Origin of the sequence: Sphingomonas sp. CCH10-B3 (assembly GCF_001556185.1) — a bacterium.
GTDB lineage: Bacteria > Pseudomonadota > Alphaproteobacteria > Sphingomonadales > Sphingomonadaceae > Sphingomonas > Sphingomonas aquatica.
In genome coordinates this window covers 1-53418 of sequence record NZ_LSIJ01000010.1, presented here as the reverse complement: position 1 = coordinate 53418, position 53418 = coordinate 1, and the positions used below count along the sequence as shown (strand labels likewise).

Annotated in this window: 63 protein-coding genes (1 of these 63 only partly in view); 31 read left to right on the top strand and 32 right to left on the bottom strand. The window is 65.5% G+C overall.

The window, feature by feature from the left end; genetic code table 11:
* The 3 genes from AX672_RS02975 to AX672_RS02965 form a co-directional block, all read right to left on the bottom strand.
* Positions 1-909, bottom strand: the 5' portion of a protein-coding gene (locus tag AX672_RS02975) for a DUF1570 domain-containing protein (RefSeq protein WP_066647992.1). Its footprint begins 639 nt before the window's first position; only the first 909 of its 1548 coding nucleotides appear in the window; it begins with the start codon at positions 907-909; its stop codon lies beyond the left edge, outside the window.
* A gap of 103 nt (positions 910-1012) precedes the next feature.
* Positions 1013-1492 (bottom strand): hypothetical protein, encoded by a 480-nt coding sequence (locus AX672_RS02970; RefSeq protein WP_066647989.1) that lies wholly within the window; start codon positions 1490-1492, stop codon positions 1013-1015.
* Positions 1489-2118 (bottom strand): histidine phosphatase family protein, encoded by a 630-nt coding sequence (locus AX672_RS02965; RefSeq protein WP_066647987.1) that lies wholly within the window; start codon positions 2116-2118, stop codon positions 1489-1491. The genes AX672_RS02970 and AX672_RS02965 overlap by 4 nt, the downstream gene beginning before the upstream one ends.
* A 132-nt stretch (positions 2119-2250) precedes the next feature.
* Here AX672_RS02965 and AX672_RS02960 point away from each other — a divergent pair, with 132 nt between their 5' ends.
* The gene (locus tag AX672_RS02960; protein WP_066647985.1) at positions 2251-2913 is read left to right on the top strand and encodes an outer membrane protein; all 663 of its coding nucleotides are present in this window, start codon (positions 2251-2253) and stop codon (positions 2911-2913) included.
* 144 nt (positions 2914-3057) lie between these two features.
* Positions 3058-4170, top strand: a complete 1113-nt coding sequence (gene dnaN / locus AX672_RS02955; protein WP_066647983.1) for a DNA polymerase III subunit beta — start codon at positions 3058-3060, stop codon at positions 4168-4170.
* Between the two features lie 3 nt (positions 4171-4173).
* On the opposite strand, the gene AX672_RS02950 is transcribed toward dnaN, so the two are convergent.
* Both AX672_RS02950 and AX672_RS02945 read right to left on the bottom strand, forming a co-directional pair.
* Entirely contained in the window at positions 4174-4857 is a 684-nt protein-coding gene (locus AX672_RS02950) for a hypothetical protein (protein WP_066647981.1), read from the bottom strand.
* Complete coding sequence (locus tag AX672_RS02945) at positions 4844-5071, bottom strand: helix-turn-helix transcriptional regulator (protein WP_331711162.1); 228 nt, start codon at positions 5069-5071, stop codon at positions 4844-4846. Before AX672_RS02945 ends, AX672_RS02950 begins: the two co-directional genes overlap by 14 nt.
* A 192-nt stretch (positions 5072-5263) precedes the next feature.
* On the opposite strand from AX672_RS02945, the gene AX672_RS02940 reads away from it, so the two are divergent.
* Complete coding sequence (locus AX672_RS02940; RefSeq protein ID WP_066647978.1) at positions 5264-6016, top strand: Coq4 family protein; 753 nt, start codon at positions 5264-5266, stop codon at positions 6014-6016.
* A 40-nt stretch (positions 6017-6056) separates the two neighbouring features.
* Entirely contained in the window at positions 6057-7262 is a 1206-nt protein-coding gene (gene rlmN / locus AX672_RS02935; RefSeq protein WP_066647975.1) for a 23S rRNA (adenine(2503)-C(2))-methyltransferase RlmN, read from the top strand.
* Between the two features lie 58 nt (positions 7263-7320).
* Here the strand turns inward: rlmN and AX672_RS02930 are convergent, their stop codons facing one another.
* The 3 genes from AX672_RS02930 to AX672_RS02920 are packed head-to-tail and all read right to left on the bottom strand — an operon-like array spanning position 7321 to position 8698.
* On the bottom strand, positions 7321-7788 hold the full coding sequence (locus tag AX672_RS02930) for a RidA family protein (protein ID WP_066647972.1): 468 nt from the start codon (positions 7786-7788) through the stop codon (positions 7321-7323).
* A complete protein-coding gene (locus AX672_RS02925) occupies positions 7785-8423 on the bottom strand; it encodes a hypothetical protein (RefSeq protein WP_066647970.1) in 639 nt (212 codons plus the stop codon). The genes AX672_RS02930 and AX672_RS02925 overlap by 4 nt, the downstream gene beginning before the upstream one ends.
* Positions 8420-8698, bottom strand: coding sequence for a DUF3572 domain-containing protein (locus AX672_RS02920; protein WP_066647968.1), 279 nt, complete (start codon positions 8696-8698; stop codon positions 8420-8422). The genes AX672_RS02925 and AX672_RS02920 overlap by 4 nt, the downstream gene beginning before the upstream one ends.
* Before the next feature lie 52 nt (positions 8699-8750).
* Between AX672_RS02920 and AX672_RS02915 the strand changes: the two genes are divergently transcribed.
* On the top strand, positions 8751-9155 hold the full coding sequence (locus tag AX672_RS02915) for a response regulator (protein ID WP_066647966.1): 405 nt from the start codon (positions 8751-8753) through the stop codon (positions 9153-9155).
* A gap of 40 nt (positions 9156-9195) precedes the next feature.
* Here the strand turns inward: AX672_RS02915 and rpmG are convergent, their stop codons facing one another.
* Positions 9196-9363, bottom strand: coding sequence for a 50S ribosomal protein L33 (rpmG, locus tag AX672_RS02910; RefSeq protein WP_066648079.1), 168 nt, complete (start codon positions 9361-9363; stop codon positions 9196-9198).
* A gap of 184 nt (positions 9364-9547) precedes the next feature.
* Here rpmG and AX672_RS02905 point away from each other — a divergent pair, with 184 nt between their 5' ends.
* Both AX672_RS02905 and AX672_RS02900 read left to right on the top strand, forming a co-directional pair.
* A complete protein-coding gene (locus tag AX672_RS02905; protein WP_066647964.1) occupies positions 9548-10111 on the top strand; it encodes a TMEM165/GDT1 family protein in 564 nt (187 codons plus the stop codon).
* Positions 10112-10210: 99 nt separating this feature from the next.
* Complete coding sequence (locus tag AX672_RS02900) at positions 10211-10705, top strand: Dps family protein (RefSeq protein WP_066647961.1); 495 nt, start codon at positions 10211-10213, stop codon at positions 10703-10705.
* Positions 10706-10750: 45 nt separating this feature from the next.
* Here AX672_RS02900 and AX672_RS02895 read toward each other — a convergent pair whose 3' ends face one another.
* The 5 genes from AX672_RS02895 to AX672_RS02880 form a co-directional block, all read right to left on the bottom strand.
* Positions 10751-11056, bottom strand: coding sequence for an alkylphosphonate utilization protein (locus AX672_RS02895; protein ID WP_066647951.1), 306 nt, complete (start codon positions 11054-11056; stop codon positions 10751-10753).
* Between the two features lie 8 nt (positions 11057-11064).
* On the bottom strand, positions 11065-11187 hold the full coding sequence (locus AX672_RS19170) for a hypothetical protein (protein WP_269454019.1): 123 nt from the start codon (positions 11185-11187) through the stop codon (positions 11065-11067).
* Between the two features lie 550 nt (positions 11188-11737).
* The gene (locus AX672_RS02890) at positions 11738-12742 is read right to left on the bottom strand and encodes a GGDEF domain-containing protein (RefSeq protein ID WP_231731132.1); all 1005 of its coding nucleotides are present in this window, start codon (positions 12740-12742) and stop codon (positions 11738-11740) included.
* 156 nt (positions 12743-12898) lie between these two features.
* The gene (locus AX672_RS02885; RefSeq protein WP_066647938.1) at positions 12899-13441 is read right to left on the bottom strand and encodes a peroxiredoxin; all 543 of its coding nucleotides are present in this window, start codon (positions 13439-13441) and stop codon (positions 12899-12901) included.
* 67 nt (positions 13442-13508) lie between these two features.
* On the bottom strand, positions 13509-14591 hold the full coding sequence (locus AX672_RS02880) for a phospholipase A (protein ID WP_066647935.1): 1083 nt from the start codon (positions 14589-14591) through the stop codon (positions 13509-13511).
* Between the two features lie 74 nt (positions 14592-14665).
* On the opposite strand from AX672_RS02880, the gene hisN reads away from it, so the two are divergent.
* The 10 genes from hisN to AX672_RS02830 all read left to right on the top strand — a co-directional run bounded on the left by hisN (position 14666) and on the right by AX672_RS02830 (position 25006).
* Complete coding sequence (hisN, locus tag AX672_RS02875; RefSeq protein ID WP_066647933.1) at positions 14666-15448, top strand: histidinol-phosphatase; 783 nt, start codon at positions 14666-14668, stop codon at positions 15446-15448.
* A gap of 5 nt (positions 15449-15453) precedes the next feature.
* On the top strand, positions 15454-16104 hold the full coding sequence (locus AX672_RS02870; protein WP_066647930.1) for an HAD family hydrolase: 651 nt from the start codon (positions 15454-15456) through the stop codon (positions 16102-16104).
* Positions 16105-16259: 155 nt separating this feature from the next.
* Complete coding sequence (rpmI, locus tag AX672_RS02865) at positions 16260-16463, top strand: 50S ribosomal protein L35 (protein ID WP_066647927.1); 204 nt, start codon at positions 16260-16262, stop codon at positions 16461-16463.
* A 14-nt stretch (positions 16464-16477) separates the two neighbouring features.
* Positions 16478-16843: a 50S ribosomal protein L20 gene (gene rplT / locus AX672_RS02860; protein WP_066647925.1), complete on the top strand. Its 366-nt coding sequence runs from the start codon at positions 16478-16480 to the stop codon at positions 16841-16843.
* 104 nt (positions 16844-16947) lie between these two features.
* A complete protein-coding gene (gene pheS, locus AX672_RS02855; RefSeq protein WP_066647922.1) occupies positions 16948-18027 on the top strand; it encodes a phenylalanine--tRNA ligase subunit alpha in 1080 nt (359 codons plus the stop codon).
* A complete protein-coding gene (pheT, locus tag AX672_RS02850) occupies positions 18024-20387 on the top strand; it encodes a phenylalanine--tRNA ligase subunit beta (RefSeq protein WP_066647916.1) in 2364 nt (787 codons plus the stop codon). Before pheS ends, pheT begins: the two co-directional genes overlap by 4 nt.
* An 18-nt stretch (positions 20388-20405) precedes the next feature.
* Positions 20406-20834, top strand: a complete 429-nt coding sequence (locus AX672_RS02845; RefSeq protein WP_202189217.1) for a DUF6855 family protein — start codon at positions 20406-20408, stop codon at positions 20832-20834.
* A gap of 21 nt (positions 20835-20855) precedes the next feature.
* On the top strand, positions 20856-21728 hold the full coding sequence (locus AX672_RS02840) for an aldose 1-epimerase family protein (RefSeq protein WP_066647913.1): 873 nt from the start codon (positions 20856-20858) through the stop codon (positions 21726-21728).
* A gap of 126 nt (positions 21729-21854) precedes the next feature.
* Positions 21855-23363 (top strand): hypothetical protein, encoded by a 1509-nt coding sequence (locus tag AX672_RS02835; RefSeq protein WP_066647910.1) that lies wholly within the window; start codon positions 21855-21857, stop codon positions 23361-23363.
* Between the two features lie 71 nt (positions 23364-23434).
* Positions 23435-25006 carry a peptide chain release factor 3 gene (locus tag AX672_RS02830; RefSeq protein ID WP_066647900.1) on the top strand — a complete coding sequence of 524 codons (1572 nt, stop codon included), beginning with the start codon at positions 23435-23437 and terminating at the stop codon, positions 25004-25006.
* Here the strand turns inward: AX672_RS02830 and cutA are convergent.
* Together cutA and AX672_RS02820 are read right to left on the bottom strand one after the other, a co-directional pair.
* A complete protein-coding gene (gene cutA, locus AX672_RS02825) occupies positions 24984-25340 on the bottom strand; it encodes a divalent-cation tolerance protein CutA (protein ID WP_231731131.1) in 357 nt (118 codons plus the stop codon). The two genes, AX672_RS02830 and cutA, sit on opposite strands and share 23 nt — an antisense overlap.
* Positions 25310-27646: a TonB-dependent receptor gene (locus AX672_RS02820; RefSeq protein WP_066647897.1), complete on the bottom strand. Its 2337-nt coding sequence runs from the start codon at positions 27644-27646 to the stop codon at positions 25310-25312. The genes cutA and AX672_RS02820 overlap by 31 nt, the downstream gene beginning before the upstream one ends.
* A 107-nt stretch (positions 27647-27753) precedes the next feature.
* Between AX672_RS02820 and AX672_RS02815 the strand changes: the two genes are divergently transcribed.
* On the top strand, positions 27754-28383 hold the full coding sequence (locus AX672_RS02815; RefSeq protein ID WP_066647895.1) for a TetR/AcrR family transcriptional regulator: 630 nt from the start codon (positions 27754-27756) through the stop codon (positions 28381-28383).
* Positions 28384-28465: 82 nt separating this feature from the next.
* Here AX672_RS02815 and AX672_RS02810 read toward each other — a convergent pair whose 3' ends face one another.
* The 5 genes from AX672_RS02810 to rpmF form a co-directional block, all read right to left on the bottom strand.
* Positions 28466-28792: a MerR family transcriptional regulator gene (locus tag AX672_RS02810; protein WP_066647893.1), complete on the bottom strand. Its 327-nt coding sequence runs from the start codon at positions 28790-28792 to the stop codon at positions 28466-28468.
* Between the two features lie 12 nt (positions 28793-28804).
* On the bottom strand, positions 28805-29104 hold the full coding sequence (locus AX672_RS02805) for an integration host factor subunit alpha (protein WP_066647890.1): 300 nt from the start codon (positions 29102-29104) through the stop codon (positions 28805-28807).
* 81 nt (positions 29105-29185) lie between these two features.
* Positions 29186-30145, bottom strand: coding sequence for a beta-ketoacyl-ACP synthase III (locus AX672_RS02800; RefSeq protein WP_066647887.1), 960 nt, complete (start codon positions 30143-30145; stop codon positions 29186-29188).
* Complete coding sequence (plsX, locus tag AX672_RS02795; protein ID WP_066647884.1) at positions 30142-31167, bottom strand: phosphate acyltransferase PlsX; 1026 nt, start codon at positions 31165-31167, stop codon at positions 30142-30144. Before plsX ends, AX672_RS02800 begins: the two co-directional genes overlap by 4 nt.
* Before the next feature lie 28 nt (positions 31168-31195).
* Entirely contained in the window at positions 31196-31375 is a 180-nt protein-coding gene (gene rpmF, locus AX672_RS02790) for a 50S ribosomal protein L32 (RefSeq protein ID WP_066647881.1), read from the bottom strand.
* Between the two features lie 200 nt (positions 31376-31575).
* On the opposite strand from rpmF, the gene AX672_RS02785 reads away from it, so the two are divergent.
* Positions 31576-32019 carry an MAPEG family protein gene (locus AX672_RS02785; RefSeq protein ID WP_066648071.1) on the top strand — a complete coding sequence of 148 codons (444 nt, stop codon included), beginning with the start codon at positions 31576-31578 and terminating at the stop codon, positions 32017-32019.
* Positions 32020-32028: 9 nt separating this feature from the next.
* Here the strand turns inward: AX672_RS02785 and AX672_RS02780 are convergent, their stop codons facing one another.
* The gene (locus AX672_RS02780; RefSeq protein ID WP_066647877.1) at positions 32029-32688 is read right to left on the bottom strand and encodes an MBL fold metallo-hydrolase; all 660 of its coding nucleotides are present in this window, start codon (positions 32686-32688) and stop codon (positions 32029-32031) included.
* 86 nt (positions 32689-32774) lie between these two features.
* Here AX672_RS02780 and pabB point away from each other — a divergent pair, with 86 nt between their 5' ends.
* From pabB to msrA, 4 genes are all read left to right on the top strand, one after another.
* Complete coding sequence (gene pabB, locus AX672_RS02775; RefSeq protein WP_066647874.1) at positions 32775-34538, top strand: aminodeoxychorismate synthase component I; 1764 nt, start codon at positions 32775-32777, stop codon at positions 34536-34538.
* A 31-nt stretch (positions 34539-34569) separates the two neighbouring features.
* A complete protein-coding gene (locus AX672_RS02770) occupies positions 34570-35769 on the top strand; it encodes a pyridoxal phosphate-dependent aminotransferase (RefSeq protein WP_066647871.1) in 1200 nt (399 codons plus the stop codon).
* A gap of 165 nt (positions 35770-35934) precedes the next feature.
* On the top strand, positions 35935-36078 hold the full coding sequence (locus AX672_RS18445) for a hypothetical protein (protein WP_168727298.1): 144 nt from the start codon (positions 35935-35937) through the stop codon (positions 36076-36078).
* A 62-nt stretch (positions 36079-36140) separates the two neighbouring features.
* Complete coding sequence (gene msrA, locus AX672_RS02765) at positions 36141-36800, top strand: peptide-methionine (S)-S-oxide reductase MsrA (RefSeq protein WP_066647869.1); 660 nt, start codon at positions 36141-36143, stop codon at positions 36798-36800.
* Between the two features lie 13 nt (positions 36801-36813).
* Here the strand turns inward: msrA and pdeM are convergent, their stop codons facing one another.
* Entirely contained in the window at positions 36814-37488 is a 675-nt protein-coding gene (gene pdeM / locus AX672_RS02760) for a ligase-associated DNA damage response endonuclease PdeM (protein ID WP_066647866.1), read from the bottom strand.
* An 88-nt stretch (positions 37489-37576) separates the two neighbouring features.
* Here pdeM and AX672_RS02755 point away from each other — a divergent pair, with 88 nt between their 5' ends.
* Both AX672_RS02755 and AX672_RS02750 read left to right on the top strand, forming a co-directional pair.
* Positions 37577-39538, top strand: a complete 1962-nt coding sequence (locus AX672_RS02755) for a potassium transporter Kup (protein ID WP_066647863.1) — start codon at positions 37577-37579, stop codon at positions 39536-39538.
* A 77-nt stretch (positions 39539-39615) separates the two neighbouring features.
* Positions 39616-39960, top strand: coding sequence for a hypothetical protein (locus tag AX672_RS02750; protein WP_066647861.1), 345 nt, complete (start codon positions 39616-39618; stop codon positions 39958-39960).
* 12 nt (positions 39961-39972) lie between these two features.
* On the opposite strand, the gene AX672_RS02745 is transcribed toward AX672_RS02750, so the two are convergent.
* From AX672_RS02745 to AX672_RS02735, 3 genes are all read right to left on the bottom strand, one after another.
* Positions 39973-41373, bottom strand: a complete 1401-nt coding sequence (locus tag AX672_RS02745) for a M20/M25/M40 family metallo-hydrolase (protein WP_443026228.1) — start codon at positions 41371-41373, stop codon at positions 39973-39975.
* Positions 41374-41501: 128 nt separating this feature from the next.
* Positions 41502-42407, bottom strand: a complete 906-nt coding sequence (locus AX672_RS02740; protein WP_082730346.1) for an aspartyl protease family protein — start codon at positions 42405-42407, stop codon at positions 41502-41504.
* Between the two features lie 39 nt (positions 42408-42446).
* Positions 42447-44858: a ligase-associated DNA damage response DEXH box helicase gene (locus AX672_RS02735; protein ID WP_082730344.1), complete on the bottom strand. Its 2412-nt coding sequence runs from the start codon at positions 44856-44858 to the stop codon at positions 42447-42449.
* 190 nt (positions 44859-45048) lie between these two features.
* On the opposite strand from AX672_RS02735, the gene AX672_RS02730 reads away from it, so the two are divergent.
* The 5 genes from AX672_RS02730 (at position 45049) to AX672_RS02710 (ending at position 48031) form a co-directional block, all read left to right on the top strand.
* A complete protein-coding gene (locus AX672_RS02730; protein ID WP_066647857.1) occupies positions 45049-45297 on the top strand; it encodes a hypothetical protein in 249 nt (82 codons plus the stop codon).
* Positions 45284-45901, top strand: coding sequence for a cytochrome b/b6 domain-containing protein (locus tag AX672_RS02725; protein WP_066647854.1), 618 nt, complete (start codon positions 45284-45286; stop codon positions 45899-45901). Before AX672_RS02730 ends, AX672_RS02725 begins: the two co-directional genes overlap by 14 nt.
* A gap of 9 nt (positions 45902-45910) precedes the next feature.
* The gene (locus AX672_RS02720; protein WP_202189216.1) at positions 45911-46417 is read left to right on the top strand and encodes a helix-turn-helix transcriptional regulator; all 507 of its coding nucleotides are present in this window, start codon (positions 45911-45913) and stop codon (positions 46415-46417) included.
* Between the two features lie 60 nt (positions 46418-46477).
* Positions 46478-47476: a ligase-associated DNA damage response exonuclease gene (locus AX672_RS02715; RefSeq protein ID WP_066647849.1), complete on the top strand. Its 999-nt coding sequence runs from the start codon at positions 46478-46480 to the stop codon at positions 47474-47476.
* Between the two features lie 81 nt (positions 47477-47557).
* Entirely contained in the window at positions 47558-48031 is a 474-nt protein-coding gene (locus tag AX672_RS02710; RefSeq protein WP_066647843.1) for a hypothetical protein, read from the top strand.
* Between the two features lie 49 nt (positions 48032-48080).
* Here AX672_RS02710 and AX672_RS02705 read toward each other — a convergent pair whose 3' ends face one another.
* From AX672_RS02705 to AX672_RS02680, 6 genes are all read right to left on the bottom strand, one after another.
* Entirely contained in the window at positions 48081-48485 is a 405-nt protein-coding gene (locus AX672_RS02705) for a hypothetical protein (RefSeq protein WP_066647836.1), read from the bottom strand.
* 76 nt (positions 48486-48561) lie between these two features.
* Positions 48562-50046 (bottom strand): RNA polymerase factor sigma-54, encoded by a 1485-nt coding sequence (rpoN, locus tag AX672_RS02700; RefSeq protein WP_066648061.1) that lies wholly within the window; start codon positions 50044-50046, stop codon positions 48562-48564.
* Between the two features lie 42 nt (positions 50047-50088).
* Entirely contained in the window at positions 50089-50859 is a 771-nt protein-coding gene (gene lptB, locus AX672_RS02695) for an LPS export ABC transporter ATP-binding protein (RefSeq protein ID WP_066647832.1), read from the bottom strand.
* A 147-nt stretch (positions 50860-51006) separates the two neighbouring features.
* The gene (locus tag AX672_RS02690) at positions 51007-51549 is read right to left on the bottom strand and encodes an LptA/OstA family protein (RefSeq protein WP_066647829.1); all 543 of its coding nucleotides are present in this window, start codon (positions 51547-51549) and stop codon (positions 51007-51009) included.
* A 5-nt stretch (positions 51550-51554) separates the two neighbouring features.
* Positions 51555-52193, bottom strand: coding sequence for an LPS export ABC transporter periplasmic protein LptC (gene lptC, locus AX672_RS02685; protein WP_066647826.1), 639 nt, complete (start codon positions 52191-52193; stop codon positions 51555-51557).
* A complete protein-coding gene (locus AX672_RS02680) occupies positions 52186-52806 on the bottom strand; it encodes a ribonuclease D (protein ID WP_066647823.1) in 621 nt (206 codons plus the stop codon). The genes lptC and AX672_RS02680 overlap by 8 nt, the downstream gene beginning before the upstream one ends.
* A gap of 249 nt (positions 52807-53055) precedes the next feature.
* Here AX672_RS02680 and AX672_RS18110 point away from each other — a divergent pair.
* On the top strand, positions 53056-53418 hold a 363-nt coding region (locus AX672_RS18110; RefSeq protein WP_202189215.1), incomplete at its 3' end, for a cold-shock protein.

Below are 53418 nucleotides of genomic sequence, written 5' to 3'. Positions count from 1 at the left end.
CGATTCAAAGCGCAGCGGCATGATCGAGGCTTCGGCCGGAGTCAGCGCGCGAACCACGACCGGATCGATCGTGACGCTGGCGGCGCGGATGACGAGCCCATTCAACCGCTGGGTGCGATAGGCGTTGATCTCGGCATTGAGCTTGCCCAGATCACCAAAGGCCTCGGTCCCCGCCGCCACGGGTGCCGTGCCCTGCGCGATCAGTTTCTGAAACTTCTCGATTTGTCCGTCGCGTTTGCGGCTGAGCAGCAGATAATGGGTCAGCAGCCAGCCCCGCGCATATTTCTGTTCGGTCGCTTCATCGTCGAGCCGGCGCGAATCCGAATCGAGCAGCGCCTTCACCGACATCAGATTATTGGCAAAGATGCTGTAGGAGCGCGCATTGTTCGCCGCGCCGAAAGTGACGGCGCCATCCTTGTCGATGGTGGCAGTGGATAGCAGCTCGGCCAGCCCCTCGCTCAACCAGCCGGGGTAAAGCGTGGTGCTGTTCCCCAGCAGCAGATGGTGCGCATATTCGTGGAACAGCACGAGATTGGCGTTGAATTCCTCGACGCCGCTGTCGACGCTGAGCGGCGTGACGATGAACGATCCTTGGACGCTGGTGCGATAGAAGCCGGCGACATTGCCCGACTTGCCACCATGGTATTTCTGGACCGCGCCGGTGCCGCGCACGACATAGATGGTGACGCGGTTGGCGGCGCCGCCGGGCGGTTCGGGCAGATTGAACAGATACCGCACCGCCGCGCCATAGCGTTCGAGCCGGTCGGTAAAGGTCGCCAGCTGGCGCCGTGAAATGTCGCCATAGACGACGAAATGCTTGTTGCTGGCCTCAAGCCACTCCGCCTGGGCAGGCGCTGCCGCCAACGCCAGCGACACTCCAACGATCAACCACCGCAGCGCCCAGCGCATCTCGCATTCCTTCCCCTGTAACATCCCGATTTTAAATTGATTAATCTGGCTTGAAAGGCTGAATCGCGCTCGCTGACCGATGTTTCGCGTGCGGCGGCGATGGTTAGCCGGGCAGGCAGCCGAGCGCCGCCGCGTCGATGGCGGTCGCCGCCCCGCGCAAGGGATAGACATCGGCAAAGGGTGCCCCGTTCCGGGCGAGCGTTTCGACGCTGAGCGACCGTCCGGCACGGATCGCCGCGATGATCGCCGCGTCGGTCCGCGTATCGGGCGCCCAGGCGTCGGCCTCGCCCGCGACGAGCTCGAACCGGCGCTCGCCGATGCTGAGCGTTACCCGCGCGCGCGGATCGCGCGGACGGCTCAGCCGGACATGGAGCTGGCCATGGGTGCCCTGCCGCGGCCAGTCGTTGATGCTGACGAAGGGGCGCCAGCCGCTCGCGCGTGCGCCACCTTCCGGGCGCGCGATCGCATAGCAATGGCGCGGCGACGGATCGCGGAACGCGCCCCAGCGGTCATAGATGCCCAACGGATCGCGCGCCGCCGCACTCCCCGCCAGCAACAACCCGCCTAGCAGCAGCCACTTCATGCCGGGGCGTGCCCGCCGCCCAGATGGATCACCGTCTCGACGCCTTGCTCGATCATCACCACCGATCCTTGCGGCAGCCCCTTGGCGGCAGGGGCGCCCAGCGACGGCCAGTCGGGCAGGCCGGTCATCACCCCGCGCAGGACGCAGCTCGACACGCCGTGCATGATCACCAGCCGGTCGCCCGGATCGCTGTCGGTCTCGGCGAGCCAGGCCGACACCCGCGCGGCGATCTGCGGATAGGTCTCGCCATCGGGGGATGGTTTTAGCAGGCCGCTCGCCGGATCGATCACCGGGCCGACCTCGGCCATGACGTCGCTGTAATAGCGCCCGCCCCAGCTGCCCATGCCGATTTCGACCAGCCGGTCGTCGGCGCGGGCGCCGTGCCAGTCGAGCCCGAGATGCTCGACGATGATCGCCAGCGTCTGGAGCGCGCGGCCAGCGCTCGACGACCAGAGCGTCAGTGCAAGTCCGTCGCCCATGAACGCTGCGAGCGCCGCCCCCATTTCGTCGGCCTGGGTAAAGCCCGCACGCGTCAGCGGCGTATGCGCGGCATCGCCCTGCAGTCGGCGGGCGGCGTTGAACACCGTCTCGCCGTGGCGCGCGATGAAATCCCTGCCCTGCCGCATGTCGCCTCCTTGGTCCCTGTGCCCCAAATGCAACGCCTGACAGCGTTTATCCAGCGTTCATGCAACCTCTGTGCGCACCGTCGATTGTCCGGTTCCGCCCAGCTTATCGGGTGTGTTTGTTGGAGTATTGTGATGCGTACCACATTTCTAGCGACCGCCGCGGCGGCCGTCGCGCTCGCTTCGCCGGCCTTTGCTCAGGACGATGCGCCCAAGGGCCCCTTCACTGGCCCGCGTGGGGGCGTCATCATCGGCTATGATGGCTTGCGCCCTGGCAGCAGCGTCGATTCGAACATTGCCGACGACGATGCCGGCGCCGACGGCCTGCTTTATGGCGGCGACATCGGTTATGACTGGCAGCACCGCAATCTGGTGATCGGCGTCGAAGGCGAGATCACCGGATCGACGGGCAGCGTCAGCAATTCGCCGCGTGATGCCGCCGCGCTCGGCTTTGGCCGAGTGAAGGCCGGGCGTGACCTCTATGCCGGTGCGCGCATCGGCACGCTGCTCAACCCGACGACGATGGTCTATGCCAAGGGCGGCTATACCAACACCCGGCTCGACCTGACCGCAAGCGACGGCACGACCGAGACCGGCACGCATTTCAACCTCGATGGCTACCGCGTTGGCGCCGGGGTGGAAAAGGCGATCGGGCCGCATACCTATGCCAAGATCGAATATCGCTATTCGAACTACGGCAAGGCGCGGCTCGAATATCCGAACGGTGCCAACACCAACAATTTCAGCATCGATACCGATCGCCATCAGGTCGCGCTGGGGGTTGGTTACCGGTTCTGAACGAACCGTTCCGTAAAGGGCCGGATGAGGAGGGCTAGGGCATTGCCCCGGCCCTTTTTATGTTTAAGGAATAGGCTTGGCGCATTGCCCGTGGCGCCGATCCGGGCAGCAAGATTTCAGGGGTGGCGGCCCCGGGGGAGCAGAATGAAGGCGACGATCGAACGCGCAACCTTGTTGAAGGGCTTGAGCCACGTCCAGTCGGTGGTCGAGCGGCGCAATACCATCCCGATCCTGTCGAACGTGCTGATCGATGCCGCTGCCGACGGCACGCTGAAGCTGATGGCGACCGATCTCGACCTGCAGATCAACGAACATGTCGCCGCCGCCGTCGATCAACCGGGCGCGATCACGGTGTCGGCGCACACGCTGTTCGACATCGTCCGCAAGCTGCCCGAGGGCAGCCAGGTTGCGCTTTCCGCTGCTGAAGGCCGGATGACGATCATGGCCGGCCGCGCCAAGTTCAGCCTCGCCACCTTGCCGCGCGACGATTTCCCGGTGATTGCCGAAGGCGACCTGCCGACCCAGTTCGAATTGCCTGCCGAAACGCTCAAGCAGATCATCGACAAGACGCGCTTTGCGATTTCGACCGAGGAAACACGCTATTATCTGAACGGCATTTTCCTGCATGTGTCGGACGATCCGGCGCCGGTGCTGAAGGCGGCCGCCACCGACGGCCACCGGCTCGCGCGCGTCACCGTCGCCCGCCCCGACGGTGCCGACGGGATGCCGAGCGTGATCGTGCCGCGCAAATGCGTTGCCGAACTGCGCAAGCTGCTCGACGAGATCGACGGGTCGGTCGGCGTGTCGCTGTCAAATACCAAGATCCGCTTCGATCTGGGCCAGGCGCTGCTGACCTCAAAGCTGATCGACGGAACCTTCCCCGATTACACGCGAGTGATTCCGACCGGCAACGACCGCATCCTGAAGATCGATCCGCGCGCGTTCCAGGAAGGCGTCGACCGCGTCTCGACGATCGCCACCGAAAAGACCCGCGCGGTCAAGATGGCGCTCGACCGCGACAAGATCACGCTGTCGGTGACGAGCCCGGAAAACGGCACCGCGTCCGAAGACGTGCTGGGCGAATATGTCGCGCAACCGTTCGAAATCGGCTTCAACAGCCGCTATCTGCTCGACATTCTTGCGCAGGTCGAAGGCGACACGGTCGAAGTCCACCTCGCCGATGCTGCCGCGCCCACGCTGATCCGCGAGAACGACAAGGCGCCTGCGCTCTATGTTATCATGCCGATGCGGGTTTAAGGCTCAGCCCGGCACCAGCCCGCGCCGTTGCGAAATCGTCATCGACACGATCAGATAGACGCCCATCAGCAGCGTGAACATCGTCCAGCTGTCGACTTCGGCGACGAGGTCGAGCCGGGCAAGTGCGGCCCAGCCGAACAGCGCCAGCTGCAGGGTCCAGAAGCACAGCGCGCCGGTCTGCGCGATCACGGCGCGCTGCAGTTCGTCGCCTTCACGCCACAGCTTCAGGTTGAGCCATGTCTGGACGGCCAGCAGCAGCGCAACCGCCGCGGCAATCGCCCCGCGGGCCGCGACACTCAGCCCCAGTTGGGCGGCGATCGGCGGCAGCATCATCATTCCCCCCGCCAGGATGCACACCAGCGACTGCCGCAGCCCCGCCGTGCGGGCAGCGGGGTCGACCGGCTCGTCGGCGGGCTGATGCTCGACGATGCTGTTCCAGCGGCGGTTGCTCGTTGCGGCAAAGGCGACCACCGCGCCGCTGACGATCAACAGTACCGCGATCAACAGGCTGAAGCCGTCCGCCAGCGTCAGGCTGGTCAGCGTCTCGCCCGGCGCGGCCTTTTTCAGTGCACGACCCAGCAGATAGCCGGTAACGGCGCCGATCGGCGCGAAGATAGCGACCGAAATCAGCAAGCGTTGCAGGTTGTTGCGGCGCGGCTGGTTCGGCGCCGGCTCAGGCTGGGTCATCGGGGATCCAATCATCGAGGAAGATGGCATCGACAGGCACTCCAAAAACCTTGGCCAGCCGCAGCGCGAGCGGCAGGCTGGGGTCATATTTATTGGTCTCGACTGCATTGATCGTCTGGCGCGACACGCCGAGCCGCTGGGCAAGCTCGCCCTGACTGATCCCGGCTTCGGCCCGCAGCACGCGCAAGCGGTTTTCCATCGTCAGCACGCCCATTGAGCGATTGCAGGAAGACAAACATTCTCGACCATATGACAAGAGCTCTTGTCATGATTCGGTGTCGATGTCAATAACTCTTGTCTTTATGTCCAGAGCTCGCGTCAGCCCCTGTCGCGCACGGCGGCTGGACACCATTGCTTAACGTCGGGCTGCGATGCTATTGACACGCCTGTCAGCAAGGGAATCGCCATGGCCGAAACGCTCATCCCCGATCGCCGCGACTGGAAGACCGCGTGGCGCGCGCTGCGCACCCTGCTCAGCAATGGCGACGACACCACGCAGGTGTTCGTCATCATGCGCGCGCTCAATGCGGGCAATGGCAAGCATAATTACGCGCGGCTGGTGCGCAGCTATGAGGGCGGCGCGCTGGCTTATGCGCAGGTCGAGCTGGCCGAAACGCTGTCCGACCCCGCCTATATCGCCGCGTTCAAGCCCGGCACGGTCGGCGCCGCTTATCGCGATTTCCTTGCCGCGACCGGCTATTCGGCTATGGGGCTCGCCGAAGTGTCGAACCTCGACAAGACCGAGATTCCGATGCGCCATCCCTATGCGTGGTTCGGCCGCCGCATCCGCGACACGCACGACATCTGGCACGTGCTGACCGGCTACAAGGCCGACGAGACGCTGGGCGAGGCCTGCCTCGTCGCGTTCAGCTATGCGCAGGTCGGCGGGCTCGGCTGGGCGTTCATTGCGGCTGGCGCGGCCGTGAAGTCGATCGTTGTCACCAAAAGCTTCGCCTTTGCCCGCGCCGTGTGGGAAGGTTATCGCAGCGGCAAGCGCACGGCATGGCTGGCGGGCGAGGATTATCCGGCGCTGCTCAACGAGCCGATCGATGCGGCCCGCGGGCGGCTCGGCATTCGCGAGCCCAAGGCCTATCGCCATGCGCAACAGGCACTCGGCGCGTTTGCCAGCTATGCGACGCCGGTGAAGGCGCCCGCCTGACGCGCTGGTAAAATCGGGCGCGCATCGCTATGTGCCCGCGATGGTCGAACCTGCAGCCCATATGCCGATCCCCGGCCATGTCGATCCCGTGGCGGTGCCGCGTGTCGCGCCGCGCCGCGACGATGGCCGCATCGACCTGATTGGCCTGTCGAAGGACGAGCTGCGGCTCGCGCTTGAAACCGCGCAGCTCGAACCCAAACAGGCCAAGCTGCGCGCCAAGCAGCTGTGGCACTGGATGTACAATCGCGGCGTCACCGAATTCGCCGCGATGACCGATATCTCGAAGACGATGCAGCCGTGGCTCGAGCAGCGCTTCGTGATCGGGCGGCCGCAAGTGATCGAGGCGCAGGTATCGACCGATGGCACCCGCAAATGGCTGCTGCGTGCGCCCGACGCGCAGGATTACGAGATGGTGTTCATCCCCGACGCCGACCGGGGAACGCTGTGCGTGTCGAGCCAGGTCGGCTGCACGCTCAATTGCCGCTTCTGCCATACCGGCACGATGCGGCTGGTGCGCAACCTGAGCGCCGGGGAAATCGTCGGCCAGGTGATGCTCGCGCGCGACGCACTCGGCGAATGGCCCAGCCAGCCCGAGGGGCGCCTGCTCACCAACATCGTGATGATGGGGATGGGCGAGCCGCTGTATAATTTCGACAATGTCCGCGATGCGCTGCGGCTGGTGATGGACGGCGATGGTCTGGCGCTGTCGAAGCGGCGGATCACGCTGTCGACGTCGGGCGTGGTGCCGATGATGGCGCGCGCGGGCGAGGAAATCGGCGTCAATCTGGCGGTGTCGCTCCACGCGGTCACCAAGGAAATCCGCGACGAGATCGTGCCGCTCAACCGCAAATACGGGATCGAGGAGCTGTTGCAGGCGTGTGCCGATTATCCCGGCGCCAACAACGCGCGGCGGATCACCTTCGAATATGTGATGCTGAAGGACAAGAACGACAGCGACGCCGATGCGCGCGAGCTCGTCCGGCTGATCCGCAAGTACAAGCTGCCGGCGAAGGTAAATTTAATCCCCTTCAATCCCTGGCCCGGCGCGCCTTACGACACCTCGCTGCCCGAGCGGATCAGGGCGTTTTCGAACATCATTTTCGAAGCGGGGATTTCGGCGCCGACCCGCACCCCGCGCGGTCGCGATATCGACGCGGCCTGCGGGCAGCTGAAGACTGCGGCCGAGAAGAAGACCCGCGCCGAACTCGACCGGCAGGCTGAGGAAAAGCTGGCAGCGCTGGGTTAGGGAAAGTTGCTAGCCCCTCCCCTTCAGGGGAGGGGTTTCGAAAATTGCACGGGCAGGCTTACCCCTGAACCTGCACAATCGCATCGACCTCGACCACCGCGCCGAGTGGCAGCACCGCGACGCCGACCGCGCTGCGGGCATGGCGGCCGGCGTCGCCGAACAGCGCGACCATCAGTTCCGACGCGCCATTGGCGACCTTCGGCTGATCGGTGAAACCCGGTGCCGAATTGACGAACACGCCCAACTTGACGATCCGTTCGACCCGATCGAGATCGCCAAGCGCCTTCTTCATCTGCGCGACCAGCATCAGCCCGCAGCGCTCAGCTGCAGCCTTGGCGTAGTCGAGATCGCGATCCTCGCCCGCACGGCCGGTCATGATTGTGCCGTCGGCGGCAAAGGAAATCTGCCCCGAAATGTGCAGCAGCCCGCCCGCTTCGACCGCAGGGACATAGGCAGCAACCGGCGCTGCCGCTTCGGGCAGCGTCAGGCCGAGTTCGGCAAGCTTGGTGGCGATGCGATCGGTCATGCGGAGGCTCCTTGGTCTGGGGCGGGGAGGTTTTGCGCGAAACGCTCGGCGATCCACGCCTGGGCTTCGTGCCAGTCGTCGATCCGCGCATGAGCAAAGGGCGCAGGCTTGATGTGCGGCGCAAGCGCAGGCTCGGACACCATGTGCAGCCGGTGGACCTGCGGCGCGTGCTTGGCGACCGATTCGTGATGCACGCCCAGATCGTCGACGAACACCGTGACCGGATTGCCATGCTCGGCGACCAGCCGCGCGACCGGATCGCCCTTGCCACCCTGATTTGTCTCGACCCGGTGCGCGATCCCGAAGGCGGCGAGCTGCGCGATCCGCGCGTCGCGGCAATGGTCACCGAGATTGGTGAGGATGACGATATCGGCGGTTTCGCTCAGCGCCGCGAGCGCCTCGCGCGCGCCGGGCACCAGCGTCTGGCGCTCCATTTCATCGGGGAAGAAGCCGTCGAGCAGTCCCCACATCTCGGTCCGCTCGACCAGTGAGCCGTCGGCGCGCTTCATGCTGTTCGCGAAATCACCGCCCTGCAGCTCGAACGCGATGTCATGCCGCTCGCGCAACCAGACACCGAAATGACGGACCATGTGCAGCAGCACTTCGTCGCAATCGCAGATCAGCAGCGGTTTCATGCGTTCTCCAACGTGGCACGGGCGCGCACCAGCGCACTCGGCGCGACACCGAGCGTTTCTGCGCATGCCACCAGATCGGGCTCATGGCTTTCGACGAAGCCGAGCACCGCCGCCAGCACCGCTGACTCGCCTGCGCGAGCGCGCAAATCATCGGGGGTTAGCCCGGTCAGCGCGAGCAGCCGTTCCGCCCGGGTCGGATCACCGAGCGCCCAGACCAGCGCGCGCAGCGCCAGCGCATCGGCTCCGGCGTCTTCAATTGTATCGCGCGCGCGCATTGCCTAATTGGCCCTGATCCGATGGGGTGGTGGCGGGAAGGACACAAGGCACGTGGCAAAAAGGGTGCTGGTTGTCGAGGACAACGAACTCAATCTCAAACTTTTCTGCGATCTGCTGCGCGCGCACGGATTCGAGACCGAAGGCGTGCGCGACGGGCGCGAAGCGGTGGCGCGCGCCCGGGCCTTTGCGCCCGACCTGCTGATCACCGACATCCAGCTGCCGCATGTCAGCGGCTATGACCTGATCGCGCAGGTGCGCGGCGACCTGACCTTGCGGACGACGCCAATTCTCGCGGTCACGGCCTATGCCAGCCGCGCCGATGAGGAGCGTATCCGCGCGGCCGGCGCCAACGCCTATGTGTCGAAGCCGATCGCGCTCGCCGCGTTCATGGCCGAAGTGAAGGCATTGCTGCCGACAAGCGAAGAGCCGCACGGCACGGGGCCGGCGGCTCTTTAATCCTGGCAATGCCGGGCAATTCGCAAAAGCGGAAAAGCCGTTACTTGATCTTGGCTTCCTTGAACTCGACATGCTTGCGCACGACCGGGTCATATTTCTTGAAGCTCAGCTTTTCGGTCTTGGTGCGCGGATTCTTCTTGGTGACATAGAAGAACCCGGTGTCGGCCGAGCTGACGAGCTTGATCTTGACGGTGGTCGGCTTTGCCATGACCCGAAATCCTGCGAAGTTGAAAAAGCAACAAGCGACGAGCAGGGGTGCCCGCCGCTTGAACAGGCGCGCCAGATGAAGCAGCGCGATCGCAAAGTCAAGCCTGCACCGCCCTGCGACCGCGACTAACGCCATCTTTACCGGGCAGGGCGCAGGGTGACCGTCTCGACGGGATGGGACGGGCATGGACGCATTGATGGCGGCGCTCGTCGCTGCTCTGCTGATACACGCGACCGATCGCACGCCATGGCTGATCGCTGGCCTTGGCGCGCGCTACCGCCAGCATGTGCTGGTGCTGGCCGGGGCCGTGACGGCGCTGGCGCTGGTGAATGCGCTGGCCGCGACTGGCGGCGCGACGCTTGCACCACGGCTGACCCCCAATGCCCGCGCGCTGTTTCTGGCGCTGTCGCTCGCCGCTGCCGCGCTCGGCAGCCTCACTGCGCTGAAGCCGCCCGAATCGCTCGCCGGATGGCGGACTGGCCCGTTCGTGACGCCGTTGATCGGGATGCTGACGCTCGGTTTCGGCAGCGCGCAGTTCGTCACGATGGCGCTGGCGCTGCGGGTTGGCGAGCCGGTGTTTGCGGCGGTCGGTTCGACGATCGGCGGTGCAGTGGTGGCAGGGGCAGCGCTTGCGCTCGCTGAGGCGGGCGTGACGCCGCTGCGGCGCCGCGTCGTCCGCCTGTCGGTGGGCGGACTGTTGGGCATCGCGGCCAGCATCGCAGCGCTCAGCGCATTCCGGCTGATTTAGCCTTTCGCCCAGTCTGATCGACAATTTGCGGCGCAGCAGCGGATCCAAAATGCTAGTTGGATCATTATCGCAACGACCCGTCCCAACAGGAGATCGCACATGGCGACCGACCCCGCTCTCAAGACCCCGACCGACCTGAAATCAAACGCGACCAAGTCCGTGGCGGAAGCGCTCAACGGCATTCTCGCCGACAGCTTCGCGCTGTACCTGAAGACCAAGAATTTCCACTGGCACGTCTCGGGGCCGCATTTCCGCGACTATCACTTGCTGCTCGACGAGCAGGCAGCGCAAATTCTTGCGACCACCGATGCGATTGCCGAACGCGTGCGCAAAACCGGCAACACCACGCTGCGATCGATCGGCGATATCGCGCGGCACCAGACGATCCGGGACAATGACGACGACTATGTCGCGCCCGAAGCGATGCTGGCCGAGCTGCGTGAGGATAATCTGAAGCTGATCGCGAGCTTGCGCGAAGCCAAGGACATCGTCGACGACGCCAAGGACAATGCGACCAGCGGCATCCTCGACACCTGGACCGACGAAGCCGAACAGCGCGCCTGGTTCCTGTTCGAGGCCAGCCGCAAGGGTTGAGCCGCATCGCCGGTCGCTCGCCTCGGCGGGCGACCGGGTTCCGCATCAGCGTTTGCGCACGAATTCGGCGCGCAATACCAGCCCCTTGATCCCTTCATATTTGCAGTCGATTTCCTGCGGATCGCCGGTCAGCCGGATCGATTTGATCAGCGTCCCGCGCTTGAGCGTCTGGCCAGCGCCCTTGACTACCAGATCCTTGATCAGCGTCACCTGATCGCCATCGGCAAGCAGATTGCCTACGGCATCGCGCACCTCGACGCGATCCGCATCGCCGGGGGCGGCCGCCGCCGCGGCGGTACTGATCCATTCGCCACTGGCCTCGTCATAGATATAGCTGTCGTCATCGCCCATTGTCGCGCTCAGTCCCTGCTCTGCGGGGCGACGATGCCCTTGGTCGACGGGTTCGACGCATTGGGCTTCTTGGGCTTTTCCGCCTTGGGTTTGCGGATTTCCTTGTTCGACTTCTTCTGGGCCTTGGCCATCTGCGGCTCCCGCGCGGGCGTGATGCCTGCGATCGGGACGCAGCCTAGTCGCTTCGGCGCGACGTGGCGCGCATAATCGGCACCACGTCGCGTCGCGGGCCGCGCGGCTGGCGTGGTGCGGCGCGCATCAGGCGGCCAGCACCAAATTCAACAGCGCATCATGCCCGATGATGAGCAGGCCGGTCGCCGCGAAGGCGAGCAGGCCGAGAGTAAGCACTTTGGTCATGTGTAAGATCCCTGAACCTGAGCGGCGATCAGACAATCGGCGCGACCGGAACGGCAGCCGAAAACATCAGCACACCAACGAAAAGCGACGCAGCAGCCGATAGCACCACGCGCTGAACTGATTCGAAACGAGCCATTGAATTTCTCCCTTTTAACCCGCCGACCGGACCATCCAGCGGCGATGCCCAAGGGGTTGCATCGAGCGTGCCAGTTCGGGAAATTCGAGGAAATCAGCCGTTCTGGCCGACAAAGATCGCCATAATTCGCGAATTACACCGTTGTGCAGCGCAATATGCACCAAAGATTCGCATTCGACACCAGCCGCTCAACCGATCTTGATACAGTTGCGGCCATCGGCCTTGGCGGCATAGAGCAGGCCGTCGGCACGTACGAAAGCATCGTTCACGGCTTCACCCGGCTGCGCCATCGTCAGCCCACCCGAAAAAGTCACCTCGCCGAGCGGGGCGTCGGTCTCGCGCAGCCGGTAGCGCTTGCGCGACACTTCCTCGCGCGCGTCTTCGAGCAGACGGTGTGCCGCGTCGAGGCTGAGGTCGGCGAACAGCACCACGAATTCCTCGCCGCCATAGCGCGCGACCAAGTGATTTTCGCAGCGTTCGGCGAGCGTCTTGCCAATCGCCTTCAGCACGCGGTCGCCGACCGCATGGCCAAAGCCGTCGTTGACGCGCTTGAAATGGTCGATGTCGCACACCCCGACGATGATCGAAGCGCCGCGGCCGGCGCGCTCGGCAAAGCCCTCTTCGAAGGCGCGGCGATTGGGCAGGCCGGTAAGCGGGTCGCGCTGGGCATTGTCGCGCGCTTCCTCAAGCTTGCGGCGCAGCTCGTCGGCTTCGCGGGTTGCGGCTTCGAGCTGTTCTTCCGTGCTTTGCACGCGTTCGAGCATCGCGCTCGTCAGCCGCACAATGTCGGTCACCGACACCGACGGCCCGATGTCGCGCATCGCATCGGCCTTGGCGGCAAGGTCGCGACCGAAGTCACGCGCTTCGCTGCGGATGTTCGCGACGAGGTCCTGAAAGCCTTCGACCTGCATCTGCGTCTGGGCGACCAGCATCTGGCCGATCGCCTCGCGCTGGGTTTCGCTCGGCACGGTCGCGCTAAAGGCGGCAGTCGCTCCGAGCATTTCGATGTCGTTACGGGTCAGCCGGATACCGCCGTCGGTCAGCTCGTCGACGGTGCGTGCAAGCTCGCTGTCGGGATTGCTGGTGACACGGTAGCCGAATTCGTAATTGACTGGATCGGGCCCGAGCGCGTTGCGCGTCAGGAAGTCGCGGACGCGATCGAACATCGACTGTTCGGCCGCGTGACGATCCACCAGTTTCACGCTCTGCCTCAAAACCCTACTTCCGCTCATCGACCGTCAAGCCCATCGCTGCACGGCGGGTCACCCGTGTCCGGTGACGCCGCACATGTCGTTACTAGAGCGAAAAGGCCTAATATTCGGTGAGTGCTAAGGATGATTCGGCGGCATTCAGCGATGCGTGGCGCGATACCGCTTGACTGCTTCCAAGGTCAGGTTGACGTGCTGGGCAGCGCTCATGTCGCTATGGACGTAAAAGACCTTGCCGTCGGGCGCGATGACATAGCTGGTGCGGCTGGTGTAACCGCTTGCGCTGCCATCGGGTTTCTTGAGCGCGACGTCATAGCCTGCAGCGACTGCCGGGGTGGCGGCCGCGACCGGAAACTTGCCCGCGCAATAGGCACTGGAGAATTTAGCGATCTGGTCGGTGTTGCCCGCCGTCATGCCGATCACGGTCGCGCCCGCTGCCTTGAAATCGGCAATTGCCTCGGCAAAGGCATGCGCTTCGGCGTTGCAACCCGGCGTGAACGCCGCCGGGAAGAAATAAAGTACGACCGGCCCCTTTTTGAGCGCTGCCTTCAGATCGACCGTGAAGGGCTGGCCCGCGACCGAACCCTGCGCAGTGAACAGCGGCGCAGTGGCACCGGGCTTTAGCTCTGCAGACGCAGGCGTCGTGGCAAGCAAGGCGGCGGCAGCAGCAAGAGCGAGACGCATGGGCAAGATCCTCATCCAGATTTGGTGTCAACGCTAGGCCAGTTGCCGCACCGCGCCAACCCGGCCCTTAGCGGGTAAGCGCAATCCCGATCCGCGCGGTCGTTTGCTGCTGGTTATAGCGCGGCAGCGTCTCGCCATAGCCCGTGAAGGCCTGACCGAAGAGATAGACCCCGAAATCGCCGCCGATCCGCTGCAGCGGATAGGAAGCGAACAGTTCGGCGGCGCCGCGCCCGGTGGTCGGATCGCCCCGGCCGTAAAGCTGGAGCTTAAGCCCGTCGCGCTTGGCGATCGACGCGGTGATGCCGGCATTGCCCCAGAATCGGTCGAGATCGGTCGCGATGCCGCGCGTGCCGAAAAACACCCAGCCCTGCGGCGCGACATCGAGCCGCCAGCCGCGCCCGAGATCGAAGGCCTTGTTGACCCGAAGGTACAACCGGTTGGCGTCGATCGAATCGCGCACGCCGCCGCCGTTCGAACTGTGACGATAGCCGAAGGCGACATTGACCTGATCGCCGACCGGCACGTCGACGAACACTTCGGGGCTGTAGATCGTCGTCGGGATCGGCGCTGACGCGCGGTTGAACGCCCAGAAGAAGGTGTGGGTATAGGCGACGTTGAGATAGGAAAGCGCGCCATGCCCGCCGAACGGGCGCAGCGCGAAACTGAACTGTACCTTGGTATTCTCCTGCCCCGATCCGATCGCGACATAGGTCGGCTCATAAGGGCGGAAACGGCTGAGGAACCCGCTCGCCAGCCCGTGCGAATCGGCCACTTCGGTCTCGCCGTCTTCAACCACCGGCGGCGGGCGACGCGTGGCGGTCGCGACTTGCGGCACGGCGGGCGTGAGCGGGGCAAGCCGGTAGCGCAACTTGGCGAACCCGCCAGCCGGCACCGGCGCGGTGTCGGCCGTTGAGCGCACCAGTTCGAGCGTCAGCGCGGTCCCGTCGCGCGCGATCGTGTCGATCGTGTCGGGCGCGGCGACCGGCGCCGGCTCTTGCCCTTCGTTCACGAGATACACGTCGACACCGTCGCTGCTCGCCTTGGCGGCGCTTTCGGGCGGTGCAACCAGCGGGCGCAGTTGCGCATCGGCGGGGCTGGCAGCCACCGCAATCGCGACGGCCGGGGCGAGCAGAAGAGCGGTCAGGCGCATGACCGCCCTTTTGTCAGCGCTTTGTGACTTATGCGAGTCTGGCGTTGTGCGAAGGTGACGGCTAGGCACGCGGGATGCGCGTTTCCCAAGCCGATATCGATCTCGCGGCCGCTCTCGCCGATGCTGCGGGTGCTGCGATCCGCTCTTATTTCCGGGCCGACCATGGCCTTGAGACCAAGAGCGATGCCTCGCCCGTCACGCTGGCCGACCGCGCGGCCGAAGCGGCGATGCGTCAGCTGATCGAACGGACCTTTCCCGACGATGCGATCATCGGCGAGGAATATGGCACCAAGCCCGGCAAGAGCGGGCGGGCGTGGGTGCTCGACCCGATCGACGGCACGCGCGCCTTCATTTCGGGCCGCCCGATCTTCGGCACGCTGATCGCGCTGACGGTCGAAGGGTGGCCGATGCTCGGCGTGATCGACCAGCCGATCCTGAAGGAGCGCTGGACCGGCGTGGTCGGTCAGCCGACCTTGTTCAACGGCACCCCTGCGCGCACGCGGCTGATCAAGGCGCTTGACGAGGCGCTGCTCGCGACCACCTCTCCGGCGCTGTTCAACGACGACCAACTCCACGCCTTCGAACATCTCGACGCGCAGGTACGCTCGACGGTGCTTGGCGGCGATTGCTATAATTATGGCTGCCTTGCGAGCGGCCATATCGATGTCGTCGTCGAGGCCGGGCTGAAGATCCATGACTTCGCAGCACTCGTCCCGGTCGTCGAAGGCGCAGGCGGGCGGATGTGTGATTGGGCCGGCGACCCGCTGACCAACGACAGCATCGGCGAAGTGATCGCCGCTGGCGAGCCCGCGCGCATCGACGACATTATCGACGCGCTTGCCTGCCGCGGGCACTAACGGAGATGATCCGCGCCGTTGTTTTCGACGTCGGCGAAACCTTGGTCGACGAGACACGCCAATGGGGACTCTGGGCAGATTGGCTCGGCGTGCCCCGCAGCGACTTTTCCAAGGCATTTCATGAAGTGGTGGCAAGCGGCGCGCATCATCGCCAGGTTTTTGACCGATTTGCGCCCGGCCTTGATGTCGATGCCGCCGAACGTGCGCGGATTGCGGCTGGGCAAGGCTACATAATCGAACCGCAGGATTTTTATCCCGATGCGCTCGCCTGTATGGCCGAGCTGCGATTACAGGGGCTGATGGTGGGCATTGCTGGCAATCAGCCCGAGGCAGCAGAAGCGGCGTTGCGCGCCTGCGGCACAACAGCGGATTTCATCGCAACATCGACCGGCTGGGGCATCGAAAAGCCGTCGCCGGAGTTTTTTGAGCGAATCGCCGATGTTGCCGGAATGCCGCCGTCCGCCATCGCCTATGTCGGTGACCGGCTCGACAATGATATCGTCCCGGCGCGTGGCGCGGGCATGGTCGCGATCTTCCTGCGTCGTGGTCCCTGGGGTTTGGCGCACGCCAACAGCCCCGATATTGGTCGGGCATCCGCACAAATTGAGACACTTGCGGCGCTGCCGACATTGATCCGGCAGCTCGAACACCACTGAGGCATGGGACGAACGACTGTTTTTCCGGCCGCGCCAGTTGCCAATCACGACCACTTCGTCTAAGCGCCCGCCTTTCCGCGAGTAAGAGGAATGGTCCGGCCGGTATGGGCTGCCGTGGCTGTTCATAAATCGTCGCGCAAACGAAGGAGACGAAAATGCCCAAACTCAAGACCAAGAGCGGGGTGAAGAAGCGCTTCACCGTCACCGCGACGGGCAAGCTGAAGCATGGTGTCGCCGGCAAGCGTCACCGGCTGATCAGCCACAATGCCAAGTATATCCGCCAGAATCGCCGCACCTCGGTGCTTGCCAAAGCAGACACCGCGACCGTCAAGGCGTGGGCGCCTTACGGCCTGAAGTGAAGGAACGATAGGAAATGGCACGCGTCAAACGGGGTGTAACCACCCGCGCCAAGCACAAGCGGATCCTCGAATCGGCGAAGGGCTATTACGGCCGTCGCAAGAACACGATCCGCATCGCTCGCCAGGCCGTCGAAAAGGCCGGGCAATATGCCTATCGCGACCGCAAGGTGAAGAAGCGCTCGTTCCGGGCGCTCTGGATCCAGCGCATCAACGCCGGCGTCCGCGCCGAAGGGCTCACCTATTCGCAGTTCATGCACGGGCTGAAGCTCGCCGGCATCGAACTCGACCGGAAAGTGCTTGCCGACATCGCCATGCACGAAGGCGCAGCGTTTAGCGGCATCATCGCGCAAGCTAAGGCGGCTCTGCCCCAGGCCGCCTGAGCGGTTCTGGCGCGAGCACGAAATGCGGGGCGTCGGTGGCAACACCGGCGCCCTTTTTCTTTGGTTCATCTCCCGCTAGCAGGCGCTACGCAAAGGAACGCCGGATGACTGACCTAGACCAGATGCGCGCCGACCTGCTCGGCCAGATTGATGCGGCGACCACGCCTGACGCGGTGGAGGCGATTCGTGTCGCCGCACTCGGCAAGTCGGGCAGCGTGACCGCCCTGCTCAAGACGCTGGGCGGCATGTCGCCCGAGCAGCGCCAGAGCGAAGGCCCGCGCATTCACGCGCTGCGGGAGGCCGTGACCGAGGCCCTGACCACGCGCAAGGCCGCGCTTGACCGCGCCGCGCTCGATGCGCGGCTCGCGGCGGAAACACTGGACATGACGCTCCCGGCCGAGCCGCTGCCGCTCGGCACGATCCATCCGGTGAGCCAGGTGATGGACGAACTTGCCGAAATCTTCGCCGATCTGGGCTTCGCCGTGGCGACCGGGCCGGAGATCGAGACCGATTGGTATAATTTCACCGCGCTCAACATCCCCGAGACGCATCCGGCGCGGGCGATGCATGACACCTTCTACCTCGCGGGCGAGCACGCGACGCCGATGGTGCTGCGCACCCACACCAGCCCCGTGCAGATCCGCGCGATGCAGGCGGCGGGCGGCGACAAGCCGGTGTATATCATCGCGCCGGGCCGCACCTATCGCTCCGACAGCGACGCCACGCACACGCCGATGTTCCATCAGGTCGAGGGCCTCGTGATCGACAAGGGCATCACACTAGGCCATCTCAAATGGACGCTCGAGACGTTCCTGAAGGCCTATTTCGAGCGCGACGATATCGTGCTGCGGCTGCGCCCGAGCTATTTCCCCTTCACCGAGCCATCGGCGGAAGTCGATGTCGGCTACACCATCCAGAACGGCAAGCGCGTGATTGGCGGTAGCGACCATTGGATGGAAGTGCTCGGCAGCGGCATGGTCCACCGCAAAGTGATCGAGGCGGGTGGCTATGATCCCGATGTGTGGCAAGGCTTTGCGTTCGGCTGCGGGATCGACCGGCTAGCGATGCTCAAATACGGGATGGACGATCTGCGCGCCTTCTTCGATGGCGATATTCGCTGGTTGCGGCATTATGGCTTCGGCGTGCTCGATGTGCCGACCTTGAGCGGGGGAGTCGGCGCATGAAGTTCACGCTTTCGTGGCTCAAGGAGCATCTCGATACCAGCGCCTCGCTCGACGAGATCGTGCTCGCGCTGACCCGTATTGGCCTCGAAGTCGAAGGGGTGGAAGACCCCGGCGCGGCACTCGCCGCATTCCGTGTCGCGCGCGTGCTGTCGGCGGAACGGCATCCACAGGCCGACAAGCTGCAAGTGCTGCAAGTCGATGCCGGCGACGGCCCGCTGCAGGTCGTCTGCGGCGCGCCCAACGCCCGCGCCGGGATGCTCGGCGTGTTCGGCCCCGCCGGCGCGGTCGTGCCCGGGAGCGGCTTCGAGCTCAAGGTCGCCTCGATCCGCGGGGTCGAATCGAACGGGATGATGTGCTCGGCGAAAGAGCTCGAGCTCGGCGACGATCACGACGGCATCATCGAGCTGCCCGAGGGTGCGCCGGTCGGCACGCCCTATCCCGATTATGCCGGGCTCACCGATCCGGTGATCGACGTGTCGGTGACGCCCAACAAGCAGGATTGCATGGGCGTGCGCGGCATCGCGCGCGACCTCGCAGCAGGCGGCATGGGGCAATTGCGCCCGCTAAAGCCCGTCTCGCTGTCCGTATCCGGCGCCGGGCCATCGATAGCCACCGAGGATACGGACGGCTGCCCGGCCTTTTACGGGCAATTGGTGCGCGGTGTGAGCAATGGCCCCTCGCCTGAGTGGATGCAGCGCCGCCTGAAGGCGATCGGGCAAAAGCCCATTTCGACACTCGTCGACATCACCAATTATGTGATGTTCGATCTCGGCCGCCCGCTGCACGTCTATGACGTGGCCAAGCTCGACGGCGGCCTAGTCGCGCGCAAGGCGCGGGCGGGCGAAAGCGTGCTCGCGCTCAACGGCAAGACCTATGCGCTTGACTCGGGCATGACGGTGATCGCCGACGGGGCGAAAGTCCACGATATCGGCGGCATCATGGGCGGCGAGGAAACCGGCGTGTCGGAGACGACCACCGATGTGCTGATCGAATGCGCCTATTTCGATCCCGAAAGCATTGCCCGCACCGGCCAGAAGCTGCTGCTCACCAGCGACGCCCGCACTCGCTTCGAGCGCGGGGTCGACCCGGCCTTCCTCGACGAGGGGCTGGCGATTGCGGCGGCGCTGGTGGTCGAGCTGTGCGGCGGCACCCCGAGCGAGGTGACGCGAGCAGGCGCTCCGCCGCTGGCGACGAAGACGATCGCTTATGATCCCGATCGCGCCGAGACGCTCGGCGGTCTCGCGATCGCGCCTGACCGCCAGCGCGCGATTCTTGAGTCGCTCGGCTTCACGGTGTCGCCCGATTGGCAGGTCGGCGTGCCGAGCTGGCGGCGCGACGTCGATGGCCCCGCCGACATTGTCGAGGAAGTGATCCGCATCGAAGGCATCGACAAGGTGCCGCCGGTGCTGCTGCCCCGCACCCCCGGTGTCGCCCGCCCGACCGCGACGCCCGAGCAGAAGCTCGAACGCCGGGTCCGCCGCGCGGCGGCGGCGCGGAGCCTGAACGAAGCGGTGACGTGGAGCTTCCTCCCCGAAGCGCAGGCGGCCGTGTTTGCAGGCGCCAGCAACTTCGCCTGGACGCTCGCCAATCCGATCAGCGAAGACCTGAAGGTCATGCGGCCGTCGCTGCTGCCCGGCCTGCTGGCCGCGACCGCGCGCAATCTGAAACGCGGCGTGCCGAGTGTTCGCTTGTTCGAACTCGGTCGCCGCTATCTGAGCGATGCCGAGCGGATGACCTTGGGCGTCGTGCTCGCGGGCAACAAGGCACCGCGCAACTGGCAGAGCGGCAAGGCGCAGGGCTTCGACGCCTTCGATGCCAAGGCCGAAGCGCTGGCGCTGCTGGGCGAAGCGGGCGTGCCGGTCGAAAATCTGCAAGTGTTCGGCGAAGCGGGGGAGGCTTGGCATCCCGGCCAGTCGGGTACTTTGCGGCTCGGGCCGAAGACGGTGCTTGCCGCCTTCGGGATGCTGCACCCACTGACGCTCAAAGCCTTCGACCTCGACGGCGCGGTGGCAGCTGTCGAACTCTATCTGGATGCCGTTCCCGCCAAACGCGGGGGGAACGGCTTCATGCGCCCGGCCTATGCGCCGCCGGCGCTGCAAGCCGTGACGCGTGATTTCGCTTTCCTCGTCCCCGCCAATCTCGCCGCCGACTCGCTGGTGCGGGCGGTGCGCGGGGTCGACAAAAAGGCGATCACGGCCGCGCGGCTTTTCGACCGGTTCGAGCGCGACGGGGCCAAATCCTTCGCCATCGAAGTGACACTGCAACCCGTCGACAAGAGCTTCACCGACGAGGAGCTGAGGGGCATCGCCGACAAGGTCGTGGCGGCCGCGGCGAAACTGGGGGCGACTCTGCGCGGCTGATCGGCTATTCTGGCATCCATGAGCGAGGGCACATCAGCACTGGGATCGGGGACGCCCGGCGACCCGTGGCAGCTCAAGACGCCGCCGCTGACGAGCGACTTCACCATGCACCGCGCCGAACGTGATGGCCTGGCGATTCTGGTCTGCACCGTCGGCAAGACCGTGCTGCATTACGATGCGCGCTGTCTCGACGATCTGCACGCGATGCTGATCGCGCACGGCGACTGGATCGAACTGGGATCGGCCGACGAGCAGAAGGACGCCAAGCCCGGCACCGTCGAAGCATGGGGCCGATCGCCCGACAATCCGATCGGCGGCTGGTATGGCCTGAAGAAGGGTCTGCGGGGGCGCTTCGGCATGTATGTGCCGCCGCTGATGGAACGGCTGGGGCTGGCCGAGGTCGAGCATAACCCGCGCGGCAATCGCATGCGCGCGATCCCGGCCTGATATCGGTCGACTGAGGCACGCATGACTGAGTTTATCAGGATCGGATCGGGCCAACTGCGCGCCGCGATCAACCCGCTCGGTGCCGAACTCTCGTCGCTGAAAGACGCGGACGGTCGTGAGCTGATGACCGATGCCGACCCCGCCTATTGGCGCGGGCGCGCGCCGATCCTGTTCCCGATCGTCGGGCGGCTGAACGACGATGTGCTGTGGGTCGACGGCGAATCCTATCGGATGGAAAAGCACGGCTTCGCGCGGCGGTCGACCTTCGACCTTGCCGCGTCTTCCCCAACGCATGCGCTCTTCCGAATGACCGATTCGGCAGCGACGCGGGAGATGTACCCCTTCGCGTTTCTGCTTGAGATCGGCTTCGCGATCGACGGAGCGACGCTGACGATGACGGCGAAGATCGGCAATCCCGCCGACACGCCGTTGCTCGCGAGCTTTGGCTGGCACCCGGCCTTTGCCTGGCCACTGCCCTATGCCCGCCCCCGCGCGGATCACCGGATCGTCTTCGACGCGCCCGAGCCGGGGATGCTCAAGGGCCTGAACGAAGACGGCCTGATCGCCGAGGATCGTCCGACGTCGGTCGCGGGCGACACGCTCGCCCTCGCCGATGCGCTGTTTGAAGCCGATGCGCTGATCTGGAACCCGATTGCGTCACGCGCGCTGCGTTATGGCGCGAGCACCGGCCCGCAGCTCGCCATCGCTTTCCCCGACACGCCGCGGCTCGGCATCTGGACCAAGCCCGGCGCGCGCTATGTCTGCATCGAGCCGTGGCACGGGATTGCCGACAGCGTCGATTTTCAGGGCGAGTTCCGCGACAAGCCGGGCGTCTTCGCCGTGGCACCGGGGGCGACCTGGGCATGCGAGATGCAAGTCACGCTGGACGCATAGCCGACAGTCTGGACGGTTCGCGCCAAGATCGTGGCCTTCGGCCTTGGCGCGATGCAAATTCGCTTGCGCATGGGCATAAGTAGCGTAGCATTTCGCACCGCGTCCCGAACAGAGGGGGAGTCGGACATGCGACGCTTCGTTTTGCAGCTGGCCAAGCAACTTAAACCCAATCGTCAGGCATTGACGGTGCTCGGATCGATAGCAGGAGCAATATCGCTCGGGTTGACGTCGAGCGCGCATGCTCAATCGATCCCCGTTTCGCCGGTCCTTCGCAAGGCCCCGACCACGCCTTCGACGGCGGCGCTGTCTGCGCTCCAGCGCAACTATACCGAAATCGTGCTCAATGTCCGCACGGGCGGCGGCATCGCTGTTACCAACCGGCGCGGTATCCTCGGCCTGCCGGCTTTTGGCAGTGCAGGCTTCACGCTGATGACGGCGCGTTGGTCCGATGCGTCTCGGACCGGGCGCGACGGCTTTTTCGTCGGGCGCTCGGGCGTGATCGGCAAGCGGCTGCTCGACCGTAGTGGCAATGTAGCGGGCGCCTATCTGATGTCGCGCGGGGCATCGGAACTGCTGATCGACAGCGACCGCGACAATATCGTCGATCTTTCGGTGTTGACGCAGGAAGATGGCTTTGCGCGGATCACCTTTGCCGGCGAAGCCGGGCGGGCGGCGTTCGACCGAATGCTGAGCGGGCAGAATCCATTTTGCGTGGGCGGGCCGCGCCACTCGACGCCTGCCGAAAGGGCGCGGGGCGATGCGTCGGGCTGCCCGGGCGCCGGCAGCACCACCCTGGCCGGGACCGGAGCGCCGTCGCGCTCTGGGTCGCGGGGCAAGCCGCCGCGCGATCCGATGGATTTCGTCTGTGCGGGCTTCGATCCGGTCCGCGCACGTTTTTCGGGCGGCACGCGGTCGCTCGATCCCGACAATCCCTTACCCGCGACGCAGGGGCTGCTCGACTTCGCGTCGAACGGCTTCGATGGCGAGCGGGACCAGTTGGCCGCCGCCGGTCGCTTTGTCATCATGAGTCCATTGATCGGGTTGGTCGCAATCCTTGAATTCAGCGCGCATGAAGTCGCGGGGGGCGGCCAGCTCGGACTGATCGCCGAGGCACGCCATCGCCAGATCGAAGCAGAGGAACGCCGCCGAGAGGCAGCCGCCAGCGAGCCGGCCAGCAGCGAGCCACCCGCCGAGGGCAGCGACACAACGCCACCGCCGACCAGCGGCGGCGATACGTCGCGGCCCGGCCCGGATGGTGGCGATGACCTAGGCGGCCCGCTCAGTATCGCTTGCGGCAGCCGCTCGGCCCCGTCACAGTCGGCTTCGATGCGCACCGCGTTTGACGAAGCGCTTAACAAATGCCCGAACCCGGTCGAGTCGACCGCCGCCGCCGGCGAAGCGACGGCATCGTGCATGAGCGGCGTAATCACCAGCCGCAATGGATCCGCGGTGGTCGATTTGGCCGCGATGGCGCGCAGCGCTGGCAGCGCCAGCAATGGCGGCTGTCCGGACAGTGATCCGCGCTGCTTGGGCGACCGGACCGGCCGATTGCGCGGTCTCCTGCAGGCGTCGAGAGCCTATCTCGGCCAGCGCGCGATTTGCGATCCCCGCAACTGCCAGCCCCCGCTGCAATAGCGGTCGTTCGGGCGAGGCCGCCGGAAGGACGAACTCTCGACTCGGTAAGCCCCGGGGGCTAACCGCAGCCGATGACATCGCCTTTCGAACGCCGCACTTTCGCGATCATTTCCCACCCCGACGCCGGCAAGACCACGCTCACCGAAAAGCTGCTCTATTTCGGCGGCGCGATCCATCTGGCGGGCGAGGTCAAGGCGCGCGGCGCCAATCGGCGTGCTCGCTCCGACTGGATGAAGATCGAGCAGCAGCGCGGCATTTCGGTCACGTCGTCGGTGATGACATTCGAAAAGGACGGCATCACCTTCAACCTGCTCGACACACCGGGCCACGAGGATTTCAGCGAAGACACTTATCGCACGCTGACCGCGGTCGATTCGGCGGTGATGGTGATCGACGCCGCGCGCGGCATCGAGGCGCAGACGCGCAAGCTGTTCGAAGTGTGCCGGTTGCGGTCGGTGCCGATCATCACGTTCGTCAACAAAGTCGACCGCGAGGGGCGCGACCCGTTCGCGTTGCTCGACGAGATCGCCGATCTGCTCGCGCTCGACGTGACGCCAATGAGCTGGCCGATCGGCATGGGCGGCGAATTCGAAGGGATCTACGACTTCCACGGCGACACGCTGCGGCAGCCCGAGGGCGGCAGCCGCGAATTTCTGGGCAAGGCGACGCGCTTTGCCGGGCTCGACGATCCGGCGCTTGCCGATGCGCTGTCGAGCGAGGGGCTCACAAGACTGCGCGAGGAAGCCGAACTTGCGCTGGGCGGCTATGGCGCGTTCGATGCCGAAGCCTATCGCAGCGGTGACCAGACGCCGGTCTATTTCGGCTCGGCGCTCAAGGATTTCGGCGTCGGCGAGCTGATCGACGCGCTCGCCCGCCACGCGCCGGGGCCGCGCCCGCAGCCCGCCGAGCCTGCCCCGGTGAGCCCCGATGGCACCGAAGTCACCGGCTTCGTATTCAAGGTGCAGGCGAACATGGACCCGCAGCACCGCGACCGGATCGCCTTCATGCGGCTGTGTTCGGGGACGTTCAAACGCGGCATGAAGCTGACGCCGACCGGCCACGGCAAGCCGATCGCGATCCATTCGCCGATCCTGTTCTTCGCGCAGAACCGCGAGCTGGCGGACGAGGCTTTCCCGGGCGACATCATCGGCATTCCCAACCACGGCACGCTGCGGGTGGGCGACACATTGTCCGAACGCGCGGCCGTGCGCTTCACCGGTCTTCCCAATTTCGCGCCCGAAATCCTGCGCCGCGTGGCGCTCAAGGACCCGACCAAGACCAAGCAGCTGCGCAAGGCGCTCGACGACATGGCCGAGGAAGGCGTGACGCAGGTCTTCTACCCCGAAATCGGCTCGAACTGGATCATCGGCGTCGTCGGCCAGCTCCAGCTCGACGTGCTGCTGTCGCGGCTCGAAGCCGAATACAAGGTCGACGCCGGGCTCGAGATGGCGCCGTTCGAAACCGCGCGCTGGGTGTCGGCGAGCGATCCGGCCGAGCTCAAGAACTTCATGGACCTCAATCGCGGCGCGATGGCCAAGGACCGCGACGGCAATCCGGTGTTCATGGCGAAATCGGCGTGGGAAGTGAATTACATCGCCGAGCGATACAACAAGGTGACCTTCAGCGCGACGCGGGAGCGCTGACTTCGGCGCGAATCCAGTCCAGATATTCAGCCGAGCCGCCGACGATCGGCAGCACGATGATCTCCGGCACCGCATAGCTGTGCCGCGCCTTGATCAGCGCCTCGGCCTCGGCGAGCTTCGTGTGCATGGTCTTGGCGTGGAGCATCACTTCGCTCGACCGCTCGATCGCGCCTTCCCAGCGGTAAACACTGTCGACCGGCATTAACTGGACGCACGCGGCGAGCCGGGCCTCAACCAAAGCCGTGGCGATCGCCTCGGCCTCGTCGCGCCCGCCCACCGCGCACATCAGCACGATGCAGCCGGTCAGAAGCGGAAACCTGCGGTGATCGTCCACGTCCGCGGATCGCCATAATAGACCGTCTGGATGTTGGCGACGCTCGAGAATTCCTGCCCGTCGGTGCGGTAGCGCGTGTCGGAGAAATTCTTCACCGCGCCGCGCAGATAATAGCGGCTGTTATCGAGATCGAGCTGCACATAGGCGTTGCCGAGCGCATAGCCGGGCTCGGTCAGGCCGGGGCGATTGTCGACCGACAGGAATTGCTTGTCGATGAACCGGCCTTCGATGCCGAGCGTCAGCTTGTTCGACCCGATTGGCACGACATAGTCGCCCGCCAGCCGCGCGGAGATCGGCGGGGCAAACGCCGGACGGCAAGTGACGGCGGCGCCGGTCGGGTTGCACGAGAAAGTGCCCGGCGGCACCCGCCGACCGTCGTCGAAGCGCAGATACTTCGCATCGAGATAGCCGAGCGAGCCGGTCAGCGTCAGCGCGCGAGAGGGCTTCGCCACCGCTTCGACCTCGAAGCCCCAGATCCGCAGCTTGCCGGCGTTGATGACCGGGAAGACGCCGGTATTGGCGGCCCCCACCACGCCGCCGCCAACGCGCGCCTGGAAATTGCTGTAATCCGAATAAAATGCCGCCGCCGACAGCTTCACCCGGCCATCGGCGAAGCTGCCCTTGGCGCCGATTTCATAAGTCCACACCGTCTCCGGGCGGAAGCGATTGACGATCGTCGGGGTGCCGTTCACGACCAAGGTCAGGTCGTTGACGCTGTTCGCGCGGCCATTGAACCCGCCCGATTTGAAGCCGCGGCTGGCGCTTGCATAGATCAGACTGTCGCGGTCGGGCTTGAAGCTGAGCGTGAAGCTCGGCGTCCACGCATCGAAGCTCGCAACATTGTCCGCGTTGAGCGGTGCCGGCAGATTGTCGGGGAAGCGGAACTGCAGATTGTTGAGCGCGGCCAGCGACGAGATCGTCGTCGTGAAGCGGTTGTAGCGCCTGTCCTCACGCGTATAGCGCAGCCCCGCCGTGAAGGCGAAGCGGCTGGTGAAATCATAAGTGAACTGGCCGAAGGCGGCATAGCTCTTGGTGTTCTGCGCGTCGTTGATCAGCCGGGTGAACGTTGTCGGCGCGCCCAGGAACGTGAAAATGTCATTGCCGAACGCGGTCTGATTCGAGGTGACATTTTCGTCGAGGTAATAGAGCCCGAACACGCCCTTCAGCTTGTTGCCATTGTATTTGAGCTGAAGTTCCTGGCTGAACTGCTTCTGGTCGACGCCGACGAACACGTCGCCGAGGAAGAACTGGCTGGCATCGATGTCTATGAAGAAATTGGGGTCGAGCTTGCGATAGCCGGTGATCGACACGAATTGCAGCGTGTCGGTGATGTCGATGTTGGCTGTGAAGCCGATGCCCCAATGGTCGAGCCGCTGCCCCTGCCCCGGGGTCAGGCTGGTCGAGGCGCGGAAGTTGTACGGGCCATAGGGCTCTGCCGGCACCAGCACGGTGGCGCCCGCCGGAAACAGGCTGGTCTGGAGCAGCGGCGCGGTCGGATAGCCGAGCGTCGCGGCATTGCGCTGTTTGGTGTAATCGCCCGACAGCGTGAATTCGAAGCCATCGGCAGGCTTGAAGCGCAGGATGCCGCGCCCGGCCCAGAGATTGCGGTCGTTGAAGCGGCGCCCGGTGCGCGGATCGGTGACGAGCCCGTCGCGCGTGTCATAGGTGCCCGCGACCGACAGCGCGAGCACATCGCGCGCCAGCGGCACGGTGACATAACCGTTGAGCAGCACCTGATCATAGGCGCCATAGGTCACGTCGGCGCTCGCATGGAAGGCGTTCAGGTCGGGCTTGCGGGTGACGATGTTGACCGCGCCGCCGATCGTGTTCTTGCCATAGAGCGTGCCCTGCGGCCCGCGCAGCACTTCGACGCGCTGGACATCGAACAGGTTGAGCAGCGCACCCTGAATGCGGCTGAGATAGACGCCATCGACATAGACGCCGACGGCGGGGTCGAAGGTCTGCAGCGCATCGGGCTGGCCGATGCCGCGGATGAAAAAGTTGGCGCTGGTCGATGAACCGCGGCCCTGCACCAGATTGACGTTGGGGATCGCGCCCTGAATGCCCGACAGGTCGATTGCCTGCAGCCTGGCGAGGTCGGTCTGCGACAGCGCCGACACCGCGATCGGCACATCGAGCAGCCGTTCCTCGCGGCGGCGGGCGACGACGACGACATCGTCACCTTCGGTAACGGCGGGTTGCGCGTCGGGTGCGGGTGCCGGCGCGGTCTGTGCTGCGGCAGGCAGGGCGATCATCGCGGCGCCGGCGAACAGCGCGGCGCGCAGACAGGCAGTGCGGTAGGTCATCAAAATCCCTCCTTAGGCCGGCGCGGACTTCTGCGGGTTGCGCTCGGGGTCGGGACATCTATACTGAAAGTTGAACCATGTTTCAACTTGAGAAACTATCTGACGTAATGCCGGTGCCGACCGCCTCGACCGATGCCAAGCAGCCGCGTACCGACCGCGGCCGCCGGACGCGGCGCGCCATCCTCGACGCCGCGCGCAGCGAGTTCGGCGAGCGCGGTTTTCATGAAGCGTCGATCAGCGGGATCACTCGGCGTGCGGGCGTCGCGCTGGGCAGTTTCTACACCTATTTCGACAGCAAGGACGCGCTGTTCCGCGCGTTGGTGCGCGACATGTCGGATCAGGTCCGTGACCATGTCGCTCCGGTGCTCCAGACCGCACCCGACCAGGTCGCTGCCGAGCAGGCCGGGTTGAAGGCCTTCATCGACTTCGTGCGCGGCCATAAGGAAATCTATCGCATCATCGACGAAGCCGAATTCGTCGATCCCGACAGTTTCCGTGCGCATTATTCGACGACGGCCGAGCGTATCGCCCAACGGCTGGAAGCTGCGGCGGCGCGCGGCGAAGTGCGCGGCGAGCATAGCGAAGTGCATGCCTGGGCGATCATGGGGATGAACGTGTTTCTCGGTCTGCGCTACGGCGTCTGGGGCGAGGACCTCAGCGCCGAGACCGTCGCCGGCGTGATCGCGCAACTCTTGCGCCACGGGCTGGCGGCGGCGCGCGATACCCAATCCGGGTAAGCAAGCGACGATCGGGTCCCGACTAGCGGTTTGAGGCCCCCTTTTGAGCGAGTCGCGCGCCCCGAGTCGCGGCGCGCAACCGTCAGCCGACGTCGGCCGCCAGCGCAGCAACCAGAGCGTCACGGACCGCCTGAACCGCCCGTGCGTCGCAGGTCACAACCGTCTTGCCTTCGCTCGCCAGCAACGTCTGGACGCCGCGGATCGTATAGCCTTCATCGCCGAGCAGCGTGTTGATCCGGCGCACCAGCGCGACATCGTCGGGCCGGTAATAACGCCGCCGACCAGCGCGGGTCAGCGGGCGAAGCTGGGGGAAGCGCGTTTCCCAATAGCGCAGGATGTGGCGCGCAACCCCCGTCTCTTCAGACAATTCGCCAATCGTCCGATAGGCGCCTGGCGCCTTTTCCGACATAATCTGAATACCTTACCCCGCCTTGACGATGCGTTCGCGCAGCATCTGGCTGGCGCGGAACGTCATCACCTTGCGCGGTGCGATCGGCACTTCGACGCCAGTCTTGGGATTGCGGCCGATCCGCTCGCCCTTCTCGCGCAGCACGAAAGTGCCAAAGCCCGAAATCTTCACATTCTCGCCATCGGCCAGCGCCTGGCACATGTGGCTCAGGATATTTTCGACCATCCGCGCCGAATCGGTCCGCGACAAACCCACCTGACGGTGCAGTGCTTCGGCAAGATCGGCTCGTGTTAAAGTTCCCGCAGCAGCCATGCGGCATTCCTCCCCTTGACAGGAGTCGAGCCTAACACAGTCGTAATGCATGGCAAATTATCTGTTGCGATGCCGCAACGATCAGAAGCGGACGAGCGCCGCTCCCCAGGTGAAGCCACCGCCCATCGCTTCGAGCACGAGCAGGTCGCCGCGCTTGATCCGGCCATCGCGTACCGCCGTGTCGAGCGCGAGCGGAACCGACGCTGCCGAGGTATTCGCATGGCGATCGACGGTGACGACGACGCGGTCGGGATCGAGCCCGAGCTTCTTCGCGGTCGCATCGAGAATGCGGATATTGGCCTGATGCGGCACCACCCAGTCGACATCGGCCGGGGCCTCGCCCGCCATCGTCAGCACTTCCTCCATGACGCCCGCAAGCTTGGCGACGGCGTGGCGGAAGACCTCGCGCCCCTTCATGCGCACCTTGCCGACCGTGCCGGTGGTCGACGGGCCGCCATCGACGTAGAGCAGGTCGTTGAAGGCGCCATCGGCATGGAGCTTGCTGGCCAGCACGCCGCGATCGCCATTTTCTTCGGCTTCGAGCACGATCGCGCCCGCTCCGTCGCCGAACAACACGCAGGTCGCGCGGTCTTCCCAGTCGAGGATGCGGCTGAAGGTCTCAGCGCCGATCACCAGCGCACAACGTGCGGAGCCGGCGCGGATCATGTTTTCCGCCACCTGCAGCGCATAAAGGAAGCCAGAGCACACCGCCGCGACATCGAACGCGACGCAATCGCCCGCGCCCAGCGCATGCTGGACCTTGGTCGCCGATGACGGGAAGGTCTGGTCGGGCGTGGCGGTCGCCAGCACGATCAGATCGACATCGCTCGCCGCCCGCCCCGCAGCCGCCAGCGCGACGCGCGCGGCATCGGTCGCAAGACTCGCCGTCGTCTCGCCTTCGCCTGCGATGTAGCGCTGGCGAATGCCAGTGCGCTCGACGATCCATTCGTCCGAGGTGTCGACCATTTCGGCCAGCTCGGCATTGAGCACGCAGCGCTTGGGCAGCGCCGATCCGGTGCCGGTAATGACCGCGCGGATCATGCCGCCTTCGCTTCGAAATTGCCGAGGTCGTCGCTGATCCGGCGCGTCAGATCGTCGCGCACCAGCTTGGCTGCGAGCGCGATCGCATGCGCGACGCCGTTCTCGTTGGCGCTGCCGTGGCTTTTGACGACAATGCCGTTCAGCCCCAGAAACACTGCGCCATTGTGGTTGTTGGGATCGAGATGATCGCGCAGCAGCTTGGTGGCGGGGCGCGAGATCAGGAAGCCGACCTTCGAGCGGAACGAGCTGCTGAAAGCACGCTTGAGCAGATCGGCCACGAAGCGCGCCGTCCCTTCGGCGGTCTTGAGCGCGATATTGCCCGAAAAGCCGTCGCAAACGATAACGTCGAGGTCGCCCCGCGACAGCCGGTTGCCTTCGGCGAAGCCGGCAAAGGTCATCGGCAGATGCGTCGCGGCCTTCAATTGCGCGGCGGCATCACGAATGTTGTCGGTACCCTTCATATCCTCGGTGCCGATGTTGAGCAGGGCAACGCGCGGTGAGGCGAGATCGAAAGTGGTCCGCGCATAGGCCGCGCCCATCACGGCGAACTGCACCAGGTTTGCCGCATCGCATTCGGTGTTGGCGCCGAGATCGAGCATGACGACGTCGTTCGCGCCGAGGCTGGGCATGGTGGCGGCCAGCGCGGGGCGATCGATGCCGGGCAAGGTGCGCAGCGCAAGCTTGGCCATCGCCATCAGCGCGCCGGTATTGCCAGAGGAAACCGCCGCCGATGCCTTGCCTTGCTTGACCAGATCGATCGCGATGCCGATCGACGTTGTCTTGGCGCGGCGCAGCGCCGCGCTCGGCTTTTCGCTCGCGCTGACGACATCGGGGGCGTGGACAATCTCGGCCCGCGCGGCGAGCGCAGGATAGCGCGCGAGGCCTGCGCGAATCGCCGCTTCGTCACCCACCAGCAGGAAACTCGACTCGGGCAAGCGATCGAATGCCTGAGCGGTGCCGGCCAGCATTACTGCCAGGCCGTCGTCGCCGCCCATCGCGTCGATCGCGATCCGGGAGTTCATGCCACGTCAGTCCCCCGGCCGGTTGGTGTCAGGCTTCGACCGAGACGATCTCGCGGCCGTTATAATGGCCGCAGGCACCACAAAGCACATGCGGGCGCTTCAGTTCGCCGCAGTTGGGGCATTCCTGAAACGATGCAACAGTCAGCGAATCGTGGCTGCGACGCATGCCGCGCTTCGAGGGCGAAGTCTTTCTCTTTGGGACGGCCATGGCGGCACCTTAGCTTTCGAAAAATGGCAAACAAACGGCGAGCGCCGGGACGCCAATGGATACCACGACCGACCGGCCGCGGATAGCCACCAGCGGCCGGGCGCTTCGCGAAGGGCGCTGCCTATACCGATTTCGCGCGCCGTTGCAAGCACTCGCAATGGCTGGCAGAGGCAACGGGGTTTCCTTGCGCGAGAATGTCGATGGCCATTGCCCTGTTGCCGATCACCCTGAGCGCCACCGGCGCTGCCGGCCTGCTCAACGTCTGGCTGGCGTTTCGCAGCGGCCGCACCCGCGCTGCGGCCGGTGGCGGGCTCGGCCATCTGGGCGATGATCTGCTGCTCGCGCGCAGCCGGTCGCACGCCAATTTCGCCGAATATACGCCGATCGTACTGATCCTGATCGGCGCGATCGAGCTCACGGAGGGATCGAGCCTGTGGCTGGCGATCGTCGCGACGCTGTTCCTGTTCGGGCGAGTCGCGCATCCGTTGGGGATGGAAAATCGCTTCCCGCAGGGGCGCTTCATCGGCACGATCATTGCGCTGCTGGTGACGCTGGGCCTCGCGCTTTACGCGCTGTCGCTGTCGCTGCCCCTGCGCACGGCGCCGGCGCCAGTCGCGGTCGAGGCGCCGCCCGCGCGCGGCTGAGCCCTTTCGCTAGGCCGCGAGCGCGCGGTCGCTGACGAACATGTTGGTGCGGCGTTCGGTACCGAAATCGCTCGGCTGGCCGTGGCCGGGGATGAAGACGGTATCGTCGCCAAGCGGCCAGAGCTTGCCGACGATCGAATCGATCAGCTGCTGGTGGTTGCCGAGCGGAAAATCGGTGCGGCCGATCGATCCCTGAAACAGCACGTCGCCGACCAGCGCGAGCCGGGCGCCTTCATGGTGGAAGATGACATGGCCGGGCGTGTGGCCGGGGCAATGCCGCACCGCGAGCGTCAGCTCACCGACGGTTACGCTGTCGCCTTCGTCGAGCCAGCGGGTCGGCTCGAACGGCACCCCGCGAATCCCGTAATTGCGGCCATCCTCGTCTAAGCGCGCGATCCAGAAGCGGTCGGCCTCATGCGGGCCTTCGATCGGCACGCCGAGTTCCTCGGCCAGCACGCCCGCTTCGCCGCAATGATCGATATGGCCGTGGGTGATCAGGATCTTCTCGATCGTAACGCCGGTCTTGGCGATCGTCGCGCGCAGCTTGGGCAGGTCGCCGCCGGGATCGACAAAGGCACCGCGCATCGTCTTCGTGCACCACAGCAAGGTGCAGTTCTGCTGGAGCGGCGTGACCGGGATGATCGCGGCCTGGATCGGTGAGCTCGTCATGCGCCGGGCGATACCCCGCGCCGCAAAGCGCCGCAAGCAACGGGGGTTGCCGAGCAGGCGCGGCCAAGTGCATCTGTTGCCCGCCAATGCTGTCGCCTCCCTTCATCCTGCTCGACGATGCCCGCCCCGGCGGCGCGGCGGCGCGCCTGTATCGCGACCCGGTCGAGACATTCGTGGCACATGACGTCGATGCCGTGGCGGCCGCGCTGGAGGTGGTGCGGTCGGCGCCCGCGCGCGGCCTGCACGCGGCGGGCTATCTTGCCTATGAGGCAGCGGCGACCTTCGAACCGGCGCTCGCACTGCCGTCCAGCGGAACCGGACCGCTGCTGTGGTTCGGGCTGTTCGAGCGGTTTGAGACGATCGCGGATGTTCCGGCGTGGCTGCCCGATCCGGCAGGCGCGTGGAACAGCCCGCCCCGGCCGCTGATCGACCGCGCCGATTATGATGCGCGGCTTGCGCAGGTGATCGCACTGATCAATGCGGGCGACCTCTATCAGGCCAATCTGACCTTCCCGGCCGAAGTGCGCATCGAAGGCGATCCGCTGGCGCTTTATGCCCGGCTGCGCGCGGCATCGGCGGCGGGCTATGGCGCAGTGATTGCCACTGGCGACGAAACGCTGTTGTCGCTGTCGCCCGAATTGTTCTTCGCGCTTGAGGGACGTCAGCTGACAGTTCGCCCGATGAAGGGTACGGCGCGCCGCGATGCCGATCCCGCCCCCGACCGCGCCGCCGCCGCCGCGCTCGCTGCCGATCCCAAACAGCGCGCCGAAAATCTGATGATCGTCGATCTGATGCGCAACGATCTGTCGCGGGTCGCGGTCGCCGGATCGGTCGCGGTGCCTTCGCTGTTTGCGGTCGAAAGCTATCCGACGGTCCACCAAATGGTGTCGACCGTGACCGCGGAGCTCGCGCCGGCCAGGGGCGGTATCGATGTGCTCGCTGCCCTGTTTCCATGCGGATCGATCACCGGCGCGCCCAAGATCCGCGCGATCGAGGCGCTTGCCGCGATCGAGGCACAGCCGCGCGGCGTCTATACCGGCGCGATCGGCCGCATCGACGCGAACGGCGACGCGATGTTCAATGTCGCGATCCGCACGCTGCGCATCGCGCGCGGGGACGCCAAGGCTGTGATCGGGCTGGGTGGCGGCATCGTCGCCGATTCGACCAGCGCCGCCGAATGGGACGAAGCGCACGCAAAGGGAGCGTTCCTGACCACCGGCTTGCGCGGTTTCGACCTGATCGAGACAATGGCCTTCGATCCCGTTGTCGGTATCGCGCTGCTCGAACGGCATCTGGCGCGGATGAAGGCAAGCGCGGCAAGCTTCGGCTTCGCCTTTGACCGGCACGCTGCGCGCAACGAGCTGCAGGCGGCGACCTTCCGGCTCGCGCAACCGAGCCGGGTGCGGCTGGTGCTGAGCCCAAGCGGGGCCTTTGCGATTGAGACCGCGCCCGCGCCGCCGATGCCGGATGCGCCCGTCCCGGTCGCGATTGTACCGCTGCCGGTGCCCGCCTCCGACTTCCGGCTGCGCCACAAGACCAGCGATCGCGATTTCTATGATGCGGCACGGCGCGCCGCAGACGCATTCGAAGTTGCCTTCACCGATGCCGAGGGGTTTTTGACCGAAGGCAGCTTCACTTCGCTGTTCGTCGAACGCGGCGCGACGCTGTTGACGCCGCCGCTCGCGCGCGGGCTGCTGCCCGGTGTGCTGCGCGCAAGCCTGATCGACAGCGGTCGCGCGGTCGAGGCCGATCTGACTCCGGCCGATCTGGCCGGCGGCTTCTTCATCGGCAATGGCTTGCGCGGGCTGGTGCCCGCCGTGGTTGCGCCGCCGCAACGGGCATGTCTATAGCCCGGGTACACTCCCGCAAAAGGCCCGCCATATGCAGCCCTCCGCCGCGCTCAACCGCATCAGCCCGTCGCCGACGCTGGCCATCAGCGCGAAAGTCGGTGCGCTGAAACGCGCCGGCGTCGACGTGATCGGGCTGAGCGCGGGCGAGCCCGATTTCGACACGCCCGATTTCGTCAAGGACGCCGCGATTCAGGCGATCCGCGACGGCCAGACCAAATACACCGACGTCGACGGCACCCCTGCGCTGAAGGCAGCGATCGTCGCCAAGTTCAAACGCGACAACGGGCTCGATTACGGCATCAATCAGGTGACCGCCAATGTCGGCGGCAAGCACACGCTGTTCAACGCGATGGTCGCAACGATTGACGCGGGCGATGAAGTCATCATCCCCGCGCCCTATTGGGTCAGCTATCCCGATGTCGTGCTGTTCGCGGGCGGCACGCCGGTGTTCGCGGCCGCCGGCCCCAACCAGAATTACAAGCTGACGCCCGAACAGCTTGAGGCAGCGATCTCCCCGCGTACCAAATGGGTCATCCTCAATTCGCCGTCGAACCCGACCGGCGCCGCTTACTCGGTCGCCGAATTGCGCGCGCTGGGCGAGGTGCTGCTGCGCCATCCGCACGTGTGGGTGTTCGCCGACGATATGTACGAGCATATCCTCTACGACGGCTTCGAGTTCGCGACGATCGCGCAGGTGGTGCCCGAACTCTACGACCGCACGCTGACCGTGAACGGTTGTTCAAAGGCCTATGCGATGACCGGCTGGCGGATCGGCTATGCCGGGGGCGCCGAGTGGCTGATCAAGGCAATGGGCAAGCTGCAATCGCAGTCGACCTCCAACCCCTGTTCGATCGCACAGGCGGCCGCGGTTGCGGCGCTCAATGGCGACCAGAGTTTCCTGAAGGACCGGGCGGCGGCGTTTCAGGCCCGACGCGACCTGGTCGTCGGCATGCTCAACACGACGATGGGCATGCGCTGCCCCAAGCCCGAAGGCGCCTTCTACGTCTATCCCGATTGTTCGGGGCTGATCGGCCGGCGGACGCCCAAGGGCGCGGTGATCACCGACGACAGCGCGCTCGTCGGCTATTTGCTCGAAGAAGCGCGCGTCGCGGCGGTGCCCGGCGTTGCCTTTGGTCTCTCGCCGGCGATGCGCATCAGCTATGCGACGTCGGAAAGCGTGTTGCGTGAAGCATGCACGCGCATCCAGGAAGCCTGCGCCGCCGTAGCTTGATCGCAAATGGCAGTCGTTTCATCGACGGCTCTTTGCAGAAACGCTGCGTTGACGAATTGGAAGCCTTGTTTCGGCACCGTTCGTAACGATTTGCGCGCTAGCACGAATTCATCGACGCGGGGGTCGCCATGACGACCCTGCGTCGGTCACTGGGATTGTTGGGACATGCTGAAGTTTTTCAAATCGCCGCTGTTGTGGCAGATCACCAGCGGTTTCGCGCTCGGCACGGTTGGCGTGGTCGCACTGTCGCCCGCAACCGCATCGCCGCTGCTTGCGTTGATGCCCGCCGCCGTCACGCTGGTTCGCTGATTACTTGTAACCATCGGCGGGAGTCAGCCGAAACATCGCTTGGGTGAACCAAGAGGATTTGTATGACTCGCAGCTTGATTGCTTTTGTCGGCTTTGCCGGACTTTCCATCGCCGCGCTCAGCGCCGGATCGGCCAATGCCGAACGCGCGGTTGTTATTCCGGCCGCCAAGGTCGACGTGCCGCGCACCGGCAAGGTCCAGACGGCGGTGTTCGCTGGTGGCTGCTTCTGGGGTATGGAAGCAGTGTTCGAGCATGTGAAGGGCGTCAAATCGGTGACGTCGGGCTATGCCGGCGGCACGGCGACGACCGCGACCTATGACCAGGTCAGCTCGGAAACGACCGGCCATGCCGAAGCCGTCAAGATCGTCTATGATCCGGCCGTCGTCAGCTATGCGACGTTGTTGCGCGTCTATTTCTCGGTTGCGCACGATCCGACGCAGCTCAACCGCCAGGGTCCCGACAGCGGCCCGAGCTACCGCTCGGCGATCTTCCCGCAGAATCCGCAGCAGCGCGCCGCAGCGGCCGCCTATATCGCCCAGCTCGACAAGGCGCATGTGTTCCCGGCAAAGATCGTCACGCGGATCGAGCAGGGCCAGTTTTTCGCGGCCGAGGAGTATCACCAGAACTTCTTCGCCCGGAATCCCTACCACCCCTATATTGTCCATTGGGACAAGCCCAAGCTCGCCGCGTTCAAGGCCGCCTTCGCGCCGATCGCGCGCTGATCGACGCGCGAGGCTAGGCCGCGAGGGTGAAGCGCAGCAGCCGGTCCTCGACCGGCACCAGCGCTTCGGCTTCGCGGCCGACCGCGCGGACGATTTCGGGGTGCCCCGCGTCGAGCCCGCCGGTCAGCGCGCCGAAAGCGGGCAGCACCAGCTTGGTCGCGCTGGCGACAAAACAGCGGCGCGACACCGACCGCCCGCGCAGCCGCACCCGCAGCTTCGGGTGGAAATGTCCTGACAATTCGGGCCGCGGATCGGCGGGATTGGCTTCGTGGCGCAGCAGCAGGCCGTCGACCAGCGCTTCATCGACCACGGTACCGCCGCAATGATCGACCATCGCCGCACCCGCGGCTGCGTCGTGGTTGCCGGTGATCCAGGTCCAGCGCACGGTCGCCGTCAGCGCGCGGAGCCGCGCCTGCGCTTCGCTCCCCAGCCGCTCGCACCCCTCGCCATCGTGGAAACTGTCACCGAGGCACCATATTTCGGTCGGCGCCAAAGCCGCGACGATGCCGGCCAAGTCGCTGAGCGTGGCAAGGCTGTCGTAAGGGGGCAGCATCTGCCCGCCACGTGCGAACCAGCTCGCCTTTTCGAAATGCAGATCGGCGACCAGTAGGGCGCGCCGCGCCGGCCAGAATAATGCCCCTTGAGGCAGCGCTTCGAAGTCATGACCGGCGAACGAAAGGCGAACCATGCCTCGCTATGCCGGGTCGGTGCCGGACCATCAAGCACCGAAATCTGTTGCACCGCGCAACGAGCGGCGTAAAGGCGCTCGCAACCCCATGAGCAGTTCCACGTCCGCTCCCCATGCGCCGCCGGGCGCGTCGCGGCTTAGCCTTGCCACCCTCCCGCTCACGCTCGGCGCGATTGGCGTGGTGTTCGGCGACATCGGCACCAGCCCGCTCTATGCGTTTCGCGAAGCGCTCCAGCAGTCGGCCGGCGATGGTATCGATGCCGCCGAAATCCTCGGCGTGCTCAGCCTTGCACTTTGGGCGCTGATCCTTGTCGTCGGCCTTAAATATGTGGTCTTCCTGACGCGCGCCGACAATCAGGGCGAAGGCGGCGTGCTCGCGCTGACCGCACTGGCGCGGCGCTCGCTGCGCGAATCGCAAGGCAAGGGCGCGCGCGCAACGGTTGCCCTGGCGCTCGGCGCGACCGGCGCGTCGCTGTTTTACGGCGATGCGATCATCACCCCGGCGCTGTCGGTATTGTCGGCGATCGAGGGGCTGAAGACGATTCCGGGCGCGGGATCGCTGTTCAGCGAAGACATGATCATCGCGCTGACGATCGCCATTCTGGTCGGGCTGTTCCTGATCCAGTCGCGCGGGACCGCGAGCGTGTCGAAGCTGTTCGGGCCGATCTGCGTGCTGTGGTTTCTGGCGCTCGGCGGGATCGGCATCTACCATATCGTCGACGAACCATCGATCCTGCGCGTGCTGATCCCGAGCTATGGCATCAGCTTCCTGCTCACCCACGGCGTGATCGGCCTGTTCGTGCTGGGCGCGGTGTTCCTGACGGTGACGGGTGCCGAAGCGCTTACGGCGGACATGGGGCATTTCGGTCGCGCGCCGATCCAGCTCGGCTGGTTCGCGCTCGCCTTCCCTGCGCTGTCGCTCAATTATCTGGGGCAAGGGGCGTTCGCGCTGTCTGCGCTCAAGGCCGCTGCCGCCGCCGGAAAACCCTTCGTCAATCAGGACTGGTTCTTCCTGATGGCGCCTGGGCCCGTGCGAATCCCGCTGGTCATCCTCGCGACGCTGGCGACGATCATCGCGAGCCAGGCCGTCATCACCGGCGCCTATTCGCTGACGCAGCAGGCGATCCAGCTCGGGCTGCTGCCGCGGCTGCGCATCCGCCAGACATCGGCGGCGCATCTGGGCCAAATCTACCTGCCGTCGATCAACTGGCTGCTGCTGATCGGCATCATCATCCTGGTGACGCAGTTCCGGACCTCGTCGGCGATGGCGGCGGCTTATGGCATTGCGGTCACGGGGACGATGGTGGTGACGAGCTGCCTTGCCTATATCGTCGTGCGGCATCACTGGCATTGGGGGCGCCCGGCGGCGCTGATGCTGATCGTGCCGTTTCTGGTGCTCGACCTCGTGTTCTTCGGCGCGAACATTCTGCGCGTGATCGAAGGCGGCTGGGTGCCGCTGGTAATCGCCGGGACGATCGGGCTGCTGATCGTCACCTGGATGCGCGGGCGCAAGATTGTCGGCGCGTTCGAAGGGCGTCAGGCAATTCCGCTTGCCGATCTTGCCGCCGCGCTCGCCAAGCGCCCGCCCGAGCGAGTCGAGGGAACGGCGGTGTTCCTGACCGCCAATCCGCAGAACACGCCCGGCGCGCTGCTCCATAACCTCAAGCACAACAAGGTGCTGCACGCGCGCAACCTGATCGTCACGGTGCGCACCGCCGACCGGCCGGTCGTCGCGCCCGAAGAACGCATCCACGTCCAGCGGATCGACGACAATTTCACCGCGATCGTGCTGAAATACGGCTTCATGGAAACGCCCGATGTCCCCGCCGATCTGGCGTGCGGCACGAACGCGGCATTGCCGGCGATCGACCCGATGAAGACGAGCTATTTCATCGGCCGCAACACGCTGAAGGCGTCGGCCGACGAAGGCATGCCGCTGTGGCAGGACCGGATTTTCATGTTCCTGCAGCGCAATGCAAGCGACCCGACCGATTTCCTGCGCATTCCGCCGGGCAAGGTGCTCGAACTCGGCGAGCAGGTGACGGTCTAGCGCAACGCTCGATTGCGCTGGACGCGCCCTTGAGCATCCTCCAAGACTGGGCGCATCAATCAGGGGAAATTGGATTGATGTTGTTCGCGCTTGCGATCGCCGCCATGCCGACCAATGCGGATGGGATCGCCGCACCCGAGGCGCATGACGCGCGCTGCCTCGCAGCGATTTCCTATCTGATCGGCGTCGACAATGAAAAGTCCAAGGATCTTGTGCCGCTGGCGACCTATTTCGCGGGCAAGCTTTATGGCCGCAACCCGGCGATCGACCTGACGGCAACGCTGAAGGACAATCTGGTCACCGCAACCGAAGACGATCTGCGCAGGGCAGTGCCGGGCTGCGCGGCCGAACTCGAGCGTGCCGGCACGGCCATGAAGACTGCCGGCGCGGCGCTTTCGGCGATGGCAAAAGACGCGAAATAGCGCGCCTGATCCTTACCCAGCGTAAGCCTTCACCAGATCGAACAGATAGTCGCGGCTGGCATAGAGCGATTCGACCTTGATCCGCTCGTTCAGGCCGTGCGTGCCATTGCCGTCCGGATCGACGAAGGTACCCGGCACGCCATAGACCGGAATGCCAAGCGCTTCGAAGAAAATGCCGTCGGTCGCGCCCGTCGACATGATCGGCACCAGCGGCACGCCGGGGAAATGCTTGGCCGCCAGCGCCTTGACGGGACCGACGATCTTGGGGTCGAGCGTCGGCGGAATGGCGAGCGGACGGATCGGCTGGTTGGCCGACACCTTCACTTTCGGCCCGGCCAATTCGCTCAGCTTGGCGAGCGTGCCTTCGACCGTCTCACCGGGGAAGATGCGGCAATTGACGGTTGCCTGCGCACGCTGCGGGAGCGCGTTGCCGGCATGGCCCGCATTCGCCATTGTCGCCACGCAAGTGGTACGCAGCGTCGAATGGAGCGCCTTGTCCTGGCTGACGATGGCGTCGGCCGCTTTGTCGGTAGGATCGGCGAGCAACTTGTTGATTGCGGCACCGAGCGCCCCACCCTTGGCGAATGCCATCGCCGTGAAGAACTGCCGCGTCGTCTCGGTGAATTTGATCGGGAATTCATAGCCCTGGACGGCCTTCAGCGCATCGGCGAGCTGGTAGATCGCATTGTCGGGCACCGGCTGCGAGCTGTGCCCGCCGGGATTGGTGACGGTGAAGGTGAAGTTCTGCGATGCTTTTTCCCCGACCTGCAGCGCCAGCACTTCGCGCTTGCCATCGGGCGTGTAGCGGCCACCGCCGCCTTCGTTCAGCACGAATTCGGCATCGACGAGCGCGCGGCGTTCGCGCGTCAGATATTCGGCGCCGTTGGTCGCTTCGTTGGTTTCTTCGCCGCAGGTAAGCGCAAGCTTGATCGTCCGCTTGGGGCGATAGCCCTGTTGCTTGAAACGGATCATCGAGTCGGTCCAGATCGCCGCCTGCGCCTTGTCGTCGACCGTCCCGCGCGCGTAATAATAGCCATTCTCTTCAACGAGCTTGAACGGGTCGCGTGCCCAATCCTCGCGCTTGGCCTCGACCACGTCGAGATGCGCGAGCAGCAGCATCGGCTTCATGCTCGCATCGCTGCCGGGCAGGATGGCGACCAAGCCGCCTTCCTTCGGGTGGCCGGGCGGCGCGAACAACGTCACATCCTTGGCGGCATAGCCCGCAGCCTTCAGGCGCACCGCAATCTGTTCGGCCGCCTTGGTACAGCTTCCCACCAACAGCGTCGTGTTGGTTTCGACCAATTCCTTGTACAGCCCAAAAAAGGCCTGTTGGTCGGGACGTGACTGGGCCTGGGCCGTTACCGGAAGCAATGCGGCCGCTGCCGCCATCGAAAGCCCCAAGTAGCGCATCATCGAAATCCCCTGTCCGCCTTTTGCGTGACTACAGCGCTTCACGGCGCGGTTGGCAAGTCAGTGCGCGGCAGGCAGCTCAACGCCGCGGACGCGGCAAGTTTCTCAGCGCCGCGTCCGCGGCACGTTTCTTAGCGCCGCGTCCGCGGCAGGGCGAGGCGGACTTGACGATTGGCGAAGTCGATATCGACCCGGCGGAATTGCTTTAGCGCATCCATGCCGAGCAGGATCGCCGGCTTGTCGCTCAGTCCCAATTGGCGGAACGGCGCGGCATCGGCGAAGGCGACCGGCAGGTTCTGGAAAATGACGCTGCCCAGACTGACTTCGCCGATCTGGGTATAGTCGGCGGTCATGGTATCGCCGGTGACGCTCGTCACCGCGACGGGGGTGAAGCCTGATTGTTTGCGCGCCACTTTAGCGCGCAGGGCGAGATTGCCCATGCTGACCACTGATCCGGTGTCGAGCACGACCCGGACGCGGGTACCACGATAATAGGCATCGGTGACGACGAGCTGCCCGTGCAGGCTCTTGGCCTGGACGACGATGTCGGAAGGCTCGCTGCCGGGTAACCGTCCGCGCCGCGACTTGACGACTGCCATGCGCTGCTTGTCAAAATCAATCGACACCGCATGGCCCTGCAGCGAATCAAGACCGAGCAGCCCGGGCGCGCCGAGATCCTCGCCCGCCAGCAGCGGCGCTTCGATCCGTGCCTTGCCCGCCGTCGACACAGCCAGCGCGGGCACCACGACCGTGCCGACCGTGCTCGTGCCGGTCATTGCCGTTATCCGCACGCCGCGCCCCGCCGCCAGATTCAGCCGGGCAGCAAGCTCGCGCGAAATCACGGTCCGCTCGGCGCCGGTGTCGATCGTGAAGGGATAGGGGCCGCTGCCGGCAATCGTCACCGGCACGGTCATCCGGCCCGGAATGTCAGTGCCAATGCCCAAGATCTGCGCATCGGTCGGCGGCTCGGGATCCTGACCGGCCACGGGCGCGGCGGACGCAAGCAACAACGACGACAGGGCGATAAAGCCACGCATTGCCGCAAGATACGCCGATTGGCTCGTTTCGCCAAGCAATCAATCGAGCCGCATTGCCTCAATCGCGAGCGCTTCGGCCTCGATCAATATGGCATCGTCGGCAAGGCCCTGTGGCACGCTTTCGCGGCCGATCATCACCAGCACCGGCACCGCAAGCGGCGACACCCGGTCGAGCGCGACATGCAGCATCGTGCCCGCCGCGCGATCGAGCAGATCGGCGAGCCGCCCGACATCGGTCATCCGCGCGCGCGCATCGGCCCAGGCAGCCTTCAGCAGCAGATGGTCGGGCTCATAGCGGCGCAACACGTCATAGATCAGGTCGGTCGAGAAAGTTACCTGCCGGCCGGTCTTGCGCTTGCCCGGCTGTTGCCGCTCTACTAGCCCGCCGATGACCGCGACTTCGCGAAAGGCGCGCTTCAGCAGATGCGATCCCTGCACCCAGTCGACGAATTCGGCTTCCAATATGTCAGCCGAAAACAGCGCCGCCGGATCGGTGACCGGATCGAGCGAATAACAGGCCAGCGCATAATCATTGGCAACGAAGCCCAGCGGCTTCAGCCCTTGCGTTTCCATCCGCCGCGTCAGCAACATGCCGAGCGACTGGTGCGCGTTCCACCCTTCGAAGCAATAGGCGACCAAGTGGTGGCGCCCTTCGTGCGGGAAGGTTTCGACGAGCAATTGCCCCGGCTGCGGCATCGTCGACCGCTTCGACTGGATGTCGAGCCATTCACGGACATCGGGCGGGAAGCGGCGCCATTCGGACGGATCGGCCAGAAAGCGCCGCACGCGATTGGCGAGATTGGTTGTGAGCGGCATCCGCGCGCCGCCATAGCTCGGGATGCGCGCCGGGCGCGCCGTAGCACGGACGATCAACTCCTCGGTCTCGATCCGCTCGACCTCAAGGCTCATGCCCGAAAAGAAGAAGGTATCGCCGACCGACAGCGTCGCGGCGAAGCCTTCTTCAACGCGCCCCAATTGCCGGCCGTTGCGAAAGCGCACTTGCAGCATCGTCGCCTCGACAATGATGCCGGCGTTCAGCCGGTGCTGGGCAATGAACTTCGGATGGCTGACCCGCCAGCGGCCATCGGCATCGCGCACCAGCCGCTTGAACCGGTCATAGGCCTGCAGCGCATAGCCGCCGTCGCTGATGAAGCGCAGCACATGGCCGAACTGGTCGGCGGTGAGCGCCGAATAGGGGAGCGCCGACTGCACTTCGGCCAGCATCGCCGCTTCATCGAACGGCGCTGCGCAGGCGCAGGCCATCACATGCTGGGCGAGCACGTCGAGGCTGCCCGCGCGAAAATCATCGGCGTCGAGCTCGCGTTCGGCCACCGCATCGAGCGCGGCGCGCGCTTCCAGATATTCGAAGCGATTGCCGGGGACGACGATGGCCTCGCTCGGCTCGTCGAGCCGGTGATTGGCGCGCCCGATCCGCTGCAACAGTCGCGAGGCGCCCTTGGGCGCGCCCATCTGGATCACACAATCGACGTCGCCCCAGTCGATCCCCATGTCGAGACTGGCGGTGCAGACCAGACCACGCAGCTTGCCATCGGCCATCGCCGCCTCGACCTTGCGCCTTGCCTCAAGCGCGAGGCTGCCGTGGTGAATGCCGATCGGCAGCTGCAGATCATTGACCTTCCACAGATCCTGAAAAATCAGCTCGGCAAGCGCGCGGGTGTTGCAGAAGATCAGTGTCGTCCGGTGCGTCTCGATCTCGGCGATCACTTGCTCGGCGGCGTAGCGCCCCGAATGCCCCGACCAGGGCACGCGCCCTTGCGGTAGCAGGATCGCGATGTCGGGGTCGGCGCCGGGTTCGCCCTGCACCGCCGTGACCGAATCGATATCGCCATCGGGCGCGAGCCAGGCGCGATAGCCATCGGGGTCGGCGACCGTCGCCGACAGCGCCACGCGGCGCATCGCGGGCGCAATCGCTTGCAGCCGCGCCATCGCCAGCGCGAGCAGATCGCCGCGCTTTTGGGTCGCAAAGGCATGGACTTCGTCGATCACGATCGTCCGTAGCCCTTCGAACATCAGGAAACTGTCGGGGTAGCTGAGCAGCAGCGACAGCGATTCAGGCGTCGTCAGCAATATTTGCGGCGGGCGGATGCGCTGGCGCGCCTTGCGGTCGGAAGGCGTGTCGCCGGTGCGCGTCTCGACGCGGAGGTCGAGGCCCATTTCCTCGATGGGGGTGATGAGGTTGCGCTGGACGTCGACCGCGAGCGCCTTGAGCGGCGAGACGTAGAGCGTGTGAAGCCCCTCAGTCGGCGTCTCGATCAACTCGACCAGCGTCGGCAGGAACCCCGCGAGCGTCTTGCCCGCCCCCGTCGGCGCGACCAGCAATGCATGGCGCCCGGCGCGTGCGGCGGCAAGCATTTCGAGCTGATGCCGCCGCGGCGCCCAGCCCTTGGCAGCAAACCAGTCCGTCAGCGGGGTGGGCAGGGCCGTCGTCACGCGCCCGATATGGGGGATGGAGCCAAGCCGGGGCTAGAGGCTCACCGAAAAGAAGCGCGCACCGGGCAGCCCGCTTGTCAGGTGGCAGTCCTAAGCAGCTGCTTGCCGCGCGCCGCCTAAGCAGCGCGCCAATGGCAGGACGGTCCGCGCCGCGCCAACTCCCGCTCACCTTCAGCAAGGGAGTAACCTCATGTCGACCAATGCCATCACCCTCATCGCGGCGGGCCTGCTCGTCGCTCTTGCCGCCGCCCCTGCCCGTGCCGACGAGGCTAGAGCGCGCACCGTGGCCAAGCCCGGCGCCAGCGCCACGGCGACGACCACGGCCAAGCCGCGCGAGCGCCAGGCAGTCCCGCCCAAGCGCGCGGCGCATGAACGCGCCGAACACCGCCGCGCACAAAGCGACGACCGGAGCGAGGAGCATGACGATGACCGCGATTGAAGCCAAACCACGGCGCTGGGATCCGATCGTCCGATTGACGCACTGGTCGATCGTCGCCGCGATCCTCGTTAACGCGCTGGTGACCGAGGAGGGATCGGACGCGCATATGTGGGTCGGCTATGCGCTGGCCGCGATCCTTGGCCTGCGGCTGATCTGGGGCGTTGTCGGCCCGGCCAATGCCCGGTTTACGGCTTTTCCGCCCAGCCTGCCGCGTGCCATCGCTCATATCGGCGACATTGCTGCCGGGCGCCAGCGCGATCATCCGTCGCATAATCCGCTGGGTGCGCTGATGGTCTATGCGATCTGGGCAACGCTCGGTGTGGTGATCGCCAGCGGCATTGCCATGGCCGGGCTCCCCGCCACCCCGCTTGGCGGGTTCGCTCCAGCGACGACGGCGACGGTTGGCGTCACGGCCGAGCGCGGCGAGGGGTCGGAGGAGGGGGAGCGCGACGGCGACCGCGAGGAAGGCCCGATGGCCGAAGTCCATGAAGCGGCGGTCTATCTGCTCTACGCCCTCATCCTGCTCCACATTGCCGGGGTGGCTTTTGAAAGTCGGCGCAGCGGACGGCGAATCATGATGGCGATGCTGCCCGGCGCTCGCTAGGCCATGGCAATGATCGACCGTCGGCGCGCGCTTCAACGCAGGATCACCATGACCGCTGTCGTGGTGATCCTGCAATTGCTGGTGACGTTGTTCTTCCTTGCCGATGCCGCTGGTGATTGGCGCACGGAAGGCGTCGACGCGCATCTGGTGATCGAGGGCGCAGCGGCGATGGCCCTGCTGGCTGGGGTGGTGTTCGGCGCGCTCCAGATCCGCTGGCTGGTGCAGCGCGTGCGGCACGACGAGGCCGCCGTTGCCAGCGCCCGGGGCGCGCTGGCCGAGCTGATCCGGCTGCGCTTTGCCGAGTGGCACCTGACGGCGGCGGAAGCCGATGTCGCGCTGTTCGCGCTGAAAGGCTGCGATATCGCCGAAATCGCCGCGCTTCGGGCAACGGCCGGGGGCACGGTGCGCGCGCAACTGGCAAGCATTTACGCCAAGGCCGGGGTAACATCGCACGTCGCGCTGCTGGCGCTGTTCACCGAAGACCTGATCGACACCCGCCAAGCCCCCACCGCATAGCGCCCACCCCAGCGCTTGTGCAGTTGCAACCGGCGGTCGCGCCCCCCCATATGCCGCTTCATGACCAAACTCGGCGACTGGATCGAACCCCAACCCGGCGGGATTTACATACCCGCCGCCGATGCGTGGGTTGATCCGTCGTCGCCGCGCCCGCGCGCGCTCGTGACGCATGGCCATGCCGATCATGCGCGCGGCGGGCACGGCGCGGTGTGGGCGACGCCCGAAACGCTGGCGATCATGGATGCGCGCTATGGGGCGCAGACGGCGCATCCTGTGGCTTATGGCGAGGAACGACGCTTCGGCGAGGTCACGGTGCGCTTCGTGCCGGCCGGGCATGTGCTCGGTTCGGCGCAGATCGTGCTGACCTATCGCGGCGAAACGGTCGTCGTCTCGGGCGATTACAAGCGCCGCGCCGACCCGACCTGCGCGCCGTTCGAGCCAGTGCCGTGCGACGTGTTCGTGACCGAGGCGACCTTCGGCCTGCCGGTGTTCCGCCACCCCGATACCGGCGACGAGATCGACAAGCTGCTTGCCGCGCTTCACGCCAATCCCGATCGCTGCGTGCTGGTCGGCGCCTATGCGCTGGGGAAAGCCCAGCGGGTGATCCGCGAGCTGCGCGACCGGGGGCATGCCGCGCCGATCTATATCCACGGCGCGATGCAGCGGCTGTGCGATCTCTATGTCGCGCACGGCGTCGAGCTGGGCGAGCTGCGCCCTGCGACCGACGCCCCCAAGGCGGATATGGCCGGGCACATCATCGTCGCGCCGCCCTCGGCGTTGCAGGACCGCTGGTCGCGGCGCCTGCCCGACCCGATCACGGCGATGGCGAGCGGCTGGATGCGCGTCCGTCAGCGCGCCGTGCAGCGCGGGGTCGAACTGCCACTGATCCTGTCCGACCACGCCGACTGGGACGAGCTGACCGATACGCTGACCGAAATCGCGCCCAAGGAAGTGTGGGTGACGCACGGCCGCGAGGAAGCACTCGTACATTGGTGCATGACGCACCAGATCAAGGCGCGCGCGCTGGCGCTGAGCGGTTACGAAGATGAGGACGACTGAGCACCGAATCCCGTCTTGCGCACCATTGGGCCGGCGATAGGGTGGCATTACGATTTGGGTGGCGATCGGGGGAATCACGACATGCGCAAGATTTGGCTGGCAGCAGCTGCCATTGGCCTGACCGCGGCGGCTCCGGCCACAGCGCAGGACAGCTCGGGGCTTTCGCAATGCCTGATCACCAAGACGTCCCCCGACGACCGGCTGCTGCTGATCAAATGGATTTTCGCCGTGATTTCGGCCAGCCCGCAAGTGAAGGACCTGTCGGCGGTCACGCCCGCGCAGCGCGACGCGCTGTCGAAACAGGCGGGCGGTGTCTTCAGTCGCCTCGTGACGGTTGATTGCCGTGCTCAAGCCGTCGAATCGCTCAAGCAGAATGGCGATACCGCGCTCGAAAAGGCTTTTGGCACGCTCGGCGAATATTCGATGGAAGGGCTGGTGAAGGATCCGGCAGTCGGCAGCGCGATGGTTGGCCTGCTGGCGGGTGTCGATATTACCGAATGGGCCAAGGTGCAGGTCGAAGCCGGCATCCCTTTCGGCTCAAGAACCCGCAAATAAGGGCTAAGCGCTCCCCACGCATCTTGGCGAAGCGCGGCTGGGTGCTCGATTAGCCGAACGCGCGGTTCGGGAAGGCCGTCCTCGGCTCCTCTTCGAACAACCACGCCTCGGCATCGGCCATTGCCGTGAAATAGCGCACGTCGCGCATCGCGGCAGCGCGCTGCAACTGCATCCGGGCCAGCGTCGATGCCTGGACGAATGCCAGCTTGCGGGAGCGATAGGCCGTTCCCGACAGCACATCGCCCCACGCCGCGACGATATCCTGCGCCTGAATCTGCATCGCACGCACGTCGGCGAGCGTCACATGCTGGTTGGGACCACAGCGCAGGCGGGCATGGGCGAGTTCCCGCGCCAGCAGAAAAGCATCGATGTCCGCCCGCGAGAAAAAGCCGCCGAGCGTAATGATCACCAGATTGCGTGCCGGATCGACATCGAAGGAGAAATTTGCGTGCATGCGTAACGATTATCGGGCGCTACGTTAAATAAGCGCGAAAACTGGACCCGAGCGCACCCGCGACGATGCCTCGCGGCTAGCCCCCGCCCAGCGCCTTCGCGCGTCGCCGCTGCACGCTCGACCCGATGCCGAGCGCTTCACGATATTTGGCGACGGTGCGCCGGGCAATGTCGAAGCCTTTGGATTTCAACAGGTCGACCAGCGTGTCGTCGGACAGCACGGCAGTCCCCTCGCCTGCGATCAGCGTCTTGATCGCTGCCTTGACGGCCTCGGCCGAGACAGCATCGCCACCGTCGGCTGACTGAATCGCGGAGGTGAAAAAATATTTGAGTTCATACAGCCCGCGCTCGCAGCTCAGATATTTATTGCTGGTGACGCGACTGACGGTCGATTCGTGCATCTCGATTGCGTCGGCGACCTGGCGCAGCGTCAACGGGCGCAGATGCGCGACGCCGTTCAGGAAAAAGGCCTCCTGCTGCTTCACGATTTCGCTCGCGACCTTGACGATGGTCCGCTGGCGCTGGTCGAGCGCCTTCACCAGCCAGTTGGCGCTCGCGAGCATTTCGCCGAGCCATGCCTTCGAATTCCTGTCCTGCGGGCCGGTGCTGAGTTCGGCATAATAGCTGCGGTTGACGAGCAGCCGCGGGAGCGTCGCCGCGTTCATCTCGATTGCCCAACCCCCTTTGCGGCGCGCGACAAAAATGTCGGGGACGACCGGCTGCGACGGCTCGCCGCCATAGCGACAGCCGGGCTTGGGATCATAGCTGCGCAACTCGCGGATCATGTCGGCCATGTCCTCATCGTCGACGCCGCAGATCCGCTTCAGCCGGCCAAGCTCGCCGCGTGCGAGCAGATCGAGATTGTCGATCAGCCGCGCCATTGCCGGGTCATAGCGATCGGCTTCCTTGGCCTGCAGCGCGAGGCATTCGGACAGATTACGCGCGCCGACGCCGGTCGGATCGAAGGTCTGGATCAGTGCAAGCACGGCTTCGACCCGCGCCAGCGGCACGCCGAGCCGGTTGGCGATCTCGAGCAGCGGGACCGTAAGATAGCCGCACTCGTCGATCTGGTCGATCAGATGCGCGGCGATGAAGGCGTCGGCGCCGCTGACGACCGGCCCCGCCTGCGCGAGCAGATGATCGGCGAGGCTGATGCCGGTATCCGCGACCGACTCAAAGTCGGGGGCATCGGGGTTCGCCGCGCCGCTCGCGCCGTTCAGGCCGAGCGCACCATCCATTCCCGCGCCGTCGCACGGGCTGTCGTGGTGGAAGGTTTCGGTGGCGAAATCGACATCAAGCGCGGCCTCGCCGGTTTCCCCAACACCGGCCAGCAATTCGTCGGCGCTCGCGGGCTCGCTGCGTTCGGGGGGCGGCGCGGGCGGTTCGGGCGTGCCATCGTCTTCGGCGGCGGATTCGAGCAGGGGATTGCGCTCGACTTCTTCGGCGATGAACGCCTCGATCTCGAGGTTGGACAGCGCGAGCAGGCGGATCGCCTGCTGCAGCTGCGGGGTCATCACCAGCGACTGCGACTGGCGCAGATCGAGCCGGGGCGCGAGGCTCATGGTCGCCACCCGGGGACAAGGAAGGCGCCGGGCATCATGGCATTACAGCGAAAAGCCCTCGCCCAGATACAGGCGGCGGACATTGGCGTCGGCCACCAGTTCGTCGGGCGAACCGGCAAACAGCACGCGACCGTCATAGATGATGTAAGCGCGATCGACGATTTCGAGCGTTTCGCGGACATTATGGTCGGTGATCAGCACACCGATCCCGCGGTTTTTGAGCGCGATGACGAGATCGCGGATGTCCGCGATCGAGATCGGGTCGATCCCGGCGAACGGCTCGTCGAGCAGCATGATCGACGGATCGGCGGCGAGCGCGCGGGCGATCTCGGCGCGGCGCCGCTCGCCGCCCGATAGCGCCATGGCGGGCGCATCGCGCAACCGCGTCAGGCCGAAATCGTCGAGCAACTCATCGAGCCGGGCCGCGCGCGCCGCCGCGTCGGGTTCGACCAGTTCGAGCACGCTCAGGATGTTCTTTTCGACCGACAGCCCGCGAAAGATCGACGTTTCCTGGGGCAGATAACCTAGCCCGAGAATGGCGCGGCGATACATCGGCAGGCCGGTGATGTCGGTCCCGTCGAGCATGATGCGGCCCGAATCGGGCTTCACCAGCCCCATCACCGAATAGAAGCAGGTCGTCTTGCCAGCGCCATTGGGGCCGAGCAGGCCGACCACTTCGCCATGCCCGACCGACACCGACACATCGGTCAACACCGGCCGCTTGTCATAGGCCTTGGCGATCGAAACGACAGCCAGCCCGGACGTCGCCTTCGCATCGGCGATCGGGGCGGCAAGGCTGGTCACATCGTCCATCGTCGTTTCCGTTTGGCCTGAAATGGTTAATCGATTCTGACGTGCATCGCTGTCCGGCACCAAAGCTGGCAGGATTCCTGCATGGCCCTAATGCCCGAACAATAAGAATGTGGGAAGCGCCGCGACCGTCGACTGCCCGCGTTGCCGCTACTTGTCGTCGCGCTTGGGAACGGAGAAGCGACCGGTAACGCGACCGCCCGGTGCGGCTTCGGTCGTCCCGGGCACGCGCGGCGCCACCGACGAGCCGTCGATCGTCGCGCGGTTGGTATCGAGGTTGAACGTCAGCCGGCCGCCGTTCACGACATTGCCGTTGCTTTGCCGAAGCGACACATTGCCGATCATGGTCACGATGCGGCGATTGAGATCATAGATCGCATATTGGCTGCGCGCGGTCTGGTCGGGGCGCGTGAGTGTGACGCCGCCCGACGCGTCGACCCGCGACGCCTGCGGCGAGCCGCCGCCGAAGATATCGCCGCTATAGGCAATCGACATGCGCGCGGCGGCCAGCGTCATCTCGCTTTGGCGGACCACGACATCGCCCGACAGCACGACGCGCTTGGCGCGATCGTCGAATTCCTGATGCGCTGCCGAAAAATCAATGGGTGCCGACGAATCATGCCGCGACTGGGCGCTGCCGCCGGTGGCAACGGCTGCAACGAACAGCAGGGTCAGAGTCGACAGCCAGCGCATCGTCGCTATCTCGTTCTTCGCGGCGTGATGCGCAAGTGCGTGTTACCGTCCAGGCGAACGATCCGCCGGTCAAGATCAGCCGACATCCGGTCCGCGCTGAACACCCCTTGTGGCAGCGTGCCGTTGACGCGTGTGTCGCTGCGCAGTTCGCGCGACTTGAGGTCGATGACGGCACTGCTCGCAGTAATCTTGTAGCCGTCGGCGGCCGTCAAGCGGACGTCGCTGTCGATTTCGACCTGTTCGCGGCGCAGATCATAACGACCATGGCCGGCATTGAGCACGGCTGGACCATCGGCAAGCGCAATGCGGGCCGCCAGTCCATTGAGCTGCACCACCGGTTCGGCCGAGCTCTTCTGCACCGCCGAATCGGCGCTGATCGAAAACGGGCGACCGAGTCGATCGGCGCCGCGATACATCGCCGACTGGATGCGCAGCCGTTCGGAGGCGACTTCGACCTTGTTCTTGTCGAGCAGGAAGCTCACGTCGCCGCCGCCCTGCAGTGGCATGAACACCATGAACGCGCTCAACACGCCGATCAGCACCGGCAGGCTGAAACGCGAGACCGCGACGATGCGATCGTGGCTGCTGCCCGGCGCTGCCCAGCGCCGCCGCTGCGAGCGGACGCGGACGGCAACGTCAGACATGCGCGAAAATGTCGATTTCCGGCCATCCGGCCAGATCGAGTTCAGCGCGCGCGGGCAGAAAAGCGAAGCAGGCCTCGGCGAGCGCCGTCCGCCCCTCGCGCGCCAGCCGCCGGTCGAGTTCGTCGCGCAGCGCGTGGAGATAGCGGACGTCGGACGCGGCATAGTCGCGCTGCGCCTCGCTCAGATCTGGACCGCCCCAGTCGGACGATTGCTGCACTTTCGACAATTCCTGACCGAGCAGCTCGCGCACCAGCTCCTTCAGGCCGTGGCGATCAGTGTAGGTGCGTACCAGCCGCGATGCGATCTTGGTGCAGTAAACGGGAGCGGCAGTGACCTGGAGATAATGGCGGATTGCCGCCAGATCGAAGCGCGCGAAGTGAAACAGCTTCAGCCGCGCGGGATCAGCCAGCACCGCGCGAAGCTGCGGCGCTGCATAATCGCTGCCGGGCTGGAAACGCACGAGATGTTCGTCGCCGCCGCCATCGGAAAGCTGGACAACGCACAACCGATCGCGCGGCGTGATCAGCCCCATCGTCTCGGTATCGACGGCAATCGGCGCGCTGGGAGCAAAAACGTCGCCGGGCAGGTCTTCTTCGTGGAAGTAAACGGTCATCCGTTGCGCCTAGCGGCTTGCGCGCTTCGGCTCAATGCCAGTGCAGCGCATTTCCGGCGAGTCGGGGTGGAGGGGCTTTGCGGATTGAAGTCGATCGCGCGACTGGCGACGAATTTGTTCGCAGGGAAGCGGCTTTTACGATATGAAGTGTCGTGGCGCGGATTCAATGAGCGTCCGAAGACCTGCGTTTGTCGTCCGAAGCCAGGATTCTTGCATGTGTTACGGGCGGACCGGGAAGACGAACAGGGCATGAGTTTCGATAAAGGGCGCCGCGGTGATCGCGGCGGGCGCGGCAGGGACAAGCGCGACGGTTTCGGCGATGGCGGCTTTGATGGCGGCTTCGGCGGTGGTGACCGCTTCGGTGGCGGCTTTGGCGGTGGCGATCGCTTCGGCGGCGGTGACCGCTTCGGTGGCGGCGACCGATTCGGCGGTGGTGGCGATCGCTTCGGCGGTGGCGGCGGCGGCGGTTTCCGCGGTGGCGGCGGCGGCGGTGCCGGTCGGGGCATGCCGCCCCAGGTCGTTGGCGAAGGCACGGGCGTCGTCAAATTCTTCAACGCGCAGAAGGGTTTCGGCTTCGTCGTCCGCGACGATGGCTGCGAAGACGTGTTCGTG

What these genes read in the sequence shown, in the direction of transcription:
- AX672_RS02970 (WP_066647989.1), bottom strand. Translation starts at nt 1,492, where the DNA reads ATGAAGTGGCTGCTGCTAGGCGGGTTGTTGCTGGCGGGGAGTGCGGCG.
- AX672_RS02965 (WP_066647987.1), bottom strand. Translation starts at nt 2,118, where the DNA reads ATGCGGCAGGGCAGGGATTTCATCGCGCGCCACGGCGAGACGGTGTTC.
- AX672_RS02960 (WP_066647985.1), top strand. Translation starts at nt 2,251, where the DNA reads ATGCGTACCACATTTCTAGCGACCGCCGCGGCGGCCGTCGCGCTCGCT.
- dnaN (WP_066647983.1), top strand. Translation starts at nt 3,058, where the DNA reads ATGAAGGCGACGATCGAACGCGCAACCTTGTTGAAGGGCTTGAGCCAC.
- AX672_RS02950 (WP_066647981.1), bottom strand. Translation starts at nt 4,857, where the DNA reads ATGACCCAGCCTGAGCCGGCGCCGAACCAGCCGCGCCGCAACAACCTG.
- AX672_RS02945 (WP_331711162.1), bottom strand. Translation starts at nt 5,071, where the DNA reads ATGGGCGTGCTGACGATGGAAAACCGCTTGCGCGTGCTGCGGGCCGAA.
- AX672_RS02940 (WP_066647978.1), top strand. Translation starts at nt 5,264, where the DNA reads ATGGCCGAAACGCTCATCCCCGATCGCCGCGACTGGAAGACCGCGTGG.
- rlmN (WP_066647975.1), top strand. Translation starts at nt 6,057, where the DNA reads ATGGTCGAACCTGCAGCCCATATGCCGATCCCCGGCCATGTCGATCCC.
- AX672_RS02930 (WP_066647972.1), bottom strand. Translation starts at nt 7,788, where the DNA reads ATGACCGATCGCATCGCCACCAAGCTTGCCGAACTCGGCCTGACGCTG.
- AX672_RS02925 (WP_066647970.1), bottom strand. Translation starts at nt 8,423, where the DNA reads ATGAAACCGCTGCTGATCTGCGATTGCGACGAAGTGCTGCTGCACATG.
- AX672_RS02920 (WP_066647968.1), bottom strand. Translation starts at nt 8,698, where the DNA reads ATGCGCGCGCGCGATACAATTGAAGACGCCGGAGCCGATGCGCTGGCG.
- rpmG (WP_066648079.1), bottom strand. Translation starts at nt 9,363, where the DNA reads ATGGCAAAGCCGACCACCGTCAAGATCAAGCTCGTCAGCTCGGCCGAC.
- AX672_RS02905 (WP_066647964.1), top strand. Translation starts at nt 9,548, where the DNA reads ATGGACGCATTGATGGCGGCGCTCGTCGCTGCTCTGCTGATACACGCG.
- AX672_RS02900 (WP_066647961.1), top strand. Translation starts at nt 10,211, where the DNA reads ATGGCGACCGACCCCGCTCTCAAGACCCCGACCGACCTGAAATCAAAC.
- AX672_RS02895 (WP_066647951.1), bottom strand. Translation starts at nt 11,056, where the DNA reads ATGGGCGATGACGACAGCTATATCTATGACGAGGCCAGTGGCGAATGG.
- AX672_RS19170 (WP_269454019.1), bottom strand. Translation starts at nt 11,187, where the DNA reads ATGGCCAAGGCCCAGAAGAAGTCGAACAAGGAAATCCGCAAACCCAAG.
- AX672_RS02885 (WP_066647938.1), bottom strand. Translation starts at nt 13,441, where the DNA reads ATGCGTCTCGCTCTTGCTGCTGCCGCCGCCTTGCTTGCCACGACGCCT.
- AX672_RS02880 (WP_066647935.1), bottom strand. Translation starts at nt 14,591, where the DNA reads ATGCGCCTGACCGCTCTTCTGCTCGCCCCGGCCGTCGCGATTGCGGTG.
- hisN (WP_066647933.1), top strand. Translation starts at nt 14,666, where the DNA reads ATGCGCGTTTCCCAAGCCGATATCGATCTCGCGGCCGCTCTCGCCGAT.
- AX672_RS02870 (WP_066647930.1), top strand. Translation starts at nt 15,454, where the DNA reads ATGATCCGCGCCGTTGTTTTCGACGTCGGCGAAACCTTGGTCGACGAG.
- rpmI (WP_066647927.1), top strand. Translation starts at nt 16,260, where the DNA reads ATGCCCAAACTCAAGACCAAGAGCGGGGTGAAGAAGCGCTTCACCGTC.
- rplT (WP_066647925.1), top strand. Translation starts at nt 16,478, where the DNA reads ATGGCACGCGTCAAACGGGGTGTAACCACCCGCGCCAAGCACAAGCGG.
- pheS (WP_066647922.1), top strand. Translation starts at nt 16,948, where the DNA reads ATGACTGACCTAGACCAGATGCGCGCCGACCTGCTCGGCCAGATTGAT.
- pheT (WP_066647916.1), top strand. Translation starts at nt 18,024, where the DNA reads ATGAAGTTCACGCTTTCGTGGCTCAAGGAGCATCTCGATACCAGCGCC.
- AX672_RS02845 (WP_202189217.1), top strand. Translation starts at nt 20,406, where the DNA reads ATGAGCGAGGGCACATCAGCACTGGGATCGGGGACGCCCGGCGACCCG.
- AX672_RS02840 (WP_066647913.1), top strand. Translation starts at nt 20,856, where the DNA reads ATGACTGAGTTTATCAGGATCGGATCGGGCCAACTGCGCGCCGCGATC.
- AX672_RS02835 (WP_066647910.1), top strand. Translation starts at nt 21,855, where the DNA reads ATGCGACGCTTCGTTTTGCAGCTGGCCAAGCAACTTAAACCCAATCGT.
- AX672_RS02830 (WP_066647900.1), top strand. Translation starts at nt 23,435, where the DNA reads ATGACATCGCCTTTCGAACGCCGCACTTTCGCGATCATTTCCCACCCC.
- AX672_RS02820 (WP_066647897.1), bottom strand. Translation starts at nt 27,646, where the DNA reads ATGACCTACCGCACTGCCTGTCTGCGCGCCGCGCTGTTCGCCGGCGCC.
- AX672_RS02815 (WP_066647895.1), top strand. Translation starts at nt 27,754, where the DNA reads ATGCCGGTGCCGACCGCCTCGACCGATGCCAAGCAGCCGCGTACCGAC.
- AX672_RS02810 (WP_066647893.1), bottom strand. Translation starts at nt 28,792, where the DNA reads ATGTCGGAAAAGGCGCCAGGCGCCTATCGGACGATTGGCGAATTGTCT.
- AX672_RS02805 (WP_066647890.1), bottom strand. Translation starts at nt 29,104, where the DNA reads ATGGCTGCTGCGGGAACTTTAACACGAGCCGATCTTGCCGAAGCACTG.
- AX672_RS02800 (WP_066647887.1), bottom strand. Translation starts at nt 30,145, where the DNA reads ATGATCCGCGCGGTCATTACCGGCACCGGATCGGCGCTGCCCAAGCGC.
- plsX (WP_066647884.1), bottom strand. Translation starts at nt 31,167, where the DNA reads ATGAACTCCCGGATCGCGATCGACGCGATGGGCGGCGACGACGGCCTG.
- rpmF (WP_066647881.1), bottom strand. Translation starts at nt 31,375, where the DNA reads ATGGCCGTCCCAAAGAGAAAGACTTCGCCCTCGAAGCGCGGCATGCGT.
- AX672_RS02785 (WP_066648071.1), top strand. Translation starts at nt 31,576, where the DNA reads ATGGCCATTGCCCTGTTGCCGATCACCCTGAGCGCCACCGGCGCTGCC.
- AX672_RS02780 (WP_066647877.1), bottom strand. Translation starts at nt 32,688, where the DNA reads ATGACGAGCTCACCGATCCAGGCCGCGATCATCCCGGTCACGCCGCTC.
- pabB (WP_066647874.1), top strand. Translation starts at nt 32,775, where the DNA reads ATGCTGTCGCCTCCCTTCATCCTGCTCGACGATGCCCGCCCCGGCGGC.
- AX672_RS02770 (WP_066647871.1), top strand. Translation starts at nt 34,570, where the DNA reads ATGCAGCCCTCCGCCGCGCTCAACCGCATCAGCCCGTCGCCGACGCTG.
- AX672_RS18445 (WP_168727298.1), top strand. Translation starts at nt 35,935, where the DNA reads ATGCTGAAGTTTTTCAAATCGCCGCTGTTGTGGCAGATCACCAGCGGT.
- msrA (WP_066647869.1), top strand. Translation starts at nt 36,141, where the DNA reads ATGACTCGCAGCTTGATTGCTTTTGTCGGCTTTGCCGGACTTTCCATC.
- pdeM (WP_066647866.1), bottom strand. Translation starts at nt 37,488, where the DNA reads ATGGTTCGCCTTTCGTTCGCCGGTCATGACTTCGAAGCGCTGCCTCAA.
- AX672_RS02755 (WP_066647863.1), top strand. Translation starts at nt 37,577, where the DNA reads ATGAGCAGTTCCACGTCCGCTCCCCATGCGCCGCCGGGCGCGTCGCGG.
- AX672_RS02750 (WP_066647861.1), top strand. Translation starts at nt 39,616, where the DNA reads ATGTTGTTCGCGCTTGCGATCGCCGCCATGCCGACCAATGCGGATGGG.
- AX672_RS02745 (WP_443026228.1), bottom strand. Translation starts at nt 41,373, where the DNA reads ATGATGCGCTACTTGGGGCTTTCGATGGCGGCAGCGGCCGCATTGCTT.
- AX672_RS02740 (WP_082730346.1), bottom strand. Translation starts at nt 42,407, where the DNA reads ATGCGTGGCTTTATCGCCCTGTCGTCGTTGTTGCTTGCGTCCGCCGCG.
- AX672_RS02730 (WP_066647857.1), top strand. Translation starts at nt 45,049, where the DNA reads ATGTCGACCAATGCCATCACCCTCATCGCGGCGGGCCTGCTCGTCGCT.
- AX672_RS02725 (WP_066647854.1), top strand. Translation starts at nt 45,284, where the DNA reads ATGACCGCGATTGAAGCCAAACCACGGCGCTGGGATCCGATCGTCCGA.
- AX672_RS02720 (WP_202189216.1), top strand. Translation starts at nt 45,911, where the DNA reads ATGATCGACCGTCGGCGCGCGCTTCAACGCAGGATCACCATGACCGCT.
- AX672_RS02715 (WP_066647849.1), top strand. Translation starts at nt 46,478, where the DNA reads ATGACCAAACTCGGCGACTGGATCGAACCCCAACCCGGCGGGATTTAC.
- AX672_RS02710 (WP_066647843.1), top strand. Translation starts at nt 47,558, where the DNA reads ATGCGCAAGATTTGGCTGGCAGCAGCTGCCATTGGCCTGACCGCGGCG.
- AX672_RS02705 (WP_066647836.1), bottom strand. Translation starts at nt 48,485, where the DNA reads ATGCACGCAAATTTCTCCTTCGATGTCGATCCGGCACGCAATCTGGTG.
- rpoN (WP_066648061.1), bottom strand. Translation starts at nt 50,046, where the DNA reads ATGAGCCTCGCGCCCCGGCTCGATCTGCGCCAGTCGCAGTCGCTGGTG.
- lptB (WP_066647832.1), bottom strand. Translation starts at nt 50,859, where the DNA reads ATGGACGATGTGACCAGCCTTGCCGCCCCGATCGCCGATGCGAAGGCG.
- AX672_RS02690 (WP_066647829.1), bottom strand. Translation starts at nt 51,549, where the DNA reads ATGCGCTGGCTGTCGACTCTGACCCTGCTGTTCGTTGCAGCCGTTGCC.
- lptC (WP_066647826.1), bottom strand. Translation starts at nt 52,193, where the DNA reads ATGTCTGACGTTGCCGTCCGCGTCCGCTCGCAGCGGCGGCGCTGGGCA.
- AX672_RS02680 (WP_066647823.1), bottom strand. Translation starts at nt 52,806, where the DNA reads ATGACCGTTTACTTCCACGAAGAAGACCTGCCCGGCGACGTTTTTGCT.